Annotated in this window: 52 protein-coding genes, 1 tRNA gene and 1 pseudogene (1 of these 54 only partly in view); 31 read left to right on the top strand and 23 right to left on the bottom strand. The window is 58.6% G+C overall.

The window, feature by feature from the left end:
• The 6 genes and pseudogenes from GIR22_RS06325 to GIR22_RS26715 all read right to left on the bottom strand — a co-directional run.
• Positions 1-790 carry the 5' portion of a trypsin-like serine peptidase gene (locus GIR22_RS06325; RefSeq protein WP_246207939.1) on the bottom strand. The gene continues 722 nt to the left of window position 1, outside the view, so the window shows 790 of its 1,512 coding nt (coding positions 1-790); its start codon is at positions 788-790; the stop codon falls past the left edge of the window.
• A gap of 280 nt (positions 791-1,070) precedes the next feature.
• Positions 1,071-2,390: an MFS transporter gene (locus tag GIR22_RS06320; protein ID WP_154742497.1), complete on the bottom strand. Its 1,320-nt coding sequence runs from the start codon at positions 2,388-2,390 to the stop codon at positions 1,071-1,073.
• Positions 2,391-2,580: 190 nt separating this feature from the next.
• Positions 2,581-3,906 (bottom strand): sigma-54-dependent transcriptional regulator, encoded by a 1,326-nt coding sequence (locus GIR22_RS06315; protein WP_154742496.1) that lies wholly within the window; start codon positions 3,904-3,906, stop codon positions 2,581-2,583.
• Positions 3,900-5,666 carry an ATP-binding protein gene (locus GIR22_RS06310; protein WP_154742495.1) on the bottom strand — a complete coding sequence of 589 codons (1,767 nt, stop codon included), beginning with the start codon at positions 5,664-5,666 and terminating at the stop codon, positions 3,900-3,902. Before GIR22_RS06310 ends, GIR22_RS06315 begins: the two co-directional genes overlap by 7 nt.
• 103 nt (positions 5,667-5,769) lie before the next feature.
• The gene (locus tag GIR22_RS06305) at positions 5,770-7,293 is read right to left on the bottom strand and encodes a fumarate hydratase (RefSeq protein WP_154742494.1); all 1,524 of its coding nucleotides are present in this window, start codon (positions 7,291-7,293) and stop codon (positions 5,770-5,772) included.
• 203 nt (positions 7,294-7,496) lie between these two features.
• Positions 7,497-7,622 (bottom strand): annotated as a pseudogene (locus tag GIR22_RS26715) (outer membrane lipoprotein carrier protein LolA); the annotation flags it as partial.
• Here GIR22_RS26715 and GIR22_RS06300 point away from each other — a divergent pair.
• Positions 7,608-8,540 (top strand): iron-sulfur-binding ferredoxin reductase, encoded by a 933-nt coding sequence (locus GIR22_RS06300; protein WP_154742493.1) that lies wholly within the window; start codon positions 7,608-7,610, stop codon positions 8,538-8,540. The pseudogene GIR22_RS26715 and the gene GIR22_RS06300 sit on opposite strands and share 15 nt — an antisense overlap.
• 874 nt (positions 8,541-9,414) lie before the next feature.
• Here GIR22_RS06300 and pyk read toward each other — a convergent pair.
• A complete protein-coding gene (gene pyk / locus GIR22_RS06295; protein ID WP_154742492.1) occupies positions 9,415-10,866 on the bottom strand; it encodes a pyruvate kinase in 1,452 nt (483 codons plus the stop codon).
• Positions 10,867-11,040: 174 nt separating this feature from the next.
• Here pyk and GIR22_RS06290 point away from each other — a divergent pair, with 174 nt between their 5' ends.
• Positions 11,041-11,415 carry a tetratricopeptide repeat protein gene (locus tag GIR22_RS06290; protein WP_154742491.1) on the top strand — a complete coding sequence of 125 codons (375 nt, stop codon included), beginning with the start codon at positions 11,041-11,043 and terminating at the stop codon, positions 11,413-11,415.
• A gap of 52 nt (positions 11,416-11,467) precedes the next feature.
• Here the strand turns inward: GIR22_RS06290 and GIR22_RS06285 are convergent, their stop codons facing one another.
• From GIR22_RS06285 to GIR22_RS06260, 6 genes are read right to left on the bottom strand one after another with little or no spacing between them, the layout of a single operon-like run.
• On the bottom strand, positions 11,468-12,799 hold the full coding sequence (locus GIR22_RS06285) for a DUF58 domain-containing protein (RefSeq protein WP_154742490.1): 1,332 nt from the start codon (positions 12,797-12,799) through the stop codon (positions 11,468-11,470).
• A 7-nt stretch (positions 12,800-12,806) separates the two neighbouring features.
• Positions 12,807-13,784 carry an AAA family ATPase gene (locus tag GIR22_RS06280; protein WP_154742489.1) on the bottom strand — a complete coding sequence of 326 codons (978 nt, stop codon included), beginning with the start codon at positions 13,782-13,784 and terminating at the stop codon, positions 12,807-12,809.
• Positions 13,781-14,938 (bottom strand): DUF4350 domain-containing protein, encoded by a 1,158-nt coding sequence (locus tag GIR22_RS06275; RefSeq protein ID WP_154742488.1) that lies wholly within the window; start codon positions 14,936-14,938, stop codon positions 13,781-13,783. Before GIR22_RS06275 ends, GIR22_RS06280 begins: the two co-directional genes overlap by 4 nt.
• Complete coding sequence (locus tag GIR22_RS06270; protein WP_154742487.1) at positions 14,935-16,464, bottom strand: DUF4129 domain-containing protein; 1,530 nt, start codon at positions 16,462-16,464, stop codon at positions 14,935-14,937. Before GIR22_RS06270 ends, GIR22_RS06275 begins: the two co-directional genes overlap by 4 nt.
• Positions 16,451-17,431, bottom strand: coding sequence for a stage II sporulation protein M (locus GIR22_RS06265; protein WP_154742486.1), 981 nt, complete (start codon positions 17,429-17,431; stop codon positions 16,451-16,453). Before GIR22_RS06265 ends, GIR22_RS06270 begins: the two co-directional genes overlap by 14 nt.
• A complete protein-coding gene (locus tag GIR22_RS06260; RefSeq protein ID WP_154742485.1) occupies positions 17,428-18,120 on the bottom strand; it encodes an RDD family protein in 693 nt (230 codons plus the stop codon). The genes GIR22_RS06265 and GIR22_RS06260 overlap by 4 nt, the downstream gene beginning before the upstream one ends.
• Positions 18,121-18,320: 200 nt before the next feature.
• Here GIR22_RS06260 and sbcB point away from each other — a divergent pair, with 200 nt between their 5' ends.
• A complete protein-coding gene (sbcB, locus tag GIR22_RS06255; RefSeq protein ID WP_178122121.1) occupies positions 18,321-19,745 on the top strand; it encodes an exodeoxyribonuclease I in 1,425 nt (474 codons plus the stop codon).
• 90 nt (positions 19,746-19,835) lie between these two features.
• On the opposite strand, the gene mvaT is transcribed toward sbcB, so the two are convergent.
• Positions 19,836-20,210 (bottom strand): histone-like nucleoid-structuring protein MvaT, encoded by a 375-nt coding sequence (gene mvaT / locus GIR22_RS06250; protein ID WP_154742484.1) that lies wholly within the window; start codon positions 20,208-20,210, stop codon positions 19,836-19,838.
• 351 nt (positions 20,211-20,561) lie between these two features.
• Between mvaT and purU the strand changes: the two genes are divergently transcribed.
• Positions 20,562-21,410 (top strand): formyltetrahydrofolate deformylase, encoded by an 849-nt coding sequence (gene purU / locus GIR22_RS06245; RefSeq protein WP_154742483.1) that lies wholly within the window; start codon positions 20,562-20,564, stop codon positions 21,408-21,410.
• A 110-nt stretch (positions 21,411-21,520) separates the two neighbouring features.
• Here the strand turns inward: purU and gpgF are convergent, their stop codons facing one another.
• The 3 genes from gpgF to gpgS are packed head-to-tail and all read right to left on the bottom strand — an operon-like array spanning position 21,521 to position 24,484.
• Complete coding sequence (gpgF, locus tag GIR22_RS06240; protein WP_154742482.1) at positions 21,521-22,630, bottom strand: glucosaminyl phosphatidylglycerol flippase; 1,110 nt, start codon at positions 22,628-22,630, stop codon at positions 21,521-21,523.
• A complete protein-coding gene (gpgD, locus tag GIR22_RS06235; protein WP_154742481.1) occupies positions 22,627-23,370 on the bottom strand; it encodes an N-acetylglucosaminyl phosphatidylglycerol deacetylase in 744 nt (247 codons plus the stop codon). Before gpgD ends, gpgF begins: the two co-directional genes overlap by 4 nt.
• Complete coding sequence (gene gpgS, locus GIR22_RS06230) at positions 23,363-24,484, bottom strand: N-acetylglucosaminyl phosphatidylglycerol synthase (protein ID WP_154742480.1); 1,122 nt, start codon at positions 24,482-24,484, stop codon at positions 23,363-23,365. Before gpgS ends, gpgD begins: the two co-directional genes overlap by 8 nt.
• A 407-nt stretch (positions 24,485-24,891) precedes the next feature.
• On the opposite strand from gpgS, the gene GIR22_RS06225 reads away from it, so the two are divergent.
• On the top strand, positions 24,892-26,370 hold the full coding sequence (locus GIR22_RS06225) for a helicase HerA-like domain-containing protein (protein ID WP_154742593.1): 1,479 nt from the start codon (positions 24,892-24,894) through the stop codon (positions 26,368-26,370).
• Positions 26,371-26,392: 22 nt separating this feature from the next.
• Here GIR22_RS06225 and GIR22_RS06220 read toward each other — a convergent pair whose 3' ends face one another.
• Entirely contained in the window at positions 26,393-26,848 is a 456-nt protein-coding gene (locus tag GIR22_RS06220) for a DUF721 domain-containing protein (RefSeq protein WP_154742479.1), read from the bottom strand.
• Positions 26,849-27,154: 306 nt separating this feature from the next.
• Here GIR22_RS06220 and secA point away from each other — a divergent pair, with 306 nt between their 5' ends.
• The 3 genes from secA (at position 27,155) to GIR22_RS06205 (ending at position 32,240) form a co-directional block, all read left to right on the top strand.
• Positions 27,155-29,890, top strand: coding sequence for a preprotein translocase subunit SecA (secA, locus tag GIR22_RS06215; RefSeq protein WP_154742478.1), 2,736 nt, complete (start codon positions 27,155-27,157; stop codon positions 29,888-29,890).
• A gap of 120 nt (positions 29,891-30,010) precedes the next feature.
• The gene (gene argJ / locus GIR22_RS06210) at positions 30,011-31,228 is read left to right on the top strand and encodes a bifunctional glutamate N-acetyltransferase/amino-acid acetyltransferase ArgJ (protein WP_154742477.1); all 1,218 of its coding nucleotides are present in this window, start codon (positions 30,011-30,013) and stop codon (positions 31,226-31,228) included.
• Positions 31,229-31,295: 67 nt separating this feature from the next.
• The gene (locus GIR22_RS06205) at positions 31,296-32,240 is read left to right on the top strand and encodes a Nudix family hydrolase (protein WP_178122120.1); all 945 of its coding nucleotides are present in this window, start codon (positions 31,296-31,298) and stop codon (positions 32,238-32,240) included.
• An 839-nt stretch (positions 32,241-33,079) separates the two neighbouring features.
• Here GIR22_RS06205 and GIR22_RS06200 read toward each other — a convergent pair.
• Genes GIR22_RS06200 through GIR22_RS06190 form a run of 3 tightly spaced genes read right to left on the bottom strand, consistent with a single transcriptional unit; the run spans position 33,080 to position 36,658 of the window.
• Positions 33,080-33,658 carry a cob(I)yrinic acid a,c-diamide adenosyltransferase gene (locus tag GIR22_RS06200; RefSeq protein WP_154742476.1) on the bottom strand — a complete coding sequence of 193 codons (579 nt, stop codon included), beginning with the start codon at positions 33,656-33,658 and terminating at the stop codon, positions 33,080-33,082.
• Positions 33,659-33,660: 2 nt separating this feature from the next.
• Entirely contained in the window at positions 33,661-35,694 is a 2,034-nt protein-coding gene (locus GIR22_RS06195) for a sensor histidine kinase (protein ID WP_154742475.1), read from the bottom strand.
• Positions 35,695-35,740: 46 nt separating this feature from the next.
• On the bottom strand, positions 35,741-36,658 hold the full coding sequence (locus GIR22_RS06190) for a putative 2-dehydropantoate 2-reductase (RefSeq protein WP_154742474.1): 918 nt from the start codon (positions 36,656-36,658) through the stop codon (positions 35,741-35,743).
• 124 nt (positions 36,659-36,782) lie between these two features.
• On the opposite strand from GIR22_RS06190, the gene GIR22_RS06185 reads away from it, so the two are divergent.
• Together GIR22_RS06185 and GIR22_RS06180 are read left to right on the top strand one after the other, a co-directional pair.
• The gene (locus GIR22_RS06185) at positions 36,783-37,268 is read left to right on the top strand and encodes a YajQ family cyclic di-GMP-binding protein (protein ID WP_154742473.1); all 486 of its coding nucleotides are present in this window, start codon (positions 36,783-36,785) and stop codon (positions 37,266-37,268) included.
• A 134-nt stretch (positions 37,269-37,402) separates the two neighbouring features.
• Positions 37,403-38,245: a mechanosensitive ion channel family protein gene (locus tag GIR22_RS06180; protein WP_154742472.1), complete on the top strand. Its 843-nt coding sequence runs from the start codon at positions 37,403-37,405 to the stop codon at positions 38,243-38,245.
• Between the two features lie 176 nt (positions 38,246-38,421).
• Here GIR22_RS06180 and GIR22_RS06175 read toward each other — a convergent pair whose 3' ends face one another.
• A complete protein-coding gene (locus tag GIR22_RS06175) occupies positions 38,422-39,702 on the bottom strand; it encodes an OprD family porin (RefSeq protein ID WP_154742471.1) in 1,281 nt (426 codons plus the stop codon).
• Between the two features lie 704 nt (positions 39,703-40,406).
• Here GIR22_RS06175 and GIR22_RS06170 point away from each other — a divergent pair.
• Both GIR22_RS06170 and GIR22_RS06165 read left to right on the top strand, forming a co-directional pair.
• On the top strand, positions 40,407-40,832 hold the full coding sequence (locus GIR22_RS06170; RefSeq protein ID WP_178122119.1) for an HIT domain-containing protein: 426 nt from the start codon (positions 40,407-40,409) through the stop codon (positions 40,830-40,832).
• Positions 40,833-40,835: 3 nt separating this feature from the next.
• Positions 40,836-41,042, top strand: a complete 207-nt coding sequence (locus GIR22_RS06165) for a SlyX family protein (protein ID WP_003193876.1) — start codon at positions 40,836-40,838, stop codon at positions 41,040-41,042.
• Between the two features lie 80 nt (positions 41,043-41,122).
• On the opposite strand, the gene GIR22_RS26595 is transcribed toward GIR22_RS06165, so the two are convergent.
• A complete protein-coding gene (locus tag GIR22_RS26595; RefSeq protein WP_154742469.1) occupies positions 41,123-41,725 on the bottom strand; it encodes a cold-shock protein in 603 nt (200 codons plus the stop codon).
• Between the two features lie 425 nt (positions 41,726-42,150).
• Between GIR22_RS26595 and GIR22_RS06155 the strand changes: the two genes are divergently transcribed.
• The 19 genes from GIR22_RS06155 to GIR22_RS06065 all read left to right on the top strand — a co-directional run.
• Positions 42,151-42,624, top strand: a complete 474-nt coding sequence (locus tag GIR22_RS06155) for a Dps family protein (RefSeq protein WP_154742468.1) — start codon at positions 42,151-42,153, stop codon at positions 42,622-42,624.
• A 202-nt stretch (positions 42,625-42,826) separates the two neighbouring features.
• Positions 42,827-43,159: a ribbon-helix-helix domain-containing protein gene (locus GIR22_RS06150; RefSeq protein ID WP_154742467.1), complete on the top strand. Its 333-nt coding sequence runs from the start codon at positions 42,827-42,829 to the stop codon at positions 43,157-43,159.
• Between the two features lie 218 nt (positions 43,160-43,377).
• A complete protein-coding gene (locus GIR22_RS06145; RefSeq protein WP_154742466.1) occupies positions 43,378-43,599 on the top strand; it encodes an FmdB family zinc ribbon protein in 222 nt (73 codons plus the stop codon).
• A 108-nt stretch (positions 43,600-43,707) separates the two neighbouring features.
• Positions 43,708-45,483: an aspartate--tRNA ligase gene (gene aspS / locus GIR22_RS06140; RefSeq protein WP_154742465.1), complete on the top strand. Its 1,776-nt coding sequence runs from the start codon at positions 43,708-43,710 to the stop codon at positions 45,481-45,483.
• A 135-nt stretch (positions 45,484-45,618) separates the two neighbouring features.
• Positions 45,619-46,365: a YebC/PmpR family DNA-binding transcriptional regulator gene (locus GIR22_RS06135; RefSeq protein WP_154742464.1), complete on the top strand. Its 747-nt coding sequence runs from the start codon at positions 45,619-45,621 to the stop codon at positions 46,363-46,365.
• A 164-nt stretch (positions 46,366-46,529) separates the two neighbouring features.
• Positions 46,530-47,054, top strand: a complete 525-nt coding sequence (ruvC, locus tag GIR22_RS06130; RefSeq protein WP_154742463.1) for a crossover junction endodeoxyribonuclease RuvC — start codon at positions 46,530-46,532, stop codon at positions 47,052-47,054.
• A 117-nt stretch (positions 47,055-47,171) separates the two neighbouring features.
• Positions 47,172-47,783, top strand: coding sequence for a Holliday junction branch migration protein RuvA (gene ruvA / locus GIR22_RS06125; protein ID WP_178122118.1), 612 nt, complete (start codon positions 47,172-47,174; stop codon positions 47,781-47,783).
• Positions 47,784-48,842 carry a Holliday junction branch migration DNA helicase RuvB gene (gene ruvB, locus GIR22_RS06120; RefSeq protein WP_178122117.1) on the top strand — a complete coding sequence of 353 codons (1,059 nt, stop codon included), beginning with the start codon at positions 47,784-47,786 and terminating at the stop codon, positions 48,840-48,842. It abuts the gene before it with no gap.
• Positions 48,843-48,981: 139 nt separating this feature from the next.
• Positions 48,982-49,437: a tol-pal system-associated acyl-CoA thioesterase gene (ybgC, locus tag GIR22_RS06115; RefSeq protein WP_154742462.1), complete on the top strand. Its 456-nt coding sequence runs from the start codon at positions 48,982-48,984 to the stop codon at positions 49,435-49,437.
• Position 49,438: 1 nt separating this feature from the next.
• The gene (tolQ, locus tag GIR22_RS06110) at positions 49,439-50,134 is read left to right on the top strand and encodes a protein TolQ (protein ID WP_178122116.1); all 696 of its coding nucleotides are present in this window, start codon (positions 49,439-49,441) and stop codon (positions 50,132-50,134) included.
• Positions 50,135-50,157: 23 nt separating this feature from the next.
• Positions 50,158-50,610 (top strand): protein TolR, encoded by a 453-nt coding sequence (gene tolR / locus GIR22_RS06105; protein ID WP_178122136.1) that lies wholly within the window; start codon positions 50,158-50,160, stop codon positions 50,608-50,610.
• Positions 50,610-51,659 carry a cell envelope integrity protein TolA gene (tolA, locus tag GIR22_RS06100; RefSeq protein WP_154742460.1) on the top strand — a complete coding sequence of 350 codons (1,050 nt, stop codon included), beginning with the start codon at positions 50,610-50,612 and terminating at the stop codon, positions 51,657-51,659. Before tolR ends, tolA begins: the two co-directional genes overlap by 1 nt.
• A 17-nt stretch (positions 51,660-51,676) precedes the next feature.
• Entirely contained in the window at positions 51,677-52,957 is a 1,281-nt protein-coding gene (tolB, locus tag GIR22_RS06095) for a Tol-Pal system beta propeller repeat protein TolB (protein WP_154742589.1), read from the top strand.
• A gap of 52 nt (positions 52,958-53,009) precedes the next feature.
• Positions 53,010-53,510, top strand: a complete 501-nt coding sequence (pal, locus tag GIR22_RS06090; RefSeq protein WP_048727024.1) for a peptidoglycan-associated lipoprotein Pal — start codon at positions 53,010-53,012, stop codon at positions 53,508-53,510.
• A gap of 6 nt (positions 53,511-53,516) precedes the next feature.
• The gene (gene ybgF / locus GIR22_RS06085) at positions 53,517-54,326 is read left to right on the top strand and encodes a tol-pal system protein YbgF (RefSeq protein WP_154742459.1); all 810 of its coding nucleotides are present in this window, start codon (positions 53,517-53,519) and stop codon (positions 54,324-54,326) included.
• A 165-nt stretch (positions 54,327-54,491) separates the two neighbouring features.
• Positions 54,492-55,139: a 7-carboxy-7-deazaguanine synthase QueE gene (gene queE, locus GIR22_RS06080; RefSeq protein ID WP_154742458.1), complete on the top strand. Its 648-nt coding sequence runs from the start codon at positions 54,492-54,494 to the stop codon at positions 55,137-55,139.
• A 1-nt stretch (position 55,140) separates the two neighbouring features.
• Entirely contained in the window at positions 55,141-55,830 is a 690-nt protein-coding gene (gene queC / locus GIR22_RS06075) for a 7-cyano-7-deazaguanine synthase QueC (protein WP_154742457.1), read from the top strand.
• Positions 55,831-55,893: 63 nt separating this feature from the next.
• Positions 55,894-55,969: transfer RNA gene (locus GIR22_RS06070), tRNA-Lys, on the top strand.
• Positions 55,970-56,257: 288 nt separating this feature from the next.
• Positions 56,258-56,541: C40 family peptidase (locus GIR22_RS06065; RefSeq protein ID WP_425502931.1), on the top strand; the 284-nt coding region annotated here is incomplete at its 3' end.

Here is a 56,541-nt window from a genome sequence, read left to right as displayed (position 1 = left end):
TGAATTTGGCGGCTTCACAGGCAGAGGTATTTTGGCAGTTTTTGAGCAGGTCTTTTTTGATCACGGCCGAAACCTTGCTGACGATGCTGGTGACCTCGTTAGTCTGACGATCCAGCATCGGGCTGCCGGAACTACCGTACTGAAGGTCACTGCAACGGTTTTTCATGGCGCCGGGGAAGACACCAGGATGCTCGACAAAATCGCCTGCGGGTGACTCCTTGCAGGCGCTCATGCGCAAACCGTTCAATCGAAACCCGGCCGGGGAGCCCACGTTGATCACCTCGCGCTCACCGGCATACTGATGGGTAGCGGCAAGTTTGAGGGGCATGATGCCGTCGGAGATAAGCGTAGCCAGTGAGTCATCCAGCTCTAGAATCGCCAGGTCGGTGCCGACCATGCTGCTCCAACGGGCTATTTTGATATTAAAGGTTTGGTGTTTTTCGGGGGTATCGGTGAAGTAAAGGAAGGTAATGTTCGCATCCATGGCCTGGTTGATGCGTGCCGAACCGTAGCTGAAGAACACGCAATGCCCGCTGGTCAGTACATAGGCTGGACCGACGGCTTCGTTTTGTCGGTTACGGGTATCGAGCAAAACTGCGTTACAGGTTTGATCTATAGCGTTTTTCAAACGGCCGATACCGGACCAGAGGGCATAGCGTTGGTTATGGTTCTGCAATGCCATAGAGGGAGCCTGATCGGCCAACCCTTCTGCCAGATCTCTGGCATGGGTTTGGCCGGCGATGCATTGCAGCGCAAAAAATAGAATGGGGATAAAGTAGTGGAGCAACATGTCAGGTCCTTGGTAGGCGGCTCAGTAATGGGTCGCGCCAGTTTTACCTAACCTGTTGGCTCAAGGTGACCTGCATAGCTATAGAATCAAAGCCTGTTTTTCATATTGAGAAAAGCCTCTGTCACGCCGCCCGAAAAGGGTGGTAAATATTGATATTGCATACAAAAGCGCCGGTTTTTCAGATGTGTGTGCTTACACGAACATCTGAAAAAAACCGGCGCTTTTGTTGCTGTATGTCCGCAGTTCTGTAAAGAACCTTTTGGGTGTCTGCCGACCCCTTTTAGTCCGTAGTAATCCGCGAATGTTTGCGGGTGTCCTTCATGGTCACGTAGACCACCAGTGACACTGCAATACACGCGGTCACGTACCAGTAGTAACCGGTTTCCATGCCGATGCTCTTGAACCACAGCGCGATGTATTCAGCGGTACCACCAAAGATCGATACGGTCAGGGCATAAGGCAAACCAACGCCTAGGGCACGGATCTCGGTAGGGAACAACTCGGCCTTCACCACGGCGTTGATCGAGGTGTAGCCGCTGACGATGATCAGCGCGGCCATGATCAGGAAGAACGCACCCCACCAGGACTGGATGGTGTGCAGGGTGGTGAGGATCGGTACGGTGAACAGGGTGCCGAGGACGCCGAAGGCGATCAGGATTGGTCGACGACCGACCTTGTCCGACAGCCCGCCGACGATGGGTTGCAGGCACATGAACAGGAACAGTGTGGCCGCCGAAATGGTGGTGGAGTCGGAGATGCTCATGCCGACAGTGTTCACCAGGTATTTCTGCATGTAGGTGGTGTAGGTGTAGAACGCCAGGGTGCCGCCCATGGTCAGGCCGACCACGGTCATCAGTTCCTTGGGATGGCGCATTAAGGTGCGCATGGCGCTTTCCTTGGCTTTTTCTTTCTTGGTGAACGACTCGGTTTCTTCCATGCCGCGACGCAGGTACAGCGCGACCACTGCACACAAGGCGCCAATGGCGAACGGAATGCGCCAGCCCCAGGCGTAGAGTTGTTCGGTGGTCAGGGTTTGTTGCAGGATGATCAGTACAGCCAAGGCAATGAGCTGGCCCGAGATCAGGGTTACGTATTGGAAGCTGGAGAAAAAGCCGCGACGCTCTTTGGTGGCCATCTCGCTCAGATAAGTGGCCGAGGTGCCGTATTCACCACCTACCGACAAGCCCTGTAACAGACGGGCAAACACCAGGAGGATCGGTGCGCCGATGCCGATAGTCTCGTAACTGGGGGTCAAGGCAATCAACAGGGAGCCGAAGCACATCAGCAATACCGAAGCCATCAGCGCAGCTTTACGACCTTTTCGGTCGGCATACAGGCCCATCAACCAGCCACCGATAGGCCGCATCAGGAAGCCTACGGCAAAGATCGCAGCGGTGTTCATCAGTTGTGCCGTGGAGGAGCCGGCAGGGAAGAAACTCTTGGCGAAGTACAGTGAGAAAGCGGCGTAGACATACCAGTCGTACCACTCGACCATGTTGCCGACCGAACCACTGAAAATCGACTTGATACGGCTGGTGGTGGTGCGCTCTTTCGCTGGCGCAGCCGCCGACCCCAGAGGCAGGGTATTGGAGTTATCCATTGAAGGATCCTTCATCTAATTGTTTTTGTGGGGCGCGCGCAAGCGCAGCTTGGTAAGGGCTATAGCAGGAGCTGTGCCAAGTAGATGAAGGCCCGCTCTAGAGGGGTTGCAGGATTTTATTGAGCGGAAAGTCGCTGATGTTTGGTGTGTGATGAGCGGAAAACCGCTCACTCATACTACGAAGGCCTGGTTAGAGGAAGGTGTCCCGCGCCAAGCCATGGCGTTGCAGCTTTTCATTGAACGTGCGCCGGGGTAGTTGTAGCTCGGCCAGCACGGCCTTGATATCGCCTTTGTGCCGGGTCAACGCGGCTTTCAGGCAATGCGCTTCAAACGCCTCTTGCTGCGCTGCCAACGATTGCCCGGCTTCGATGCCTTCCGGTTCCGGTTCACCCAGCCCGAGTACCTGGCGCTCGGCGACGTTGGCCAGCTCGCGTACATTGCCAGGCCAGTCATGGCTGAGCAGTCGCCCCAGTTGCGGTCCGCTCAGCGACGCAAAGCTGCGGCCCAGGCGTTCGGCGGCACTCTGGGCAAAGTGTTCGAACAGCAGCGGAATATCTTCCCGGCGCTCGCGCAAGGGTGGCAGGCGCAGTTGCGCGACGTTCAGCCTGTAAGCCAGGTCTTCGCGAAAGCGCCCGGCCCGGGCTTCTTCCAACAGGTCCGGCTTGGTGGCAGCGATGATCCGCAAGTCCACATGAATGCTCTGGTTGGAACCCAGCCGCTCCAGCTTCTGCTCTTGCAACACTCGCAACAGTTTCACCTGCTGGGCCAGGGGCATGCTTTCTATTTCATCGAGAAACAAGGTGCCGCCGTGGGCGTATTCCAGTTTACCGATGCGTTTGCCCTGGGCGCCGGTGAAGGCGCCGCTTTCGTGGCCGAACAGTTCGGCCTCAAACAACTGCTCGGGGATTGCCGCGCAATTGAGCGCCACGAAGGGCTTCTTCGCCCGAGGCCCGAAATCATGCAGGCAGCGGGCGACCAGCTCCTTGCCGCTGCCGGTTTCGCCACGGATCAACACGTTGACCGGCAAGGTCGCCAGGTCCAGTACCTGGCGTCGCAGGTTTTGCAAACCGCGGGACACCCCCAGCAAGCTCGATTCCAGTTTGGCCCGATGATCGGCCTGTTGATGAAGACGGCGGTTCTCCAGGATCAGCCCGCGCTTGTCCAGCGCCCGGCGCAGGCTGTTGAGCAATGTATCGGGGCTGAAGGGTTTTTCAAGGAAGTCGTAGGCGCCATCGCGCATGGCTTCGACAGCCATCGGTACATCGCCATGGCCCGTCAGCAGAATCACCGGCAAGTCGGCATCGAGCCGCTGAACTTCGGCCAGAAATTCCAGGCCGCTGAGGCCCGGCATGCGTACGTCGCTGAGAATCACCCCGGGAAAATCCCTGGGCAGTTGCAGCAGGCATTCTTCGGCACGGCTGAACAACTGCACCTCGAAGCCCGACAGGCTCAGCCATTGCTCGACGGCCGTGCGGATGCTGGCTTCGTCATCGACCACAATCACCGCATTCAACATAGCTCAGGTGTCTCCAGGGCGATGGGTAAGGTCAGGGTGAAGATCGCGCCGTCACCTTGGTTGGCGGCGCCGAGGCGACCGCCCAGTTCGTGGACGATAGCGTAAGACACCGCCAGCCCCAAGCCGAGCCCGTCGCCCACAGGTTTAGTGGTGAAGAACGGGTCGAACACGTTATTGAGGTGTTCCTCGGCAATGCCGCCACCGCTGTCGATGACGGTCAGCCTCCACAATTGTTGATCGGCATGCAGGCGGATTTCCAGGCGTTTGTGCGGTTTGTCGGCCATGGCATCCAGGGCATTGCGCAGCAAGTTGATCAACACTTGTTCCAGGCGAATCGCATCGCCTCGTACCCACGCTGGACGAGTCAAGTCCAGCAGCGTGCCGATGGCTTCGTCCCGCAGGCGGGCGTCGAGCAAAAGCAGGGACTGGTCCACCACTGTTGCAAGATCCAGGCGTTCACGCAGGCCGCTGGGGCTTTTGCGGGCGAATGTCTTGAGATGGCCAGTGAGGGCCGCCATGCGGGTGAGCATATCGTCCAGTGGCGTCAGGGCTTTGTAGGCGTCATCCACCCGACCGTGATCCAGCAGCAGCCTCAGAGTAGCAAGCTGCATCCGCTGGGCAGTCAGTGGCTGGTTGATTTCGTGGGCGAGGGCCGCGGACATCTGCCCCAGTGCAGCCAGCTTGGCCGACTGCACCAGGCCATCCTGGGCGGTGCGCAGGGCGCGGGTGCGTTCGTCCACCAATAGCTCGAGCTCTTCCCGGCTGCGCTGGCGCAGCCGGGCCAGGCGCCAGCGCTGGGTCAGGAACAGCAGCAGGAACACCAGGGCCAACCATGAACCGGCAGCGGCGAGGCCGGCATTACGTTGGTCTTCAAAGGCAACCTGGGGTTTGCGCAACAGGTGCAAGGTCCAACCCTCGGCCTTCAACGGCAGGGTTTCCCAGATGTACTGGGCGTTGCTCTCGGGGCCGACGACACGCATCAAGTGGCTATTGTCGCCAAAGTGCTGCAAGACTTGGGTGTCCAGGGGCAATAGGGTTTTTTTGTCGTATTGCCGGGTGGCCTTGAGCTCGGCGTGGTCGTTGTCTGACAGCGGGCGCAAGGCGCGATAGCGCCAGTCTGGCTGATTGGCGATAAACACGATGCCCCGGGCGTCGCTGACCAGCAGCAGGTCATTACCCTGGGCCCACTCGTGCTCCAGCTCCGGAAACTCCAACTTGACCACCATGGCGCCAATGAACTGCTGGCGTTCGTCCAGCACCGCGCTGGACAAGAAGTAACCCGGTACCCCGGTGGTCACCCCCACCGCGTAAAAGTGCCCGGTGCCCTGGCTCAGGGTCTGTTGGAAATAGGGACGAAACGCATAGTTGTGCCCCACATAACTGCTGGGCAGGTTCCAGTTGCTGGCGGCCACGGCCAGGCCGTTGCGGTCCATCAACTCCAGAGTAGAAGACTGGGCGGCGTCGTTGATACGTTCCAGCTTACGGTTGAGCAGGTCCTGGGTGCTGGTGTCCAGCGGACCCTTCAAGGCGCTGATCATTTCCGAGTCCAGCGCCAACACGGCAGGCAGGGCACGGTAACGCTCGATCAGGGTGTGCAGGGAGTTGGCATACAAAGCCAACTGTTGATTGGCGCGGGCGGCATCGTCCGCCAGAGCCTGGCGTTCGGCATGGCGTATGGCTGTACTTGCGGCGAGTACGGTGCCAGCGACGATCAGCAGGGTATAGAAAGTCAAACGCAATGGGCGGGGGATCGCGATCATATGCAGATGAACAGGGCAATTAGGGGCGTGCACCATAGCATGCGCAATAAAAAAGGCGACCGGGCCTGTAGTCCCGGTCGCCTTTTTCCTTACAGTGAAAGTCTTACTGCACTTCTACTGCCAGGCTTTCACTGATCTTTTTCTGCCAGATGGCGGGACCGGTGATGTGCACCGATTCACCCTTGCTGTCCACCGCAACGGTCACCGGCATGTCCTTCACGTCGAACTCATAGATTGCTTCCATGCCCAGTTCGGCAAAAGCCACGACGCGGGATTTCTTGATGGCTTGTGCCACCAGGTAAGCCGCGCCACCGACTGCCATCAGGTACACGGCCTTGTGGTCCTTGATCGCTTCGATGGCGGTAGGGCCGCGCTCGGATTTGCCGATCATGCCCAGCAGGCCGGTTTGCTCGAGGATCTGGCGCGTGAACTTGTCCATCCGCGTCGCCGTGGTGGGGCCTGCAGGCCCGACGACTTCTTCGCGCACCGGATCAACCGGGCCGACGTAGTAGATGAAACGACCCTTGAGGTCCACTGGCAAGGTTTCGCCCTTGTTCAGCATCTCGACCATGCGCTTGTGCGCGGCGTCGCGACCGGTGAGCATCTTGCCGTTGAGCAGTACGGTTTCGCCCGGTTTCCAGCTTTGCACGTCTTCCGGGGTCAGGGTGTCGAGGTTGACGCGACGGGCCGACGGGCCGGCTTCCCAGACGATTTGCGGGTAAGCGTCCAACGGTGGCGCTTCCAGCGACGCCGGGCCGGAGCCGTCGAGCACGAAGTGCGCGTGACGGGTGGCGGCGCAGTTAGGGATCATGCACACCGGCAGCGAAGCGGCGTGGGTCGGATAATCCATGATCTTCACGTCGAGCACGGTGGTCAGTCCACCCAGGCCCTGGGCACCGATGCCCAGTTGGTTGACCTTCTCGAACAGCTCCAGGCGCATCTCTTCGATACGGTTGGACGGGCCGCGTTTTTTCAGCTCGTGGATGTCGATGGATTCCATCAACACTTCCTTGGCCATCACCGCGGCTTTCTCGGCGGTGCCGCCGATGCCGATGCCCAGCATGCCCGGCGGGCACCAGCCGGCGCCCATGGTCGGAACGGTCTTGAGTACCCAGTCGACGATCGAGTCCGACGGATTGAGCATGGCCATTTTCGACTTGTTCTCGGAGCCGCCACCTTTGGCCGCCACGTCCACTTCCACGGTGTTACCCGGGACGATGGAGTAGTGGATCACCGCCGGGGTATTGTCCTTGGTGTTTTTCCGTGCGCCCGCCGGGTCGGCGAGGATCGAGGCCCGCAGGACGTTTTCCGGCAGATTGTAGGCGCGACGTACGCCTTCGTTGATCATGTCGTCCAGGCCCATGGTGGCGCCAGTCCAGCGCACGTCCATGCCCACGCGAACGAAAACGGTGACGATCCCGGTGTCTTGGCAGATCGGGCGGTGGCCGGTGGCACACATGCGCGAATTGATCAGGATCTGCGCCATGGAGTCACGGGCCGCTGGCGATTCTTCGCGCAGGTAGGCCTCGTGCATCGCCTGGATGAAGTCAACGGGGTGGTAATAGGAAATGAACTGCAGGGCGTCGGCAACGCTCTGAATCAGGTCGTCTTGCTTGATCACGGTCATGAGTCGCGCTCCTCTATAAGACGGGAACATACAATAAAGGTGTCTTCAGTGGGGGTATCGGTCGGCTGAAGGCACCTTTCCAAGGCACGTCGGCAGGTAGTGCTGGGGTAGTGCTGACGCGACGCTAAAAAGGCGCGGCAGTATAACCCGGCGCGATGACCGATACACCCGACGATGGTCAAACGTTGATTAGCGTGATTCTCTGTAGGCGCGAGCTTGCTCGCGAAAAATTTCAGGACGCCGCTGAGTGTCAGGTTTCCAGCGTCATCGTTAACGACCATCGCGAGCAAGCTCGCTCCTACAGAGAACGTTTCATGCCTGAACTGCACGTCGGCGAACGCCACTGGTCGGTACCCACCGGCAGCAACCTGTTGGATGCCCTGAACCAGGCCGGTGTCGCCGTGCCCTACAGTTGCAGGGCTGGTAGTTGTCATGCCTGCCTGGTGCGTTGCCTGGGTGAGGTGCGGGACAATCAACCTGACGCCTTGAGTCCGGCGCAACGAGATGACGGCTGGCGCCTGGCCTGTCAATGCCAGGTCACGGGCGATCTGCAGGTTGAAGCCTTCGACCCGGTGAATGATGGCCTGGCCGCGCAGGTGCTGCGTGCCGATTGGCTGAATCCAGCAGTGTTGCGCCTGCGCCTGCAAGCTGAACGCGGCCTGCGTTATCGCGCCGGGCAGCACCTGGTGTTGTGGGCGGGGAGGGTGGCGCGGCCTTATTCCCTGGCCAGTCTGCCCCAGATTGACCCGTTCCTGGAGTTTCACCTTGATTGCCGCCTGCCCGGCGAATTCAGTGATGCCGCCCGAAAACTGAAGACGGGCGATAGCCTGCGCCTGGGTGAACTGCGTGGCGGGGCATTGCAATACGACCCGGACTGGCAGGCCCGTCCGCTCTGGCTGCTGGGCTCGGGCACCGGCCTGGCGCCGTTGTGGGGTGTGTTGCGCGAGGCTTTGTGCCAGGATCATCAAGGCGCCATCCGGGTCATTCACCTGGCCCATGACGCCAATGGTCATTACCTGGCCGAGCCTTTGGCGGCCTTGGCGGCCAGCCATCCAAACCTGACGGTGGAGTTATGGACGGCGGCTGAGCTGGTCGACGCTTTGGCACAACTACGACTTGTTTCCCGGCAAACCCTGGCTTTACTCTGCGGACACCCTGACAGCGTCGAGGCCTTTTCAAAGCGCCTGTTCCTGGCTGGCTTGCCGCGCAATCAACTGTTGGCCGACGTCTTCTTGCCCCGTGGTTGAGCGCTGAATTTTCCAACTGCGAGACTTGCCACGACTAAGCGCTTTGAACGTCCTGAAGACTTGGCTTTCTGCCGCTGCCGAGGCACGAGGCTGCGATAAGGGCCGCAGGACCTTCAGCGATTTCAAGGCCCAGGCGACTGCTGCGCAGCCGATCGCAGGCTGCGCCAGCGGCTACAGGTGATCGGTGATCGGCTTTTGTAGCCGCTGCCGAGGCACGAGGCTGCGATAAGGGCCGCAGGACCTTCAACAATCTCAAGGCCCAGGCGACTGCTGCGCAGCCGATCGCAGGCTACGCCAGCGGCTACAGGTGATCGGTGATCGGCTTTTGTAGCCGCTGTCGAGGCACGAGGCTGCGATAAGGGCCGCAGGACCTTCAACAATTTCAAGGCCCAGGCGACTGCTGCGCAGCCGATCGCAGGCTACGCCAGCGGCTACAGGTGATCGGTGATCGGCTTTTGTAGCCGCTGTCGAGGCACAAGGCTGCGATAAGGGCCGCAGGACCTTCAGCAATTTCAAGGCCCAGGCGACTGCTGCGCAGCCGATCGCAGGCTACGCCAGCGGCTACAGGTGATCGGTGATCGGCTTTTGTAGCCGCTGTCGAGGCACGAGGCTGCGATAAGGGCCGCAGGACCTTCAGCAATTTCAAGACCTAGGCGACTGCTGCGCAGCCGATCGCAGGCTGCGCCAGCGGCTACAGGTAATCAGCGATCGGCTTTTGTAGCCGCTGTCGAGGCACGAGGCTGCGATAAGGGCCGCAGGACCTTCAGCGATTTCAAGGCCCAGGCGACTGCTGCGCAGCCAGCACATCACCAGCTTCAGAAAGCAAAAAGCCCCGCCATTCACATGGCGGGGCTTCTATTGTTCAGCGTGTCACTCAGACCATTGGGTCGCCAACGTGCAGGATCTTCATGCCGTTGGTGCCACCAATGGTGTGGTAGCTGTCGCCCTTGGTCAGGATGACCCAGTCGCCTTTCTCCACAACGCCACGCTTGAGCAACTCGTCGATGGCAGCCTGGCTGACTTGTTCAGGCGGCAACGATGCGGGGTCGAACGGTACGGTGTAGACACCACGGAACATGGCCGCGCGGGCCTGGGTTTCGCGGTGTGGGGAGAACGCATAGATCGGTATCGAGGAGCGGATACGCGACATGATCAACGGCGTGTAGCCACTTTCGGTCAAGGCGATGATTGCCTTCACGCCCGGGAAGTGGTTGGCGGTGTACATGGCTGCCAATGCGATGCTTTGGTCGCAGCTTTCGAAGACCTTGCCGATGCGGTGGCTGGAGGTCTTGCTGGTCGGGTGCTTTTCAGCACCGACGCAGATACGCGCCATGGCCTGGACGGCTTCCAGCGGGTACGGGCCAGCGGCACTTTCAGCCGAGAGCATCACGGCGTCGGTGTAGTCGAGCACGGCGTTGGCTACGTCCGACACTTCGGCACGGGTCGGCATCGGGTTCTGGATCATCGACTCCATCATCTGGGTCGCGACGATCACCGCTTTGTTGTGGCGGCGTGCATGCAGGATGATCTTCTTCTGGATACCAATCAGCTCGGCGTCACCGATTTCCACACCCAGGTCACCACGGGCAACCATCACGGCGTCGGAAGCCTTGATCAGGCCGTCGAGGGTGTCGTCGTCAGCGACGGCTTCGGCGCGTTCGATCTTCGCCACCAGCCAGGCGGTACCGCCGGCTTCGTCTCGAAGTTTACGGGCGTATTCCATGTCGGCGGCGTCGCGCGGGAAGGACACGGCGAGGTAGTCCACTTCCATTTCGGCGGCGAGCTTGATGTCGGCCTTGTCTTTTTCAGTCAGGGCCGGCGCCGTCAGGCCACCGCCGCGACGGTTAATGCCTTTGTGATCCGACAGTGGGCCGCCGATGATCACGGTGCAGTTCAGTTCAGTGACGGTGGCCGTGTCGACGCGCATGACCACACGGCCGTCGTCCAGCAGCAGTTCGTCGCCGACGCCGCAATCTTTCACCAGGTCCGGGTAGTCGATACCCACGACTTGTTGGTTACCGTCGGTCAGCGGATGGCTGGTGGAAAAGGTGAACTTGTCACCGATCTTCAGCTCGATTCGCTTGTTGGCGAATTTGGCGATACGAATTTTCGGGCCTTGCAGGTCGCCCAGCAGTGCAACGAAGCGGCCATGCTTGGCGGCGAGGTCACGCACCAGTTTGGCGCGAGCCTTGTGCTCGTCCGGGGTGCCATGGGAGAAGTTCAGACGGGCAACGTCCAGGCCAGCCAGAATCAGCTGTTCGAGGACTTCCGGCGAGTTACTGGCCGGGCCAAGGGTGGCGACGATTTTGGTACGACGGACGGACATGCACGGACTCCTGAGTTCAAGCGCTGAGGAAGGCTACTATGCTCTTTGGTTGTAGTCATTGTTCGTTTGCACTACTTATCGACGATTCGCTTGTTTTCATCTGTTTGGCAGGTGAACAACCTTGAAGATTTTTGCCTTGGGGTCGATACACTGCACAAGACAGGAGAACCCCCCATGCGAATCGTGATCATTGCTGCCCTGGCCGTCAGTGTTGTCGGCTGTACCCGCTGGTCGATGGACCATCATTTGAACAATGCCTATCGCGCATACGGCGTCGGCGATTGTCAGCGGGTAACCCTTGAACTGTCCCAGGTCGACCGTGAAAGTCGTTCCCGGCGCTATGTGCAACCGGAGGTTTCGATGCTGCGCGGGCAGTGCCTGGAGCGGCAGAAACTGTTCGTCGATGCGGCGCAAACCTATCAATTCATTATCAGCCAGTACCCGGCCAGCGAATATGCCTTCCGCGCTCGTGCAAGGCTCGATACCCTGCAACAACTGGGGCACTACTCGGGTGCCAGTGCCGTTCAGTCACGACCTGCGTCCCTTTGATGATAGTTGTCATTTTATAGCTGGCCCCTTGCAGGCCTCGGCGTAGCGACTGCTATAACTCTCCCGCCTTCTTCCAGCCTTGGTAGCGTGTCACCAGGGCGGCTCCCAGCTCAGAAGGTCGTGTGTCCAGCACCGAGAGGCCGTGGGCGCTCAAGCGGTCATGAAGTTCGTCCCGGGCATTGAGGTAATCGACGGCGCCGCAATAGGCCAAGGCCTCGGACTGCGTTTGCACTGGGGCCTGGCGGAGTTGGTCGAGGGCTTCCTCGCGCAGGCTCGTCACCAGCACCCGGTGCTGGCGGCTGATTCGCTTGACCGCTGTCAGCAGTTCCTCATCATCCTCATCCCGTAGATTGGTCACCACAATGACCAATGCCCTGCGCTTCTGTCGGGCCAGCAGTTGACTGGCAGCCGCTTGGTAATCGGCGGTACGCCGGGTGGTGTCCAGGTCATACACGGTATTCAGCAACAGGTTGAGTTGGGCACTGCCCTTGACGGGCGCCAGGTAGCGCGGTTGGTCGCAAGAGAATGTGCAGAGCCCGACGGCATCGCCCTGGCGCAGGGCCACGTAGCTGAGCAGCAAGCAGGCATTCAGGGCGTGATCGAAGTGGGACAGTTCGTCATCGTGGCTGCGCATGCGTCGGCCGCAATCGAGCATGAAGACGATTTGTTGATCACGCTCATCCTGATACTCGCGGGCAATAGGGGTGCGCTGTCGGGCGGTGGCTTTCCAATCGATCTGGCGCAGGCTGTCGCCTTCGCGAAACTCACGCAACTGGTGGAACTCCAGGCCCAGCCCACGACGTTGACGCTGGCGTACGCCGAGTTGGCTGAGCCAGTTGTCTACCCCTAACAATTGTGCACCATACAAACGGGCAAAATCGGGGTAGACGCGGGTCCCATCGTCGGCTTTTATAAAGCGGCGTGCCAACCATAGTCCCAGTGGGCTGGGGAGGTGGACTTCACACCACTCGAAACTGAAGTGCCCACGTCGCAACGGACGCAGGCGATAGCCCAGCTCGCTGCGCTCTCCGGGCCGCAGCTCGATGGACTGAGGCAAGTGTTCTGCGCTCAGGCCGTCAGGCACATGGTCGAACACCTTGATGGTCAGAGGTTGTGGGTAATCGTGTTCAAGCTCAAGCCGCACATCCCCCCAGCGCCCCAGCGCCAGGCTACCGGGCATCTGCCGTCGCACCCGTGGCGAAGGCTTTTGGCGTAGACGAAAGGCATCCAGCAGCGCCAGTAGCAACAGTGCCAGGAGCAGGCCCCAGGCGATCGAATCCAGGGTGTCCGGCAGGTTGAATTGCAATGCCGAAAAGGTGCCCAGCAAGACGCTTGAACCCAGCAGGAGACCGAGCCAGATCAACAACAGGCGGGTGGGCTTCATGGGCAGGTCATTGCCGTGGTGCCGGGACTTGGTCCAGCAGTTGTTTAAGCACTTGGTCCACCTCCAGCCCGTCAATATCCAACTCTGGGGCGATGCGTACCCGGTGGCGCAACACTGCCAGGGCGCAGCCCTTGATGTCGTCCGGGGTCACGAACTCACCGCCACGCAGCAAGGCCCGGGCCCGCGCGCCACGCACCAGGGCGATGGATGCCCTGGGGCCCGCGCCGATGGTCAGGCCTGGCCAACTGCGGGTGGTGCGGGCCAGGCGTACGGCGTAATCGAGTACCTGCTCATCCAGGGGCAACTCACTGGCAATCTGTTGCAACAGCAGCACATCTGCGGCCTGGAGTACGGTACGCAGCGGCTGCACGTCGAGCATGTCGGCCCTGGACGAACGGGTCACTTCGCGCACCATATCCAGTTCCTGCTGCGCTTCGGGATAATCCATGCGTACCTTGAGCATGAAACGATCCAGCTCGGCCTCGGGCAACGGGTAGGTGCCTTCCTGTTCGATGGGGTTCTGGGTGGCCAGGACCATGAAGGGTTGCCCGATGGGCAGTGCCTGGCCTTCAAGGGTGACCTGGCGCTCCTGCATGGCTTCCAGCAGTGCTGCCTGGGTTTTCGCGGGCGCGCGATTGATCTCGTCAGCCAACAGCAGGTTGGTGAACAGGGGCCCCTTGCGCAGTTTGAACTGTTCGCTGTGCAGGTCGTATACGGCGTGGCCGGTAACGTCGCTGGGCATCAGGTCCGGGGTGAACTGTATGCGCGCGAACTCACCGCCAAAACAGCGTGCCAGGGCGCGCACCAGCAAAGTTTTACCCAGGCCGGGAACCCCTTCGAGCAGCACATGGCCGCCAGCGATCAGTGCAGTGAGTACCTCGTCGATAACCTGGTCTTGACCGATCACCGCCTTGCGCAGTTCGACGCGCAAGGCTTGGGCCAACTCGCTGGCGCGCTCAAGGGAGGGCGCTGGTAATTCGCTCATAGGGCATTCCTGAGGGTTTGCAGGCACGCCACCTGGCGGCTGAAGTCGGCGCTGGAAAGCCGCTTTGCCGGGGGTGGGCCTAAGGCCTGGCTGATGACAAGGTTAGGTTGGCGGGTCAGGTGTTCAAGAACCTGCCATTGTTCTGGGGTGTCGAGGTGTTCAAAGCCGGGATGACGGCGTCGGGCGGTACGCAGGATGTCGTGTTGCAGGGCTTGCAACAGGCTGTTTTGCCCGCTGCGACGCAGCAGGAAATCGGCACTGGCCTTCAAGTGCTCCTGCAATTGCCGGCGGGCCTTGGACGCGGGGGGCCGGATTGGCCCTTGGCGCATGCCTGCATGCCACAACGCCAGGGTTGTCAGCGCTGCGAGGGCTACCAGTGCCTGGGGGAAGTAACGCAGCAGCAGGCTGAACACGTTGTCTACATCGCTGTTGAACAGCAGTGTGACGGCGGTGCCCTGGTTCAGGTGCCACAGTAGCCAGGCATTGTCGTACAGGCCGATGTTGCGGGTTTTCCACAACTCGCTGTCGGTGATCACCGTGACACTGCCCTGCCCGAAGTTGACCTGCATCAAGTGGCTGGCCTTGGCGCTGTTGGCCGAGAACTGGGCCAGGTGCTGGGGGTCGATGAGGTTGAAGTCGGTGTCGAAGCTGAAATAGGTCGCCGGGGTTTCGTTGTCGACATACAGCTTGGTCAGGTCCGGTGGCTGTTTTTTGCCAACGGGTGCCGGCTTGTCGAAACCTTCACTAAAGGTTTGGCGCAGTTGCACGCGATCCAGCAACAGGTCGTCGCTTTTGCCGGTGTCGTCATCCCACAGTGCTTCAGCCACCAGCAGCAGATGGCCGCCAGCCTTGGCCCATTCCAGTAGTTGGTCGGCCTGGCGTGGGGTCATGTTGCTGCGATCACCCAGCAACAACAGGCTGCTGCCCAAGGGTTGCAGGCTCGTCAGTTGTTCAAGGCCATTGGCATGCTCGACCACCAGGCCCTGTTGGCGCAGAAAGTGTTCTGCCGCCAGATAGGGGTTGGCTTGGGCCTCGGGAGAAGGACCGCGTTCCACCACTTCCTGATAGGGGATTGCTTTGTGCCAGGCATAGAGGCCGCCCGCTGTCAGCAGGCAACCGAACAACAGGGCGACCCATAACAGCGGCCGGTTCATGGCGCCGCTCCCGAGTCGAACAAGGCTCGCCAATGGCTGCATAGCTGTTGTTGCACCTGTGGCGGCGGCAGGCGGTGACCATAGGCGAGGTTTTGCCAGTGCTGGGTGAGGTCATCGCTGAACGCCAACAACTGGGGGTGTTGCAATAGGTGAATGTGCTCCAGGACCTGGCCTTCGGTGTCGGCGTTTTTCAGTGGCAGGTTGAAGTCGTGCAACAGGCGGCTGAGCAAGGCACGGTACAGCAGGCCAAGGGCTTCGCGTGGCCTTGTTGGCCAGAGTTGCTCGGCGGTGCTGGCAATGTCGTCGGGCAAGGTGTCGGCACCCAATTGCAAGCCGAACAGTTGCGTGGGAATGGGTTTGGCGGTGCGGGTTTTGCGAGACGCACGCCGGCTGACAAAGGCCCGCAACCACTCTCGATAGCGCCAGATCACCAAGGCCAGACAGCCAGCCAGCAAACCCCAGAGTGCTACCTCAATGCCCTGGGCCAGATGCTTGAACGAGTTACGGTTGAGATTGTTCAACAATGCTTCCAGCCAGGCCGGTAGCTTGGCTTCGCCCTCCGGTTTGTTTTTTTCGGCGGGCTTGTCAGGACCGAAGCGGTAGCGGGTAACGGTCTGCGGATTCTTGAACGGTGGCTGATCCAGCAACTGCGTGATCGACTGATGGGCTGCGTGTGTGCTGAGAGGCTTCGCATGGACCGGCTCATCGGCCATGGCCGGTTGAGACGCCGGGATCAGTATCAGCCCGATGGCCATTAGCAGAACCGGCAGCACCGGGCTCAAGCGTTGGCGCAGGCGACGGAACACCAGCTCCAGGTCCCAGGCTTCCAATACAGTGCGGCGGTTCAGGTAGAGGCTGAAGCCACAAGAGACATAGATCGGCTCCCAAAACACCAGGATCAAGGCGTAGAAGGCATTGGTCAGGTGCTCCAACCACAGCCAGTCGTGCCCGGCAGTGAGCACAAACTGTTGCCAGTCCCACTCCTGTTCGACCTGCTGCGGCAGGAGCAGATAGAACAGCCCCAACAACCCGATCCATAGGGCCATTTCCAGGTGCATGCCGATCAGGGTCAGCCAGCGCGCCGAGCCGGCATTATGTTGTTGCAGGACCCCCAGGCGTTGTTGGCGCGCCTGACCCTCCAGGCCTTCGAGCTGGACCACGGGCATCACGAAGCTGCGGCTCAGACTCAAGCGTCGCCAGGTCAGACTCGCCAGCAGTTGGCCCTTGAGCAGGCTCGGCCATTGGCGCAAGGCCTGCTTGAGAGTGGGTGTCTCGCCGAACAGGGCCTTGGACAGGATAAACAGCGGCAGGCGGTCAAAGGCAGGCTTCAGCCACCAGAAGAGAAACAGCGCGGTGGACGGATAATTCCATAGCAGCGTGCTGAGCAGGGCGAACACCGGTAGGGTCACCAATGCCCAACTGCTCATCAACAGCCAACGATGCTCACGGGCCAGCAGGATGCCAAGATCCATGGCTTCCCAGGCAGTACGGGGGCGAATCACCACACTGGCGTCATTCAGGCGCATGACGACTCCGGCCGGCAAGTAACAGGTAAGCGGCCATCAGCAACCAGAGCGCGCTACCCATCAGGTACTTGATCCAGGGAGCAACAGTAGTGATGGAAGACCAATAGGCTTCGATAAATGCCGCAATCAGCAGGAACACCATGACCCCACAGATCATTTGCACGCTTTTGCGCGCTGCCAGCCGCAGGGATTCGCTTCTTGGCAGAGGCCCGGGGGCGATCAGCGCCCAACCCAGTTGCAGCCCGGCGGCACCGGCCAGGGCTATAGCGCTCAGTTCGAAGGCGCCGTGTCCAATGACAAACGACCAGAAGGTCTGGCCGTAGCCGATTTGCGTCAGGTGCCCGGCCACGGCGCCGATCATCAACCCATTGAAGAGCAGGAAGAACGCACTGCCCAAGCCAAACAGCAAGCCGGCGGCGAATGTCTGGAAGGCAATGCCGATGTTATGCATGACGTAGTAGCCGAACATCATCCAGTCTTCGCTTGATGCTCGCTCGGCGGCCCGCCCCAGGCGGCTGGCATCAGGGTCGTACATACCCTGCATCTCGGCCACTTGCCGGGGGGGGACGATGCTGTAGATCAGGTCTGGAAACAGGTACACCAGCAGGGCAATGCCCAATAGGCTGCCAAAGAACAACAGGCTGGCCGCCAGTACGAAGCGCCATTGCTCACGGACTAACCGGGGAAAGTCGGCGAGCAGGAAGCCCAGCACGTTGGCCCCCAACTGACTGCGATGTCGATACAGTTGCTGATGGCCACGCAGGGCCAGCTGTTGCAACGAGTCCACCAGGTAACTGCTGTAGCCACGCTCCTGGGCCAGGGCGAGGTGCTGGCACAATCGCCGGTAAAGATGAGGGAAGTCGGCGAAGTCTCCGGTCTTGGCCTTGCTTTGTTCCAACTGCGCCAACTGGGCGGCAAAGGCTTGCCATTGGGCTTGGTGGCGGCTTTCGAAAAGACTCTGCTTCATACCGGCCCCAACAAGCCGCGGGCCACGCCATTGAGCTCGCTTACGGCGCGGGCCGGAGAGACCCGCAAGGGTGTAGCCAGGATCGCGGCCAGCTCGTTGACACGTTCGGTGGACAGTTCGCCCTGGCGCTCGACGAAACCGAGGATGGCTCGCTGCTCGTTCAGGTCCAGGGCGAACGGCAGGTGCAGTGCGGGAGCCTGGGGAAGTTGCGGGCGTGACAACGGTTGCTCGCGGTAAATCACCAGGGTCCCGGCCGCCAGGTCACCGAGGCGCTTGAAGTGGGGATGCTGCAGGCAACTGATGGCGCCGAGGAAGTAGCCGAAGGGCAGCATGTCGACAAAACGCAGCAGGTTGCGTATCAGCGACGCGGACCAGCCAATGGGCGTGCCATCGTCCTGCACCACTCGCAAGCCCATGATCTGCTTGCCAGGCGAGCAGCCCTGATTGAGGACTTCGAACAGCACCATGTACCACCAACTGACCAGGAACAGCAGGATCGAGCCCAGGCCAACCCCCAGGTTGCCAAGAAACGCCAGGGCTATGAACAGGATGCCGAGGATCAGGCCGCGCAGGCCCAGGTCGAAGGCGAAGGCCAGGGAGCGAGGCAGCAGGCCGGCCGGGCGCAGGGGCAGGTCGATGCCCTCCGGCGTCTCGATCTGGTAGCGGGTGTCCAATGGCGCTGATGGCATCGCGGTCCTTGGCAGTGCAGGGCTGTTGCACCGGGGTGACAGCGGGCGAATAGAGAGACGGATGCTAGCAGTGTCGACGGTGGAAGCAACCACTCAGAGCACTGCAATTTTTCACTGAATGTTTGTACAGTGCAAACGGTGCTGGCCCCATGCGCCTTACAGCGCCTAGACTTTGTCGGTCTTCAGCATAGGAATAGCCCGTGACCACCCTCTTCTGGTACGACTATGAAACCACCGGCATCAACCCCCGCAATGACCGCCCACTGCAGGTAGCCGGGATTCGTACCGACCTTGAGCTCAATGAGGTCGGGCCTCCAATCAATCTTTACTGCCAGCCCGGCGACGATATCCTGCCCCATCCGGCGGCTTGTGCCATTACCGGCATTACGCCGAGCGTGCTGGCGCAAAAAGGCCTGGCCGAAGCCGACTTCATGACCCGGGTTCACGCTGAGCTCGCTGCTCCTGGCACCTGTGGCGCCGGTTACAATAGCTTGCGCTTTGATGATGAAATGACGCGCTACAGTTTGTATCGTAATTTTTTCGACCCTTATGCACGGGAGTGGCAAGGCGGCAATAGTCGCTGGGACCTGATCGATGTCGTCCGCACGGCCTACGCCCTGCGTCCGCAAGGGATTGACTGGCCGGAGCAGGACGGGCGCGTCACCCTCAAGCTTGAACGCCTGACCGCCGCCAATGGCATCGACCATGGGCAGGCTCACGATGCCTTGTCCGATGTTCGCGCTACCATCGCCCTGGCCCGACTGGTCCGTGAGAAACAACCCAAACTGTATGACTGGCTGTTTCAGTTGCGCAGCAAGCAACGGGTAATGGACCAGGTACGGCTGTTGCAGCCGATGGTGCATATTTCCGGTCGCTTTTCTGCCGAGCGCCATTACCTGGGAGTGGTATTGCCACTGGCCTGGCATCCGCGCAATCGCAATGCCTTGATTGTCTGTGACCTGGGGCTTGATCCCCAGGGGCTGTTGGACTTGGATGCCGACGCTCTGCGCCAGCGCTTGTATACCCGGCGCGACGACCTGGCCGAAGGTGAGTTGCCGGTGCCGCTCAAATTGCTGCACATCAATCGTTGCCCGGTGGTTGCTCCGTTGAATGTACTGCGAGCCGAAGACCGCCAGCGTTTGCAACTGGACATGGCGTTGTATCAGGCGCGTGCCCTGCGGCTAACTGACGCACAGGAAGTTTGGCGCGACAAGTTGCCGGCGATATACGCCGAGGAAGAATTTGCATCGGGCACTGACCCTGAGCAGCAGCTATACGATGGTTTTATTGGTGATCGTGATCGGCGTTTATGTGAGCAAGTCCGACTGTCCGAGCCTGAACAGTTAGCTCGGCAGTGGCCGTTTGATGATCAGCGTTTGCCAGAATTATTATTTCGCTACCGTGCTCGAAACTTTCCGCACACCTTGAGTAGTGAAGAGCAAGAGCGTTGGCGACTTTTCTGTCAGCAACGGTTGTCGGATCCTGTATGGGGTGCACCCAATACCCTGGAGAGTTTTAAGAGTGCCCGGCTGGAATTGGCCGTTAGTGCTACATCATTTCAGCGTTTGGTGCTGGATGAATGGCAGGAGTATGCAGACTCTTTAGGCGCGCGCTTGAGTCTGTAATCAATTTATGGAGAAAACCCGTGCAATAAAAAACGCCAGCATGCTGGCGTTTTTTATTGCGTCGCGAATCAGGTAGCGACCATGCGAGACTTAGCCCAGCAGGGTAGCCCAGCCTTCAACCACATCGCCGCCCCACTTGGCTTTCCACTCTTTCAGGGTCTTATGGTTGCCACCTTTGGTTTCAATCACTTCGCCGTTGTGCGGGTTTTTGTACTGTTTAACCTTGCGAGCACGTTTGGTGCCGGTAGTTTTCACGGCACCACGTGGGGTTTTAACTTTCGACTCTGGATCCAGCAGCGCGATGATGTCACGCAGGGATTTGGAGTATTCACCCATCAGGGTACGCAGTTTGCCTTCGAATTCCAGCTCGGTTTGCAGTTTGTCGTCTTGGGACAGGTTCTTCAAACGGGCTTGCAGCTCTTTGATAGCTTCTTCGGTGGCACGGTATTCGTTGATCAGGGACATGAGGACTACCTTATGCTGGGCACTGGGTGACAGGGAATAGTGGCGTGATAATAGTCAGGCGGTTTGCGCAAGTAAACATTTAAGGCGGCTTTTATGTAATTTACTTTGGTTGTCTGTGGGTGAAAGCATGGATTTGAGTTAATTAGTAAGGCGTGAGGCAAAATATATTCTTGTTAATCCTTGGCTAACTGTCCGGGTTTGAGCGTGCATACACATATGATGAGGTAAAACCTTACGCTATTAAGGGGTAGCCCCGACAACCACAGACGGAATAAGCGTTAACGGATACTGCAGTTTTTCTGCGTAATCGCTAGAATGGCGACCTTTGCGAAGTTCTGGAGTTTCCCCCTAATGCGCACTTTTCGGCTGGTGATTGCTTGCCCGGACCGCGTCGGCATCGTTGCTAAAGTCAGTAACTTTCTGGCATCCCACAACGGCTGGATCACCGAAGCGAGTCATCACTCGGACAATCTCAGCGGTTGGTTCTTCATGCGTCACGAGATACGTGCCGACACGCTGCCCTTTGGTCTTGAGGCTTTTCGCGAGGCATTTGCGCCCATCGCCGAAGAGTTTTCGATGACTTGGCATATCACCGACACGGAACAGAAAAAACGCGTGGTCCTGATGGCCAGCCGCGAATCCCACTGCCTGGCGGACTTGTTGCACCGCTGGCACAGCGATGAGCTGGACTGCGAGATTTCCTGTGTGGTGTCCAACCATGACGACTTGCGCAGCATGGTCGAGTGGCATGGTATTCCTTACTACCACGTCCCGGTCGACCCGCAGAACAAGGCGCCGGCATTTGCCGAAGTATCGCGCCTGGTCAAGCAGCACGACGCCGACGTAGTGGTACTGGCGCGCTATATGCAAATCCTGCCGCCGCAACTGTGCCGTGAATACGCCGGTAAAGTAATCAACATCCACCACAGCTTCCTGCCGTCATTCGTCGGCGCCAAGCCGTATCACCAAGCGTCCCTGCGCGGTGTGAAGCTGATTGGCGCAACCTGCCACTATGTTACTGAAGAACTGGACGCCGGCCCGATCATTGAACAGGACGTGGTGCGAGTCAGCCACAGCGACAGTATCGAAGACATGGTGCGCTTCGGTCGTGATGTCGAGAAGATGGTCTTGGCGCGCGGTCTGCGTTATCACCTGGAGGATCGGGTGTTGGTGCATGGCAACAAGACGGTCGTATTCTGATTGAAGGTGAGGGCCTGGGCGTAAATCGCTGCAGGCTCTTTTCCCTGGCATGTAGATGAGGATTGATTGGATGACTGATCCGTTCGATAAAGCCACCTCCAGGGCTCCTGCTACGTTGGGGGAGGGGTGTTTGAGTCGTTATGACCCGGATGCTCTTGATGCCGAAGACGGTACTGACTTCCCGAATGCGGCCCAATTATGGGAGCAGTTGCACAAGGAGACCGATCCTCCCGCTTCCCCTGAATCAGCCGTTTGAGTAAAGGCTTGCCGACCATCAGCAGGAACACTGGCCCACCCGCCAGCAGGTAAAAGTAATAGGTCACTGCCCGCCAGATCAGAATTGCCGCTGCTGCGGTCGATTTACCCACCATTGGTGCCAGCAGGGCGGCCGATGTCAATTCTGCTGCGCCTGCACCGCCCGGCAGCAGGCTGAACTGTCCGGCTGTCAATGACAGCATCTGGATCAAGAAACTCCAGGCCCATTGCACATTGGTTCCCAGGCCGCGCAAGGCCAGGTACAGCACGCTGTAGCGTAAGGCCCAGTGCATGCAGGTCAGCAAGAACACCAACACCAGAGTCTGCCATGGCAATTTGAAGGTGTCAGTGAAGGCTGCGAGAAAGCGCAACCATTTGCGCGCCCAACGGCGGCGGGTGCTGGCCCGCACCTTGATGTGCTTGAACACAAGACCCGTCAGGCGAATCAATCGTCGGTGATAGCGAACCAGCAACAGGCAACTGAACAGCCCACCCACCATCGACACCGCACTAAGTCCCAGCAACCATTCCAACCTCGGATTGAGGGTATGAAACAACGCGTACACCGCGATCCCGAGCAATGCGCAAAGAAAAAACAGCAGGTCGCTCAACTGATCCATGGCAAACACCGCGCTACCATGAGCCGGGCGTATGCCGTTGCGCGCCAGCAATGCCATCAGGGTCGCTGGTCCGCCGCTACCACCAGGGGTGGCGCACATGGCGAATTCGGTGGACATCACCACCCCGAGGCTTTTTAACCGCCCCAACTGCCCGATGTGTTCCCCCAGCAGCAGGCGGATGCGCAGGGTATTGATCACCCAGCACAGCACAATCATGAAGAACATCACCAGCAGCCATTGCAGGGGAAACTGCTGCAAACGAGCGCCAATTTCACCGCCGCCCAGCCACACTGGGATCGTCAGTGCGGCCAGTAACGCCGCCAGCAACCAGATCAAGCGGCTCATGGCTGAGTCGCAAGCCAAGCGGTTTTGGTCAATGGGACTCTGCCAGCATTCAATAAGCGCTGCAGGGTATCGAACCAATATTGGCGGGAAAATGCGTGACGCACGTCCACCGGGTGCAAACCCAGGCGAATCACCGCTGCGGATTGCCAGCGTTGTTCGCGAGCATCGCTGAGGACTTTCGATACCCCTCGACGCCAGGCACTGCGTGCGCTCCACACCAGTCCCGGGGCGTCTAGCGGATTAAACTCGGGGAGGCGATACAGGTGCTGTGGATCGCTGGTGTAGGTCAATGGCAACTGACGCAACGCCTCACGGGTGCCGGCGCTCATCAGCCAGGCAGGGGCGACGAAGCCTTGAAGTGGCCAGTCATGACGACGGAACAGCTCGATACCCTCGGCAAGCCGTGACAATGCCTGTGCTTGGCACAGTCGGTAAAACTCTCCTTCGTGGGTATACACCCGCCGCATGAACCAATCCTTGGGTGTGCGTGGTGGCGGCTGGTCATCGCAATGGTAGTAGCCGTGCAAGGTCAATTCATCGCCCTTGGCCACACGCCTGTCGAGCAGGCGCAGAAACTCGCCATGGGCTGCGAGGGCATTGTGTCGGTGAAGGTCCGGTACCACCAGCCAAGTGATGGGCACAGTGCCCAAGGCGTCCACGGCTTCGACAAAGGGTTGATAGTCCGCCCAGGTTTGCGGTGCCACGTCATGCAGCACCAGTATTACCGACCGTTCAACCATGGGCGAGCATCGGTTGGTGGGTACCGAGTACTGCGTGGTAATGCCCCAGCAGGCTGTCGACGACAGTATCCCAGGCGTAGTGCTGTTCGACATGGCGCCGGGCCTGCACTCCGCGTTGCCGGCTATCGGTGTTGAACAGTTCAAGCACCGTGTTGGCCATGGCGCGGGGATCGTTGGGCGCACAGAGCAGGCCGCAGCGTTCATCGACGATTTCATTGAAGGCTCCGGCGGCCACGGCAACCACCGGAATGCCGCAGGCCATGGCTTCAAGAATCACCAGGCCAAAGGTTTCCTGGTCGCCGCCGTGCAGCAGGGCGTCGGCGCTGGCCATCAGCCGGGCGACATGTTGGGCGGGGCGGAAGCCGTCGACCACGGTAACGTTGTCCGGCACGGCGGCGGGCATACCGGAACCGACCAACAACAGGTGATACCCCTCACCGAGGCGTTTCATGCAGTTGAGCAGCACCGGCAGGTTTTTTTCCTTGGAGCCGCGCCCGGCAAAGATCAGCAAGCGAGTGTCTTCGCTGACGCCCAGCTCTGCCCGCAGCTCCGGGTCCCGAGCAGCGGGGGTAAATGTTTGTAAGTCGACTCCCAGAGGCTGGACGAACACATTTTTCACCCCCAGGCCGATCAGTTTTTCTGCCATCACCTGGCTGGGTGCCAGGACCCGGTCAAAATTCCCATAGAGTTTTCTGACATAGGCTTCGACATTTGGGGTAAACCAGTTGCCCATGCGATTGCTCACCAGCAGCGGCAAATCGGAGTGGTAAAAGCCGATCACGGGTACATCCAGTTGGCGCCGTGCATCCAGGGCAGCCCAAGCGGTCAGGTAAGGGTCGCCGACTTCGATAAGATCAGGCTGTAACTCGTGCAGGGCATTGCGCCAAGGTGCCAGGCGCAACGGGAAGCGATAGCCTTTGCCAAAGGGCAGGGCGGGAGCCGGTACGTTGAACACGCCATCCTGTTCACTCAAATGGGCGCCGGGGACCAGCAGGCTATGGCGAATGCCGGCCTTGAGCGCAAGGCGTCTGTGCTTGGCATCCAGATACGTGCGTACGCCACCGCTGGCAGGGGCGTAGAACATGGTTATGTCAGCGATATGCACGATAAACATCCCTCCGCTCCATTGCTCTCTTTAGTGGACCTTCGGTAAGAATAGATGTTCGCTTGGGTTGTAGCCGCCGCCGAGGTACAAAACTGTGCGTGGCTTGTGGCCGCGTCGAAGCACAAGGCTGCTTGTGGCTTGTAGCCGCTGTCGAGGTACGAGGCTGCGATGGGCCGCGAAGCGGCCCCATAGGGGGCAACGCAACGGGGACACTAATTGAGCGCGCCCCCCAGGGTCCGCCAAGGTCTTAATATCCGAGGCGCGTCCTGGTAGGTGCGCCGGAAATGACAGCATCAAAAGAAGTGTGATATCTCCATCTACTACTGTAAGACGTATCTGACCTGTTTTAGACTTTTTGGGTCTCTCGATTGTCTGTATCGACCGTGCAGCGTTAAAGATTAACCATGGGTGACAAAATGCCAGACTCTTCGCAACTCATTATTGGTGCAGACCTTGAAGGCCAGCCTATTGCCCAGGCTATGCGCCTGGCTAACCGCCACGGCCTGGTTGCCGGCGCCACGGGGACCGGCAAGACCGTCACCTTGCAACGCTTGGCGGAAGCCTTCAGCGATGCGGGCGTCGCGGTGTTTGCTGCCGATATCAAGGGTGACCTGTGCGGCCTGGGAGCAGCGGCCAATCCCCAGGGCAAGGTCGCTGAACGTATTGCCGGCATGCCATTCCTCAATTACACGCCCAAGGCTTATCCGGTGACATTGTGGGATATCCACGGGCAATCGGGTCATCCACTTCGTACAACGATGAGTGAAATGGGGCCGCTATTGTTGGGCAGCCTGTTGGAGTTGACGGACAGTCAGCAGTCGGCCTTGTACGCGGCCTTTAAAGTGGCCGATCGCGAAGGCCTACTGCTGCTGGACCTCAAGGACCTCAAGGCGTTGCTCAATCACCTCAAGTTCCACCCGGAACTGCTGGGCGAGGACGCGGCCTTGATGACCACCGGTTCCAGCCAGGCCTTGTTGCGGCGCCTGGCGGTGCTTGAGCAGCAAGGTGCAGAAGCCTTGTTCGGCGAGCCGGCCTTGCAACTGGAAGATATTTTGCAGCCTGCCAGCGATGGGCGCGGGCGTATTCACCTGCTGGATGCCAGTCGGTTGGTACATGAGTCGCCCAAGGTCTATGCGACGTTCCTATTGTGGTTGCTGGCGGAGTTGTTTGAGCAACTGCCGGAGCGCGGCGATGCCGAAAAGCCACTGCTGGCGCTATTCTTCGATGAGGCTCACTTGCTGTTTGCCGATACGCCGAAGGCCCTGCAGGATCGGCTGGAGCAAGTAGTGCGGCTGATTCGTTCCAAAGGTGTCGGGGTGTATTTCGTCACTCAATCGCCGGGCGACCTGCCGGACAGCGTCCTGGCACAGTTGGGCTTGCGTATCCAGCATGGTCTGCGGGCGTTCACGACCAAAGAGCAGAAGTCCTTGCGGGCGGTGGCCGACGGTTTTCGACCCAACCCTGCGTTCGACGCCCTGGCGGTGCTGACTGAGCTGGGTACCGGTGAGGCGTTGGTGGGCACGTTGCAGGAAAAAGGCACGCCAGAGGTGGTCCAGCGGGTGCTGGTGGCACCGCCGCAATCACGGATCGGGCCGTTGACCGAGGCTGAACGAGCGGCATTGATCGCCAGTTCGCCGTTATTGGGCCGTTATGACAAACCGATCGATCGGGAATCGGCCTACGAAGTGCTGATGGTGCGCAAGGACCTGGCGCCACAAGAGGGGGCCACACCTGAAACCGAAGAATCGAGCTTCACGGACAAGGCCGGTGCATTTTTGGGGACTACCGCAGGCAAGGCGCTGAAATCTGCCATGCAACAGGCGGCCAATCAGATGGGCCGGCAACTGGTGCGTGGGCTATTGGGTTCGTTGTTGGGGGGGAGCAAGCGTAAATGATGCAGGAAAGATGAGGGCGGGCCTACAGTTTGGGCTTGGCATGTGCGGCCAATCGCTCCAGCGCCGCTCGCAATTTCGGATCGGTAATACCGTCCGCCGTGGCCTGAATGGTCTCGGCGGCACCCACCGATAAATCCATCGTATGCCCTACGGCACCTTGCTGGACGGTCGGCGGTTGTACCTTGAATTGGATCCGCGTCAGGCTGGCGAACTCGTCAAAGGCCTGTAGCTGGCGTTGCAAGCGTTTCTGCTGATAGCGCAGGCGGGTTGCCCAATGGCCATCAGTGACGATCAGTAACAGGTTACCTTCGCGCCACGAGGCCACATGGCAGTGTTCACGGGCCGCGGGTTGTAGCTGGCTTTCCAGCAGGCGTTGCAGATGGCCCAGGCGTTGCGCGTGGCCGAAGATGGCTTTCAACGGCTTGGCTTCGCGAAGCAGCACGGCAGGAGCGCGAGCCGTAAGTGGGCGAAACGCCATGATCAAACACCTTAAGTAACAGAGTCACCATGGTAGCAGAAAGCGTCTACCCCGCCCCCGGGCATTGCTTTGCCAGGGGTTTATCCATTAAATCAATGGTTAACTTCTGCGCCCCATGGGTTGAAGTTCCGCAAAAAGCCCTTATTTTAAATAAGCCCTCTTAAGGCGCCGTGCCAGCATCGGGGAATAACGCCACTTTCCTCACCCACGTTTCCGGGTAGAATGCGCGTTCGCATGCGGCCATGAGGGCTGCTCGGGCGACTCACGGGGCGCCCTCCATCCCTATGTGTGGAAGAACCTGTCGATATGTTTGCGCCTTTGTTAAAGAAACTTTTTGGAAGCAAGAATGAGCGTGAAGTTAAACGCATGCTCAAGACGGTGCAGCTGGTCAATGCCTTCGAAGAGCAGATGGTTGCCCTTTCGGATGAGCAATTGCGCGCCAAGACCGAAGAGTTCAAGGCCCGCATAGCCAAAGGTGAATCCCTCGACAAGCTGCTTCCCGAAGCCTTTGCGGTCGCCCGCGAAGCCGGCAAGCGTGTCATGGGCATGCGCCACTTCGACGTACAGTTGATCGGCGGCATGACCTTGCATGAAGGCATGATTGCCGAAATGCGTACCGGTGAAGGCAAGACCCTGGTGGCCACCCTGGGTGTTTACCTCAATGCACTGTCCGGCAAGGGCGTGCACGTTGTGACGGTGAACGACTACCTGGCCCGCCGCGACGCCAACTGGATGCGCCCGCTCTATGAATTCCTCGGCCTTACCGTCGGCGTCGTGACGCCGTTCCAGCCGCCGGAAGAGAAGCGTGCCGCCTATGCTGCCGACATCACCTACGGCACCAACAACGAATTCGGGTTCGACTACCTGCGCGACAATATGGCGTTCAGCATGGAAGAGAAATTCCAGCGTGAACTCAACTTTGCCGTGATCGACGAAGTCGACTCCATCCTCATCGACGAAGCCCGTACCCCGCTGATCATTTCCGGTCAGGCCGAGGACAGTTCGCGCCTGTACACCGAGATCAACAAGTTGATCCCGCGCCTGGAACAGCACATCGAGGAAGTAGAAGGTGTGGTGACCAAAGAAGGCCACTACTCCATCGACGAGAAGACCCGCCAGGTCGAACTCAACGAAGCCGGTCACCAGTTCGTCGAAGACTTGCTGACCCAGATCGGCCTGTTGGCTGAAGGCGAGAGCCTGTACTCGGCGCACAACCTGGGCCTGTTGACCCACGTTTATTCCGGCCTGCGTGCCCACAAGCTGTTCAATCGCAATGTCGAATATATCGTCCAGGATGGCCAGGTCGTGCTGGTGGACGAACACACCGGTCGTACCATGCATGGTCGCCGTCTGTCGGAAGGCCTGCACCAGGCAATCGAAGCCAAGGAAGTGCTCAACATCCAGGCCGAGAGCCAGACGTTGGCCTCGACCACCTTCCAGAACTACTTCCGGCTGTACAACAAGCTGTCCGGCATGACCGGTACCGCTGACACCGAAGCGTTCGAATTTCACCAGATCTATGGTCTGTCGGTAATGGTTATTCCGCCGAACAAGCCCCTGGCGCGTAAAGACTACAACGACCTGGTGTTCCTGACTGCCGAAGAGAAATACGCGGCCATCGTCGCCGACATCAAGGAGTGCATGACCCACGGCCGTCCGGTGCTGGTGGGTACCGCCACCATCGAAACGTCCGAGCACATGTCCAGCCTGCTCGACAAGGAAGGCATCGAGCACAAGGTCCTCAACGCCAAGTTCCACGAAAAGGAAGCCGAGATCATCGCCCAGGCTGGCCGCCCCGGCGCGCTGACCATTGCCACCAACATGGCCGGTCGTGGTACCGACATCCTGTTGGGTGGTAACTGGGAAGTGGAAGTGGCTTCCCTGGACAATCCGACTCCTGAGCAGATCGCCCAGATCAAGGCCGACTGGCAGAAACGTCACCAGCAAGTGCTGGAGTCCGGTGGCTTGCAGGTAATTGCCTCCGAGCGTCACGAATCCCGTCGTATCGACAACCAACTGCGGGGTCGTGCCGGCCGTCAGGGTGACGCCGGTTCCAGCCGCTTCTACCTGTCCCTGGAAGACAGCTTGATGCGTATTTTTGCCTCGGACCGCGTGAAGAACTTCATGAAGGCCCTGGGCATGCAGTCCGGTGAAGCGATTGAACACCGCATGGTGACCAATGCCATCGAGAAGGCCCAGCGCAAGGTTGAAGGTCGCAACTTCGATATTCGTAAGCAACTGCTGGAGTTCGATGACGTCAACAACGAACAGCGTAAAGTGATTTATCACATGCGTAACACGTTGCTGGCCGCCGACAACATTGGCGAAACCATCGCTGATTTCCGTCAGGACGTCCTCAGCGCTACCGTCAGCGCCCATATTCCACCGCAGTCGCTGCCTGAGCAGTGGGACGTGAGCGGTCTGGAAGCGGCGCTGAAGAGTGACTTTGGTGTCGACTTGCCGGTTCAGCAATGGCTCGATGAAGACGACCACCTGTACGAAGAAACCCTGCGTGAAAAACTGATGGTCGAACTGCTGGCCGCGTACAACGAGAAAGAAGAACAGGCGAGTGCCGAAGCACTGCGCACCTTCGAGAAGCAAATCGTACTGCGCGTGCTGGATGACTTGTGGAAAGACCACCTGTCGACCATGGACCACCTGCGCCACGGTATCCACTTGCGTGGCTATGCCCAGAAGAATCCGAAGCAGGAGTACAAGCGCGAGTCGTTCACGTTGTTCTCCGAGCTGCTGGATTCGATCAAGCGCGATTCGATTCGTGTCCTGTCCCACGTACAGGTACGTCGCGAAGACCCGGTCGAAGAAGAGGCTCGCCTGCGCCAGGAGGCTGAATCCTTGGCCTCGCGCATGCAGTTCCAGCACGATGAAGCGCCTGGCCTTGAGCAGTCGCAAGTGTTGGGCGAGGAGGTTGATACCGCCCTGGCTCAATCGCCGGTGCGCAACGAGCAGAAACTGGGTCGCAACGAACTGTGCTTCTGCGGTTCGGGCAAAAAGTTCAAACATTGCCACGGTAAAATCGACTAAGATTTTCCGCTGACAAGAAACACCCCCGCGCCGCGACCGGCACCAGCCGTCGCGGCGTTTTGCCATTTCATCAGCGTCGATGACGACGGCGCAGACATCACATACTTAAGGAGCGCATTCATGGCTGTTGGTCTTGGTCCTTTGCCCACGTTGCACCCGGTTGCCGGTTTTGAGCTCGGTATTGCTTCGGCCGGCATCAAACGCCCGGGTCGCAAGGACGTCGTGGTGATGCGCTGTGCCGAAGGCTCGACCATTGCTGGTGTGTTCACCCTGAACGCGTTTTGCGCAGCGCCAGTGATCCTGGCCAAGCAACGTGTGGCAGGCCCGGTACGCTACCTGCTGACCAATACCGGCAATGCCAACGCCGGTACCGGCGAACCGGGCTTGGCCGCCGCCGCCCGCACGTGCGCCAAGCTTGCGGAGTTGACCGGTGTCGATGCCAACCAGGTATTGCCGTACTCCACCGGTGTGATCGGTGAACCGCTGCCGGTGGAAAAAATCGAAGGCGCGTTGCAAGCCGCACTGGATGACCTGTCCGTGGACAACTGGGCAGCCGCCGCCACCGGGATCATGACCACCGACACCTTGCCCAAGGGTGCGAGCCGTCAGTTTGTGCATGATGGCGTGACAGTCACTGTGACCGGCATCAGCAAGGGCGCGGGGATGATTCGGCCGAACATGGCCACCATGCTTGGCTATATCGCCACCGATGCCAACGTTTCCCGCGATGTGCTGCAGAACCTGATGCTGGACGGTGCCAACAAGTCGTTCAACCGCATCACCATTGACGGTGATACCTCGACCAACGATTGCTGCATGCTGATCTCCACCGGCAAGGCCGACCTGCCGCAAATCACGACCTCCAGCGGCCCGTTGTTCGCGGCTTTGAAGCAAGCGGTATTTGAGGTGTGCATGGAGGTAGCCCAGGCCATTGTGCGTGACGGTGAAGGCGCTACCAAGTTCGTCACGGTTGAAGTCAACGGTGGCAGCAATCACCAGGAGTGCCTGGATGTGGGCTACACAGTGGCCCATTCACCATTGATCAAGACCGCGCTGTTTGCTTCCGATCCGAACTGGGGCCGCATTCTGGCTGCTGTTGGCCGGGCCGGCGTACCGAACCTGGACGTGAGCAAGATCGACGTGTTCCTGGGTGACGTGTGCATTGCCAGCCGCGGCGCGCGTGCCCAGACTTACACCGAGGCCCAGGGTTCGGCGGTGATGCAGCAGGAAGAAATCACCATTCGCATCGAATTGGGTCGCGGTGAGTGCAGTGAAACCATCTGGACCACCGACCTGTCCCACGAGTACGTGAAGATCAACGCTGAATACCGCACCTGACACAGGGCGTGGTGAGGGGCAGTGCGGCGATCCGGCTTGCCCCTGAATTGTGAGAGGACATAGTGCGGTGAAACGAATTCATGTAGCAGCAGCGGTTATCCGTGGCGTCGACGGCAGGGTTCTGCTGGCGCGCCGTGCCAATACCCAGCACCAGGGCGGTCTCTGGGAGTTTCCCGGTGGCAAAGTGGAAGCCGATGAATCGGTGGCCTGCGCGCTGGGTCGAGAGCTGCAGGAAGAACTGGGCATCCAGGTCTCCACGGCCCGGCCGTTGATCAAGGTGCAGCATGACTATCCGGATAAACAGGTGTTGCTGGATGTCTGGGAAGTCTCGGCCTTTACCGGCGAGCCTCACGGTGCCGAAGGGCAACCCCTTGAGTGGGTGGCTCCGCGGGACCTGGTGAACTATGAGTTTCCGGCAGCCAATGCGCCAATCGTCTCGGCTGCGCGCCTGCCCGGCGAATACCTGATTACCCCGGGTGAGTTGGAAACGCCGACGTTGTTGCGCGGTATCCAGAAAGCTATCGCTGGTGGCATCAAGCTGGTTCAACTGCGGGCGCCAAATGGCTACGACCCCAAGTACCGCGACCTGGCGGTGGATGCTGTGGGCCTGTGTGCGGGCAAGGCGCAATTGATGCTCAAGGGGCCTTTTGAATGGTTGGGGGATTTCCCTTCGGCTGGTTGGCACATGACCTCGGCGCAACTGCGCAAGTACGCCAGCAAGGGCCGACCATTGCCCAAGGATCGCTGGCTGGCGGCGTCTTGTCACAATGCTGAAGAGCTGGCCCTGGCGGAGTTGATGGACGTGGACTTTGTCACTCTGTCGCCGGTGCAGCCGACCCAGACTCATCCTGATGCGCAGCCGTTGGGCTGGGAGCAGGCGGAGCGGTTGATCAGCGAGTTCAGTAAACCGGTGTTTTTGTTGGGTGGGGTTGGTCCTGCGGAGCGGGAAAAGGCTTGGGACGCTGGGGCGCAAGGTGTTGCCGGGATTCGGGCGTTCTGGCCTGAAGCCTGAGGTATAGGTACTTGCCCGTGATGGGCATAGGTTCACTATATATTTTTTATAAGGGCAGGATTTCTGGGGTGGGGTTGGGTACATATCCGTTGCTGCGGTCATGGCGGCTTAGGGTTTCGCTTTTACAGCGAGTCACTTTTGGAAAAGAGCCCCAAAAGTAACCAAAAGGGCTCTTGCCCCACCACTCGGCACCTCGCTCAGGCTCGGTGTGCCCGTAGTCCGACATTGCTCCGGGGGGCCGCCGCACTGGGCCATCCCTGGCCCAGTGCGGCTAAACCGGCGTCCTGCCGGTTTACCCCCCGAATCAATGCCGGACTCCGGCCATCGTGGTTTAACGGGGCGCCTAAGATCAAAATCAAGATCAACAGCCAGATCAAGAGAGTGCTGACTTCGTCAGCGAATAAGGAAGTAAGGGCAAGAGCAACAGCAACAGCGCGTACGCTTCAACGATCAGGTCGGCTGTCAGGCCGCCTCGCTCTGTTTTTGATCTTCGGCGCCCCGTTAAACCACGCTGGCCGAACGTAGGTATTACGCAGTGGGCAAACCGGCAGGACGCCGGTTTAGCCGTGTTGGGCCATGGATGGCCCGTCGCGGCGGCCCACGGAGTAATGCCGGGGAGAGGGCATGCCGAGCCCAGGCGAGGCACCAAGTGGTGGGGCAAGAGCCCTTTGCTTACTTTGGGGCTTTTCCAAAGTGAGTCGCTGTAAAAGCGAAACCATAAGCCGCCATGACCGCAGCAACGGATATGTACCCAACCTAACCCCACAACCCACCCGCAGTTATGTGTAGATACCTATGCCACGATGGGGCCAGGTCAGGCACTCAATAAAAGCGGATCATCAGTGTGGCTTGGCCGCTGCCTGCCACAAAATCTCCGCCACCCCCTGACGTTGGGCAATCACCCGTGCTGCCACAAACAGCAAGTCCGATAGACGGTTGATATACGCCAATCCCACACCCTCCAACGGCTCGACCGCATTCAAGTGTTGGCACCGCCGCTCCGCGCACCGTGCCTGGCTTCGGCACACATGAGCCTGGGCAATCAGCGCTGAGCCGCCCGGCAAAATGAAGTTTTCCAGCGGTCCGACTTCCTCATTCCAGCGGTCAATCGCCGCTTCCAGGCGGTCGACTTCGGCCGCATTGAGCGCCTTGTACACCGGCATCGCCAATTCGCCACCCAGGTCGAAAAGGCGATGTTGGCAGGGTGTCAGTACCTCAATCACATCCTTTAATCCCGGGTGTTGACCGCTCTGTTCTTCCAGTCCGGCCAACAACAGCCCCAATTGACTGTTCAGGGTATCGACTTCACCGATAGCCTCCACGCGCGGATGATCCTTGGGCACGCGGCGACCGTCGCCCAAGGAGGTGGAGCCTTTGTCACCAGTACGGGTGTATATCTTCGACAGGCGAAAGCCCATGGTCAGCGCTCCAGAGTGAGTTCGTGGGGTGGCGGTTGGTTACCGGCCAAAGGCAGGCGCAAGGTAAAGCAGGTGCCCTGGCCGAGGGTCGAGTGCACTTCCATCTGGCCCTTGTGATTGTTGGTGATGATGAAGTAGGAGACCGACAGCCCAAGCCCGGTACCCTGGCCGATTTCCTTGGTGGTGAAGAACGGTTCGAAGGTACGTTTGCGCACGCTTTCGCTCATGCCAATGCCATTGTCTTCCACCTGGATCTCCGCCCACGGCGGGTTGAGCCGGGTGCGCAGGATAATGCGTCCCGGCTCATTGTCATCTTCACGCTGGTGAATGGCCTGGGCAGCGTTTTTCAGCAGGTTGAGCAACACCTGTTCCAGTTCGTTGGCGGTACCGGGCACCGGGCCCAACTGCGGGTCGAACTGGCGAGTGATCGCCTGGCCCTTGAAGTCGAAGCCGATGGTCAGGTCGAAGTCATTGCTGGCAATCTCCACCGCCTGGTCGATCAACGCTGGCAAGTCGCAGGGCGCCATCTGCCGGTTACTGCGGCGGCTGAAGCTGAGCATATGGGTGACGATCTTCGCCGCCCGCGCCCCGGCTTGCTGGATGCCATCGAGCAACTGCGGCACTTCGCGGTTTTGCAGATAGCGGTTGACTGTTTCCAGTTCGATGCCCACCTGTTCGGCATGCTCAAGGTTTTTCGGCAGTTCCGGGGACAGTCGACGGCGAATGTTCTGCACGTTATGCAGGATCGCCCCCAGTGGATTGTTGATTTCATGGGCCATGCCGGCCGCCAGGCCGCCCACTGAAAGCATCTTTTCCGATTGCACCATCATTTCTTCCAGGGACAGGCGCTGGGTGATGTCATCGATACGGATCACCACCCCGCGGCCGGCACCGCCCATCAACGGATAGAAGGTCAGGGCGTAATGCTTGGGTTCATCGTCCTTGACCCAGGTAACCCGCTCGATCCGCTGAACGGTGTGTTGTTCCACCGTGGTCTTGAGCTGCGGCAGGAACGGTTTGAGGGGCTGGAAGGCGAGGAAGATCGGCTGGTTCAGTGCTTCGCCCAGGCGTGTACCGGAAAGGGCGCTGGCTTCCTGGTTCCATTGGGTGACATACAGCTGTTCATCCAGGGCAATCAGCGCCGAAGGCATCGAGTCGATGATGCTGTTGAGATAGTTCTGGAACCCCGTGAGTTTCTTCTCGATTTTGCTGCGCACCTGGACTTCCAACTCCAGCTTGCGGTTGGTATGACGGGTTTCTTCGGCAAGGCCCTGGGCCTGGGAGTAAGCTGCCTGGGAGTCGTCCCGCGCCCGTTTGAGTTGTTGCTCACGGGCTTCGATGCGCGAGAGCATGGTGTTGAAGGCTTCTGCCAGGCTGCCGATCTCGTCATGGTTGCCGCGACTGGCCCGCAGGGCGTAGTTCTCCTCCCGGGTCACCTGGCGCGACAGCTCTTCCAATTGATGGATCGGCCGAGTGATCAGGCGCTTGATCTGCTGGGCGATGACCAGCCACAGCAATACACTGAAAATCAGGATGCCCAGGCTGGCGGTGAGGGTTCCGGTATAGAACGCTCCCGGCAGTTCGCTGCTGGCCACCAGCAAGAGATGCCCCGACGGTTTGCCGGGACGGGGCAAGGTGATGAGCTGGTTGCTGCGAAACTCGGTGATGCGCCAGGCTTCGATATCTCGATAATGCTCTGGCAGGTGCAGGCGATCGCCCGGTTGCATCTGGGCCAGGCGGTTGCCTTCGCCGTCATACAGCGCCCCTGCTCTTAGCGGAGAGTAACTGGTCAACTCGTTGAGCAGGTTCTCGGCCTTGACCGGGGATTCCAGCGCCTCGCTGGCCAGGGACGGGTTGGAGACCAGTCGGCCAATGGCCTGCAGGGCTTGGGGAGCCATGCTTTCCTGGGAAATCCAATAGGCGGCGCTGATAAAGGTCAGGTTGGCCACCAGCAACACGGTGGTCAGCAGCACCAGCAGGGCCGCCAGCAGTTTCTGCCCGACCGGTAGATTTTCGAGACGCTGGCGCAGTGGCATCGGGATTTTCGCAGGCAAGGAACAAGCAGGCAGGGTAGCGCGTGCCTCAGTCGCTGGGCAATCCGCGTGCGTTCAGGTAGTTCACCAGGCGCGCCTGCAGTTGTTGCAGGTGAGGCAAGGTCAGTTGGTGGCGAGTGGCGGCCCGGCAAGCATAGCCCAGCAGATAGCTGATCTCGGTGCGCCGTGCGTTAGCCACATCCTGGTGCATCGATGAGTAATTGGCGGCAGTGGCCTGGATGACGCGCTCCACTTCGGTTTGCAGGTCTTGCGCGGCTGCCGGTTGGCCGCAGTATTCCAGCAGTTCAGCCAGCTCAAGGCACAGGGTGGCGACTTCACAATGATGGGTTTGCAGCTCACCGTTTCGGCACTGATGCAGCACTGTCAGTGGGTTGATGGCGCAGTTGAGGGCCAGTTTGCGCCACAGCCGGGTGAGGATGTCAGTGCTCCATTCATGGGGGATACCGGCGGCTTGCAGGTCATCCAGCCAAAACGGCGGTGCAGGCTGGCCCGCATCTCCCAGCCAGGTATAACCATGGCCGGCGAAGACCACGCGCCAGTCACTCTCGCGAAAGGCGCCTTCGGTGCTGGAAGCGAAGATGCAGCGGGCCTGGGGCAACTGCGCGGCCACGGCGTCCTGGCTGCCCAGACCGTTTTGCAGCAGGATCAGTTCGGCGTCGTGTGTCAGGCGCGGGGCGAGTTGTTTGACAGCGGCCAGGGCGTCATAGGCTTTACACGCCACCAACAAGCGCTGAATCGGTTCGGGGTTGTCAGGCGTTTCGCCGATGATCGGGTAGGTATGGGCATGGCCTTGCTCGACCAGTGTCAGCCCAGGCCCGGCCTGATAGCTCGCCAAGCGTTCGCGATCACGCAGGATCAACCTGACAGGTAGGCCCGCACGAGCCAGGCGGGTGGCCCACAAAGTCCCGAGACTGCCAGCGCCGAGGACATACCAGGTGGTCGACATCAGGTTTTTGCTCCGAAAAAGCCCGCAGTGATGGAAGGAAAAGAACCGTTATAATGGCTGCGCATTTTACCCCAGGCGTGCTCCATCTCCATTGAGTCGCGCCCCTTTTTACTGGAGAAACTACATGCCGTCGTTCGACGTGGTATCCGAACTGGACAAACACGAAGTCACCAACGCCGTCGAAAATGCCGTCAAGGAATTGGACCGTCGGTATGACTTGAAAGGCAAGGGCAGCTTCGAATTCAAGGAAAAGGACCTGGCCGTCAACCTGACCGCTGAGGCCGAATACCAGTTGGAAGCGATGATCGAGATCCTCAAGCTGGCGCTGGTCAAGCGCAAGATTGACGTACAGTGCCTTGAAGTCAAGGATGCCTACGCCTCCGGCAAATTGATGAAGCAGGAAGCCGTTCTCAAGGAAGGTATCGATAAGGAGTTGGCCAAGAAGATCGTCGCCCACGTCAAGGATGCCAAGCTCAAGGTTCAGGCCGCTATCCAGGGCGAGCAGGTGCGCATCACCGGCAAGAAGCGTGATGACCTGCAGGAAGCCATTGCCGCCTTGCGCGCCAAGACGTTCGACATGCCGCTGCAGTTCAACAATTTCCGCGATTGATCCAGGCGTTGGGGAACCCGTAGGTATTTTCGGCGTCCCACGCCCCAGAACCTGCAGAAACGATTGAGCCCTACGGGGCTCGATTGTTATGTGGGCATTATTGAGCCGCTCATCCGCTAAACAGGAGAATCTAGATGGACTTGAATGCTGAAGTGGATCACTTGATCACGGCTTCCCAGGCCTGGGTCCCGATGATCATGGAATACGGAAGCCGGGTATTGCTGGCCATGATCACCCTGGCCATTGGCTGGTGGTTGATCAACAAACTGACCCACAAGGTGGGCCGTCTGCTGGCCATGCGTAATGCTGACCTGGCGTTGCGGAACTTTGTCACCACCCTGGCCAATGTTGTCCTGAAGATCATGCTGGTCGTCAGTGTGGCTTCGATGATCGGCGTCGAGACCACCTCGTTCGTGGCGGCCATTGGTGCGGCAACCCTGGCCATCGGCCTGGCGTTGCAAGGCAGCCTGGCCAACTTTGCCGGTGGTGTGCTGATCCTGCTGTTCCGTCCGTTTCGCATCGGTGACTGGATCGAAGCCCAGGGTACGGCGGGTACCGTCGACAGTATCCAGATCTTTCACACGGTGATTCGTACTGGCGACAACAAGACCGTCATCGTGCCCAACGGCATTCTGTCCAATGGCATTATCACCAATACCAATCGCCAACCGACCCGTAAGGTGGTGTTTGACGTGGGTGTGGATTATGAAGCCGATCTGCAGAAGGCCCGTGAGGTGTTGCTGGAGTTGGCCAAGGATCCCCGGGTATTGATTGACCCGGAACCAGTGGCAGTGGTTTCGACCCTGGGTGATAGCTCGATTACTGTTTCCCTGCGGGTCTGGACCAAGACTGCGGATTATTGGGATGTACTGTTCCTGTTTAATGAGCTGTCTCGCGATCGCTTGAAAGCGGCCGGGATTGATATTCCGTTTCCGCAACGGATTATACGCGTCATGCAGGAAGCTTCTGACAAGTAATGGCGAATAGTCGATTTGAACGGGTCAAATTCGGCTCTTGAGTCAATCTAGTTGGTTAGCTTGCTAGTTACTTGTGAAATAACCCTGCAATAAAAAAGCCGCTCACTTGCGAACAAGTTGAGCGGCTTTTTATTTAGAGCCGGGGCTCTAGGTCATCAGTGTAATCAAACTGCCAATTACAAGATGTTCAGCGGGTATTGCGCGATCAAGCGCAGCTCGTCAATCGATGGCGAACCGTAGTACACGCCATCACCGGAACGGTAGGTGGCTTGACGCAGACGCAGGCTCAGGTCTTTCGCTGGGCCGTTCTGAATCACGTACTTGGCTTCGATGTCACGTTCCCACTCTTTGCCATTCGAGGTGGTGGCGGTGTTGGCGCCGCTACCGGTGATGTAGCGAGTCATGAAGCTCAGGCCAGGTACACCGAAGGAGGCCATGTTGATGTCGTAGCGAGCCTGGAAGGACTTCTCGCCTTCGGCGTTGAAGTCGGAACGGGCGACGGAGTTGGCCAGGAACACAGTGCCGCCACCGTCTACGCCGTAGCCGTAATCACCGTCACCGGTAACCTTTTGAGCGGCCAGGGTGAAGGTGTGAGCCCCGATGGTGTAGGCGCCTTGCAAGCTGAAGGCACGGTTGTCGAGTTCGGTGGTGCCGTCGTTGTAGGCGCGTTGCAGGCCTTGGCCTTCGCTCTTGGTGTCGTAGATGTTGAAGTCGAAGGCAAGGGCCTGGTCGTCGCTCAGTGCGTGGGTCCAGTTGAGGTTGCTGTAATATTTACGGAAGTAATCTTCAGTCTTCGCGTAGTACAGGCTACCGGTGAATTCCGGGGTAAATGCGTAGACGCCACCGATAAAATCGGTCTTCGTCAGGCCCAGGCTGTCATGGTAAGTCTGGCTTTGTGAACGGCTTGCGGTGAAGTGACCGCCTTCCAGCTTCAGGCCCTTGATCTCGTTACTGGTGATCGAGATGCCCTGTGGCAGCTCAGGCAGCAAACGGCTGTCATCGGAAGCGAATACAGGCGCAGTGGTGTACTGGTCACCGACTTTCAGCACGGTATTGGAAAGACGGAACTTGATAGCGCCGCCGCCTTTGGAGTAGTCATCCTGCGAACGGCCGTCAGAGCCGGTCGGGAACAGGCCGGTACCGGCGCGACCCTTGCCGCTGTCGAGCTTGACGCCCAGCAGGCCGATCACATCCACACCGACACCGATGGTGCCTTGGGTGAAGCCCGACTCATACAGGGCGTTGAAGCCCAGGCCGGATTCTTCGGCACGGCTTTGCGAGCCAGGGCCCGACGGGTTGTTACGGAAGTCGCGGCTGAAATACAGGGCGCGAGTATTGATGCTGAAAGTGCTGTCTTCAACAAAGCCCTTGGAATCGTCCTGGGCGGACGCCATTGCGAACTGCGAGGTGCCTGCTGAAACAGCCAGGGCGATCATGCTCCACTTCATCACGCGCATCGTGATTTGCTCCTTTGGTTTAGGAAGAGTACTGCCGTCCCACCTGTATTTTTATCTGGGCGGCTCTTTCTTTTTGTGTCGGCGCAAACTTATCTCACGCTGACATTATTGGCGATACACGCCTGTCTATCCTTTCAACTTCTTTACGGGCCTGTCGTAAATTGCTGGGTCCATGTCGCAAATCCACAGTCCGTTTGTAACCGGACTGACAACTCCAATACTGCTTTTCAAACCCTGGGCATGCACAAAAAGTACTCTGCCCGGTGTTTGAACGCTTCCTTGATAAGCACTGAATCACTGTTGTTTTCGGTCGTGAAACACCTGTGTCCGATCAGGTGGCGTTGCCGACGATGTGGGTGTGAATGCAACAAGCGTGCTCAAACCGGTAACTGAATGTCATTTTTTCGTGAAAAGCCGCCAGGTAATGCAAAAACCGCATAGGCACGGGCTTTTCAAGCCGTTGGGTTTGCTCTTGACGGCCGTGTTCTGCTGCTGTTCGGTGGCCAATGAATCTCGAACCCGGGTAAAACGTTACCCGTTCACCCCATTCAGTGAGTAGTCGGCGGGTGGGCCTTGCAGGAAGTGGGGCATAAACGAATCATTTTGGTGCACGAATTCAGAGCGCCTGCATTCATCGTGAAGCACGGTCTATTCGCAGGTATGCTGGGGGTTTGAAACCTGTCCAGCCGAACGGAGTGACTGCGGTGTTCGCTTTAGATCCACGTCTTCAACAAGACACACTGCCCATCGGGGATTTCCCGCTGAGCCGGCTGCTGCTGTCCAATGACTCGAATTACCCCTGGTTTATCCTGGTGCCGCGCCTGGAAGATATCAGCGAAGTGTTTCAACTGGATGTCGCTGACCAGCAGCGTTTATGGCAGGAAAGCACTGCCTTGGCACAGTTGCTTAATGAAGGGTTTGCTGCCGATAAAATGAATATCGGTGCCTTGGGCAATGTTGTCAGCCAATTGCATGTGCACGTGATCGTGCGCAAACGGGATGATGCGGCTTGGCCTGCTCCAGTCTGGGGCAAGCATCCGGCGCAGCCTTATACTGAAGAACAGGTAGCGGCGATTCGTAAACGTTTGCGTGGGCTATTGCCTGCCGACTTCATCTTTGCCCAGGACTGAGCCATGGACCTGCAAGAACGTGTGACAGACCTGGAAAGCCGCCTGGCTTTCCAGGACGACACCATTGAAACCTTGAATGACATTCTGGTCGCCCAGCAACGGGCGGTCGAACGCCTGCAACTACAAATGACTGCGTTGCTCAAGCGCCAGGAAGAAATGGGTGGCCAGTTCGAATCGTCCGAAGAAGAGGCGCCTCCGCCTCATTATTGATTGCCCTTGGTCTAAGGGTGGGCAATAAAAAACCGCGATGCAGTGTTGGCTGCATCGCGGTTTCTTTTTTGGGGCCGAAATCAGCGACGCGGTAAGGCGGCGATCACGTCTTCAGCTTGCAGGCCTTTGTCACGGTTCATCACGGAGAACTCCACGCGTTGGCCTTCCACCAGGACGCGATGACCTTCGCCGCGGATAGCCCGGAAGTGGACGAAGATATCGTCGCCCGAATCCCGTGAAATAAAGCCGAAGCCTTTGGAGGTGTTGAACCACTTGACGGTCCCGGTATCCCGGTTGGTCATGTCATAGTTTTGCGATGCAGCGGCCGGCGAGGAGCGGTAGAAGCTGATGACCAAGTGAAGAACGATGGCGATCAGGGCGATAACCAGGCTGAGCAGGACGGCCGGGTGGCCACCCACTTCAGGCATGGGTGCCAGCAGGGTGAGGGTTTGCACGACAACAGCCAGTACCAGCAAGGCGCTGACCAGGTTTTGCAGTTGATGACGCGGGCCCTTGTTCCAGTAAGGGATGACTGGAGCCAGTGTCAGGTTAAGAAGACCAAAGAAGGCCAGGTAGAGAGCGTCAGGTTGCTGCAGGTAGGGCAGGGCTTCTGGTTGCAGGCTGGGAATAAAGGACAGCAGCAAAGCTGCAGCGCCCGTTAGCAGGTGGACGATTTTCAACATTTTGATTAGCTCGCGTTAAGACGGATCACAAGGAAGAGCTGACTGGCACGGTTCGCTTCTGAACAATGGGAGGCGTTGGGCACGTGCACGGAGATCAGCCTATGCTGCTTGCCACGGAAAATAACGGCAGCGACACGCTGCCTATTTAACAGCAAAGCCTGTGCCTACTCAAATCAAGCGTTTCAGGCTGTTGCGAGGTTCACGGTATTTCTGTGGCAAACACTTGTCCTAGACAGGTCAAGGGGCTTTTGGGCATCGCACATTTTTTTGGTGGCACTCAAAAGCCTTGCGTGCCTTCGTGTTCGTCCAGCAAAGGACGATTTGCCGCATACCATGAGCGGGATGCGGGCTGCACAAGGCCGCTACTCTTGCTAGAGTGGTTCTGCGCCTGATCAATGAATGTCTATCAACTGAAGGGGATAAACATGGCAATCGATATTGGTATCAGTGAAGAAGATCGTAAATCAATCGTCGATGGGCTTTCTCGACTGCTTTCCGATACCTATGTACTTTATCTAAAGACCCACAACTTCCATTGGAATGTCACGGGCCCCATGTTTCGCACACTGCACTTGATGTTTGAGGAGCAATATAACGAGTTGGCGCTGGCGGTTGATTCAATTGCCGAACGTATTCGCGCACTGGGCTTTCCGGCACCCGGTGCTTATTCGGTGTATGCGCGTCTTTCCTCCATCAAGGAAGAAGAAGGCGTGCCCAGTGCGCAAGATATGATCAAGCAACTGGTCCAGGGCCAGGAGGCGGTGACTAGAACTGCTCGGGGGATCTTCCCTTTACTGGATAAAGTCAGTGATGAGCCGACTGCCGACTTGTTGACCCAGCGTATGCAAGTTCATGAGAAAACTGCGTGGATGCTGCGTTCCCTGCTCGACCCTCAATAGTCGACGCCAGCGAGTGGCGTTGCCCTGACGCCGCTCGCCCGCTTGGCTGCCCCCTCTCGGCCTTCCTGATGCCTGCGTTGGCTTGTCCTACGACGATCAACTCCACGTCTTCTGGCTGCACTTGTCTACTTGATGTTCTATAGGCCCAGCGGCTAATGAGATAACTCATTGAGTGGTTGTCTGGCAATGGAGTGTCAAGTGTATGTCACGCGGAATGGGTAATGGGGTAATGGAAACTTCCGGTTTTCATAAGATAAAAATTGATCCCTTTGTCAAAGGGTTCGATATGCAACTGGCGAAGCCATTGTCTCGATCCGTCAGGCTTAATGGTTTTTCGACGTGCTTGCGACTGGAAGAGGTCTATTGGAATATCCTCACGGAAATAGCCAGGATCAATAATTGCTCCGTCAGCGCACTACTGTCTTACGTGGACCGGGAAGTGCATTTGCGTTATGGCGGTGTGAAGAACTTCAGTGGGCTTGTTCGGGTGGTGTGTGTTGTCCATGCCCTGAAGGGGCGCGATACCCGGGGCTGACTTGGCTGCCCGATGCCTGGCCCTGGCCGGGGTCAGGTATCGGGGGGCAAATCCGGCATCATCCGGGTCTATATAAGGCGCTGCGAGCCGCTACGGCTGCACAGCCTCGATTTACCCTATATAATCCCGCTCTTTGCTGTCGCCGGAGCTTTTCTCCAAGGTACTCTCTATCAAGGGGCCGGCGTGGCGCAGTAGTGATCTGATCGCCGAGACATCCCATGCCCATGTACGATTATCAATGTGCTTCCTGCGGTCATCAGTTGGAAGCCATTCAAAAGATCAGCGCCGCGCCGCTGGTTGATTGCCCCGCCTGCCAGGCGCCCGAGCTGAAAAAAATGCTGTCCATGCCGGGTTTTCGCTTGAGTGGAACAGGCTGGTACGAGACGGACTTCAAGACCGGCTCGAAGAAGAATCTGGCCGGCGGCGACAAAGCAGGCTGAGTTGAACTCTATGCGTGAGCTCTTGCATTATCCGACACCTGAGCAAGGTGCGGTGACCCAGGCAAGACCTCCACCGAATTTCGAATTACGAGAAGTGAAACCACTACCATGATGCGCAGCCATTATTGCGGCCAACTGAACGAGACCCTGGAAGGTCAGGAAATCACCCTTTGCGGATGGGTTCACCGTCGCCGCGACCACGGCGGGGTAATCTTCCTCGATATCCGTGATCGTGATGGTCTGGCCCAGGTGGTGTTCGATCCGGACCGCGCCGAGAGCTTCGCCGCCGCCGATCGCGTGCGCAGCGAATACGTCGTGAAGATCACCGGCAAGGTTCGCCTGCGTCCGGCCGGTGCCACCAACGCCAACATGGCGTCGGGCATGATCGAGGTGTTGGGCTACGAGCTCGAAGTGCTGAACGAGTCGGAAACCCCGCCGTTCCCGCTGAACGAATTCTCCGACGTTGGCGAAGAAACCCGCCTGCGCTACCGCTTCCTTGACCTGCGTCGTCCGGAAATGGCCGAGAAGCTGCGCCTGCGCTCGCGCATGACCACCAGCATCCGTCGTTTCCTTGACGAGAACGGCTTCCTTGACGTCGAGACGCCGATCCTGACCCGGGCCACCCCGGAAGGCGCACGCGACTACCTGGTGCCTAGCCGTACCCACGCCGGTAGCTTCTTTGCCTTGCCGCAATCGCCGCAGTTGTTCAAGCAACTGCTGATGGTGGCCGGCTTCGACCGTTACTACCAGATCGCCAAGTGCTTCCGTGACGAAGACCTGCGCGCCGACCGCCAGCCGGAATTCACCCAGATCGACATCGAGACCAGTTTCCTCGATGAAAAAGAGATCATGGGCCTCACCGAAGAAATGATCCGCAACCTGTTCAAGGAAGTGCTGGACCTGGAGTTCGGCGAATTCCCGCACATGACGTTTGAAGAAGCCATGCGTCGCTACGGTTCCGACAAGCCGGACCTGCGTAACCCGCTGGAGCTGGTGGACGTTGCCGATCAGCTTAAAGACGTCGATTTCAAGGTGTTCAGCGGCCCGGCCAACGACCCGAAATGCCGCATCGCCGCCTTGCGCGTTCCAGGCGCGGCGAGCATGCCGCGCAAGCAGATCGACGACTACACCAAGTTCGTCGGTATCTACGGTGCCAAGGGCCTGGCGTACATCAAGGTCAACGAACGCGCCAAGGGTGTTGAAGGTCTGCAGTCGCCGATCGTCAAGAACATCCCTGAAGCCAATCTCAACGTAATTCTTGATCGTGTTGGCGCGGTCGACGGCGACATCGTGTTCTTCGGTGCCGACAAGTCGAAGATCGTCAGCGAAGCCCTGGGCGCGCTGCGGATCAAGGTCGGTAACGACCTGGACCTGCTGACCTGCAAGTGGGCACCAATGTGGGTCGTCGACTTCCCGATGTTTGAAGAAAACGATGACGGCAGTTTCTCCGCCTTGCACCACCCGTTCACCGCGCCGAAGTGCACCCCGCAAGAGCTGGAAGCCAACCCGGCTGGCGCTCTGTCCCGGGCCTACGACATGGTGCTGAACGGTACCGAGCTGGGTGGCGGTTCGATCCGTATCCACCGCAAGGAAATGCAACAGTCGGTCTTCCGCCTGTTGGGTATCAACGAAGCGGAACAGGAAGAGAAGTTCGGCTTCCTGCTCGACGCCCTGAAATACGGCGCACCACCCCACGGTGGCCTGGCCTTCGGCCTTGACCGCCTGGTGATGCTGATGACCGGCGCCCAGTCGATCCGTGAAGTGATTGCCTTCCCGAAAACCCAGAGTGCTGCCGACGTGATGACGCAGGCTCCGGGCGTGGTGGATGCCAAGGCGCTGCGCGAATTGCATATTCGCCTGCGTGAAGCGCCAAAGGCTGAGTAAGGCTGCTGCGTGAAAGCGCGATAAGGTTTTACGCAGTCAAAAAGGCGCATCTTCGGATGCGCCTTTGCGTTTAAAGAGAGATGTCCTGCCTGGGGCGGGATGGTTAAGGTTTCTAAAGAATTTCGGAGTTGTGTTATGGCTGGCCATTCCAAGTGGGCGAACATCAAGCACCGCAAAGAGCGTCAGGATGCCAAGAAAGGCAAGATATTCACCAAGTGGATTCGCGAGCTGACGGTTGCTGCCCGCCAGGGTGGTGGTGATCCAGGTTCCAACCCACGCTTGCGTTTGGCGCTGGACAAGGCCCTCGGCGCGAACATGAGCCGTGACATCATCGACCGCGCGGTTGCTCGTGGTGCTGGCGCCGCTGACACCGACGATATGGTCGAGTTGAGCTATGAAGGCTACGGCCCGGGCGGCGTGGCGGTGATGGTCGAGTGCATGACCGACAACCGTAACCGTACCGCTGCGGCGGTGCGCCATGCGTTCAGCAAGTGCGGTGGCAACCTGGGCACTGATGGCTCGGTGGCTTACCTGTTCGAACGCAAGGGCCAGATATCCTTCGCGCCGGGCGTTGACGAAGATACCCTGATGGAAGCTGCAATGGAGGCGGATGCTGACGATGTGGTGACCAATGAAGATGGCTCCATCGACGTGTTTACCTCGTTTGCCGGGTTCTATTCCGTGCGTAACGCCCTGGAAGCCGCTGACTTCAAAGGCACCGACGCGGAAATCGTCATGTTGCCGACCACCAGTGCCGAGTTGGACCTGGACGGTGCACAGAAGGTACTCAAGTTGCTGGATATGCTCGAAGACCTGGATGATGTGCAGAACGTCTATTCCAATGCTGATATCCCGGAAGACGTGGCAGCACAACTTGGCTGAACCCCCGCGTCCACTGTAGGAGCGAGCTTGCTCGCGAAAAACTTGAGAACGACGCGAGGTGTCAGAATTCCTGCGTTATCGTTGGCGACTTTCGCGAGCAAGCTCGCTCCTACAGTGGATTGGTGTCGCTGCTGACGCCTCATTTCTATAAAACCGCAGGCGTTATGACTTTAATCCTAGGTATTGATCCCGGTTCGCGCATCACCGGCTTTGGCGTCGTCCAGCATACCCCGCGCGGCTGTATCTACGTGGCCTCGGGCTGTATCCGCACCGGCTCCGGCGAGTTGGCCGAGCGCTTGCAGATCGTCTATCGCGGCGTGCGAGAAGTGATCCAGACCTACGGCCCAGTGACCATGGGCATTGAAAAAGTCTTTATGGCGAAAAACGCCGACTCGGCCCTCAAGCTTGGTCAGGCCCGTGGCGCTGCTATCGTTGCCGGCGCCGAGGAGGCCCTGGAGATCGCCGAATACACCGCCACCCAGGTCAAACAGGCCGTCGTGGGCACCGGTGCAGCCAATAAGGAGCAGGTGCAGATGATGGTCATGCATATGCTCAAGCTCACCGCCAAGCCACAAATCGACGCCTCCGACGCCCTGGCCATCGCTATTTGTCATGCCCATACACGCTCCAGCCTGCTGCCTCACGGGTTGGGCGCGGCACGCAGTCGTGGCGGCCGGCTGCGTCTCTGATAGCATCAGCGCAATCATTCTGCGCGCAGCGTGTGAAAGGCCTGTGTTGTCGGCCATCATGCCCGTGCTATTTCCGGTCAGGCCGCGATCTGACTCAAGTATTTAAGGACCTGAACCGTGATTGGACGTTTGCGCGGCACCTTGGCTGAGAAACAGCCGCCGCACCTGATTCTGGATGTGAACGGGCTGGGGTATGAGCTGGAAGTGCCCATGACCACCCTCTACCGCCTGCCATCGGTCGGCGAGCCCCTGACCTTGCACACCCATCTGGTGGTGCGCGAGGACGCACAATTGCTTTATGGTTTCATCGGCAAGCGTGATCGTGATTTCTTTCGTGAACTGATTCGTCTCAACGGCGTAGGGCCGAAGTTGGCACTGGCCTTGATGTCGAGCCTGGAAGTCGACGAACTGGTGCGCTGTGTGTCGGCCCAGGATACATCGGCCTTGACCAAGGTGCCGGGTGTCGGCAAGAAGACCGCCGAGCGTTTGCTGGTGGAACTCAAGGATCGTTTCAAGGCATGGGAAGTCGTGCCGAACATGTTTGCCCTGGTGCCCAACCAGCCGGATGCGCCGGCGTCCCAGGTGGCCAGTGCCGAAAGCGATGCTGTCAGTGCATTGATTTCCCTGGGCTACAAGCCTCAGGAAGCGAGCAAGGCGGTGTCGGCGATCAAGGACAAGAACCTGAGCAGTGAAGATATGATCCGCCGCGCCCTGAAGGGAATGATTTAAGTGATTGAAGCTGATCGTCTGATTGCGGCCACTGGCCCCCGTGACCGTGAAGAAGTCCAGGACCGGGCCATCCGGCCCCTGAGCCTTGCCGAGTACATCGGCCAGCCCACCGTGCGTGAGCAGATGGAGTTATTCATCCAGGCGGCGCGCGGGCGTAGCGAGTCCCTGGACCATACGCTGATCTTCGGCCCGCCCGGCCTGGGTAAAACCACCCTGGCCAACATCATTGCCCAGGAAATGGGCGTGTCTATCAAGAGCACGTCAGGCCCGGTGCTGGAGCGTCCAGGTGACCTGGCGGCGCTACTGACCAACCTTGAGCCTCACGATGTGCTGTTTATCGACGAAATCCACCGGCTTTCGCCCATCGTTGAAGAAGTGTTGTACCCGGCCATGGAAGATTTCCAGCTGGACATCATGATTGGCGAAGGGCCGGCGGCGCGCTCGATCAAGCTTGACCTGCCACCGTTCACCCTGGTTGGCGCCACCACTCGTGCTGGCATGCTGACCAACCCGCTGCGAGACCGTTTCGGCATTGTTCAGCGTCTAGAGTTCTATAACACGGCGGACCTGGCCACGATCGTCAGCCGCTCGGCCGGGATTCTCGGATTGCCGCTGGAGCCAGAGGGCGCCTTTGAAATTGCCCGTCGCGCCCGTGGTACGCCACGTATTGCCAATCGGTTGCTGCGTCGGGTGCGAGACTTTGCGCAAGTGCGCGCCAAGGGGCATATCACCAAGGCGGTGGCCGATCTGGCGCTGAACCTGCTGGATGTCGATGAACATGGCTTCGATCATCAGGACCGACGTCTACTCTTGACCATGATCGAGAAGTTCGACGGCGGCCCCGTGGGTGTGGACAGCCTGGCGGCAGCCATCAGCGAAGAGCGGCATACCATCGAAGATGTGCTGGAGCCGTACCTGATCCAGCAGGGCTACATCATGCGTACACCGAGAGGTCGTGTGGTCACTCGCCATGCGTATCTGCACTTTGGGTTAAACATTCCGTCACGATTGGGCGAGATGCCCGTAGTAGACGAATTCCTCGATGCAGTGGACGATTAAAAGGGCTTCACCAGACGATTTATTCGACGTTTGTGCTGTCCTAGTGGCTGGCGTCGTCATTCTTTCATTAGAAATGTTTCAGAGAATGAAAAAACAGTTGCCCAGCCGGATTGGCAACCTGAGGAGTAAGCACTAGAGTATGCGCGCGCAAAACGGGGATCAGTCGTTCGTACATCGCTGTCGCGTTTATTACGAGGACACCGATGCCGGCGGCATCGTGTATTACGTCAATTATCTCAAGTTCATGGAGCGGGCTCGAACCGAGCGGCTACGGGAGTTGGGCTTTGCCCAATCCGCGCTTGCAGGGGAGGATCTGTTGTTTGTCGTACATTCCAGCGAGGCCCGTTACTACGCGCCGGCGCGATTGGACGATGAACTGCTGGTCAGCGCGCAAATAACCGAATTGAACCGTGCCAGCCTGCGCTTTAAACAGCAGGTCAGGCGGGCTACGGATGCAACGCTGCTCTGTGAGGGGCAGTTCCTGGTGGCCTGTGTGCGCACCAACAATTTGAAACCCAGGGCCATTCCCGAAACTCTACGCGCGGCCTTTGCCGGCGTGAGCGGCACGGGTAAACATTCAGAGCAGGAGATTTAGCGTGGAACCTACCGTCGTCGACCATTCCTCCATGTGGAGCCTGGTCAGCAATGCCAGTGTGGTGGTTCAACTGGTTATGCTGATCCTGGTAGCCGCATCGGTTACCTCTTGGGTCATGATTTTTCAGCGCAGCAACCTGCTGCGTGCCGGTCGACGTGCCCTGGAGAGCTTCGAGGAACGCTTCTGGTCGGGTATCGACTTGTCCAAGCTCTATCGCCAGGCCGGCAGCAATCCCGACCCGGATTCGGGCGTCGAGCAGATTTTCCGTGCCGGCTTCAAGGAGTTCTCCCGTCTGCGCCAGCAGCCAGGGGTTGATCCGGAAGCGGTCATGGAAGGCGTCTCACGTGCCATGCGCGTCGCCATCTCCCGGGAAGAAGAGAAGCTGGAGCAAAGCCTGCCGTTTCTCGCTACCGTCGGCTCCGTCAGCCCTTACATCGGCCTGTTCGGTACCGTCTGGGGGATCATGAACTCCTTCCGCGGCCTGGCCCAGGCCCAACAAGCGACCCTGGCCACTGTGGCCCCGGGTATTGCCGAGGCCTTGATCGCCACGGCCATCGGCTTGTTCGCGGCGATTCCCGCCGTCATCGCTTACAACCGTTTTGCCGCTCGTGGCGAAACCTTGATCAGCCGTTACTACACCTTCGCCGATGAATTCCAGGCGATCCTGCACCGCAAAGTGCACACCAGCGAAGAATAAGCAGGTAATTCCCAATGGCTTTAATCGCTCGAGCTCGCAAAAAGCGCAAGCCGGTCGCCGAGATGAACGTAGTGCCCTACATCGATGTGATGCTGGTGCTGCTGGTTATCTTCATGGTGACCGCGCCGATGCTCAATCAGGGCGTGAAGGTTGATCTGCCCAAGGTTTCCAGCGAAGCCTTGCCGCAGGACAACAACACCCAGGTCCTGACCATTTCGATCAAGGCTGACAAGACCTATTACTGGAACCTTGGCAGCGAAGTCGACACCCAGAAGCAGCAGGACAAGGCCATGACCTTGCCGCAGATGACCGACGCGGTGAGCAAGATCATTCGTGTTGGCAACGAAGGCGGCAAGCACACCCAGGTGTTCATCCGTGGCGACAAGACTGTCGATTATGGATCCGTCATGGGTGCCATGGGCGGGCTGCAGACGGCCGGAGTCGGTAATGTTGGCTTGATCACCGAGGCGCCCTGATGCACCAACAGCGAGAGCCGTCCGCCTCGGAAAGCTACTTCTGGCCTGGCGTCTGGGCAATTGCCCTGCACGTCCTGGTGTTTGGCATGCTGTTCGTCAGCTTTGCCATGACCCCGGAACTGCCGCCCTCCAAGCCGATCGTGCAGGCGACCCTGTATCAGCTGAAATCGAAAAGCCAGGCCACCACCCAGACCAATCAGAAGATTGCGGGTGAGGCCCAGAAGTCGGCTGCGCGCCAGACTGAAGTCGAACAGATGGAACAGAAGAAGGTCGAGCAGGAAGCGGTGAAGGCGGCTGCGGAACAAAAGAAAGAAGACGCGGCTCAAAAGGCCGAAGAATCGAAAAAGGCTGACGAAGCGAAGAAAGCCGACGAGGCGAAAAAGGCTGATGAAGCCAAGAAAGCCGAGAAAGCCGACGAAGCCAAAAAGGTCGAAGAGAAACAATTGGCTGATATAGCCAAGAAGAAGTCTGAAGAAGAGGCCAAGAAAAAGGCCGCTGAAGAGGCGAAGAAAAAGATAGTCGAAGACGCGAAGAAGAAAGCCGCGCAGGACGCCAAGAAAAAATCCGAGGCTGATGAGGCGAAGAAGAAAGTCGCCGACGACGCGAAGAAGAAAGCTGCCGCCGCCGCCTCCAAGAAAAAGGCCCAGGAAGCAGCGCGCAAGTCCGCCGAAGAGAAAAAGGCCCAGGCCTTGGCTGACTTGCTTTCCGATACGCCGCAGCGTCAGCAAGCCTTGGCCGATGAGCGCGGTGATGAGGTCGCGGGCAGTTTCGATGATCTGATTCGCGCACGGGCGGCAGAGGGCTGGACACGTCCTCCTTCGGCACGCAGAGGCATGACAGTAGTGCTGCAGATCGGCATGTTGCCGGACGGCACCGTGACTTCGGTCAGCGTGGCCAGGTCCAGTGGCGATGGTTCGTTCGACAGTTCCGCGGTTGCAGCGGTCAAGAACATTGGCCGGTTGACCGAAATGCAGGGAATGAAACCTGGCGATTTTGCTCCCTATCGTTCATTCAAGATGACATTCACACCTGAGGATCTAGCCTTGTGAGAAACCTTCTTCGAGGAATGCTTGTCGTTATTTGCTGTATGGCAGGGATAGCGACGGCGGATGAAAAGAACATCCTGGTCACCAGCGGTAGCGATCGGGCCACCCCGATTGCGGTAGTACCGTTCGGCTGGCAGGGCGGTAGCGTGCTGCCGGACGACATGGCACAAATCGTCAGCGATGACTTGCGCAACTCCGGCTATTACGCACCGATCGAAAAACAGAACATGATCAGCCAGCCGACCCAGGCCAGCGAAGTCATCTTCCGTGACTGGAAAGCCCTGGGCGCCCAGTACCTGATGGTGGGCAGCATTGTTCCGGCCGGCGGTCGCCTGCAGATTCAATACGCGCTGTTCAACGTCGCGACCGAGCAGCAAGTGCTGACCGGCAGCGTGTCGGGCACGGTTGATCAACTGCGTGACATGGCTCACTACATCTCCGACCAGTCGTTTGAAAAACTGACCGGGATCAAGGGTGCCTTCTCCACGCGTCTGCTCTATGTGACTGCCGAACGCTTCTCGGTGGACAATACTCGCTACACCTTGCAGCGTTCCGACTATGACGGCGCCCGGGCAGTGACCCTGTTGCAATCCCGTGAGCCGATCCTGTCGCCACGCTTTGCTCCGGATGGCAAGCGTATCGCCTATGTATCCTTTGAGCAGAGGCGTCCACGGATCTTTGTTCAGCACATCGATACCGGTCGCCGTGAACAGATCACCAACTTCGAAGGCCTGAACGGTGCACCTGCCTGGTCGCCGGATGGTTCGCGCCTGGCGTTCGTGCTGTCAAAGGATGGCAACCCTGATATCTATGTCATGAATATGGGCTCGCGTCAGATCAGCCGCGTTACCAAGGGCCCGGGCATCAACACCGAACCGTTCTGGGGCAAGGATGGCTCGACCATCTACTTCACCTCCGACCGGGGCGGCAAGCCACAAATCTACAAAACCAACATTAGCGGTGGTAGTGCCGAACGCGTGACCTTTATTGGCAACTACAACGCCAATCCGAAACTTTCGGCTGATGAAAAGACGCTGGTGATGATTCACCGTCAGGCTGGCTTCACTAATTTCCGGGTTGCGGCCCAGGATTTGGAGCGCGGTAGTGTAAAAATCCTTACAGATACTAACCTTGATGAGTCAGCCACTGTTGCGCCCAACGGCACCATGGTAATCTACGCCACCCGCCAGCAGGGCCGGGGAGTCTTGATGCTCGTGTCCATTAACGGACGCGTAAGGCTCCCGCTTCCTACCGCACAAGGCGAAGTCAGAGAACCGTCCTGGTCCCCTTACCTGAACTGACGCGGCGCTACACGATTTGCTTAACACACTGGGGTTCATTAGGAGTTTCACGATGGAAATGCTGAAGTTTGGTAAGTTTGCTGCTCTGGCTCTGGCTCTGTCCGTAGCCGTTGGTTGCTCCTCTAAAGGCGGCGACAATGCCGGCGAAGGCGCAGCTGTTGATCCAAATGCTGGTTACGGCGCTAACACTGGTGCAGTTGACGGCTCCCTGAGCGAAGAAGCTGCTCTGCGTGCTATCACCACTTTCTACTTCGAATACGACAGTTCTGACCTGAAGCCAGAAGCCATGCGCGCGCTGGACGTTCACGCGAAGGACCTGAAAGGTAACGGCGCTCGCGTTGTTCTGGAAGGTAACACTGACGAACGTGGTACCCGTGAGTACAACATGGCACTGGGCGAGCGTCGTGCGAAAGCCGTCCAGCGTTACCTGGTACTGCAAGGTGTTGCTCCAGGCCAACTGGAACTCGTTTCCTACGGTAAAGAGCGTCCAGTTGCTACTGGCCATGACGAGCAGTCCTGGGCTCAAAACCGTCGCGTCGAACTGCGTAAGTAATTCGTCATGCGAACGTGCCGTCGTGTCGTAACCGTATTGGCTCTCAGCCTGGCACCGCTTGCGGTGTGGGCTGCGGTTCCTGTGGAAGATAGCAACTCTGGCTATAACAATAGCGGGAGCAGTTATCCGCCAGCAGGTTATGGCACTAACGGCGCCTATGCTGGGGGACCGGCTACGGCCGCTCCCTCGGCACAGGGCGAGCTGTTCAACCAATTGCAACGTATGCAAGATCAATTGGCGCAGCAGCAAGGCAGCATTGAAGTTCTGCAAAATGAAGTAAATCGCCTGAAGCAAGAGGGCCTGGAGCGATACCAGGATCTTGATCGGCGCATAGGAACCGGTGTTGCTCCTGCCGCCACTCCTGATAATTCTTCTGCCGGTGGCGCTGCAAGCGCCGCCGGAGCCGCGGTTGCCCCGCCAGCCAGCAGTGAACCGAGTGATCCTGCGAAGGAAAAGCTGTATTACGACGCAGCCTTCGACCTGATCAAGGCCAAGGACTTCGACAAGGCCAGCAAGGCTTTCACCGCATTTCTGGGCCGCTACCCGAACAGTCAGTACGCGGGCAATGCCCAATACTGGTTGGGTGAGGTGAACCTGGCCAAGGGCGACCTGCAAGGTGCAGGCCAGGCTTTTGCCAAGGTCAGCCAGCTTTATCCGAAGCACGCGAAGGTGCCTGATTCGCTGTACAAGCTCGCTGATGTAGAGCGCCGCCTGGGTCATACCGACAAGGTCAAAGGCATTCTGCAGCAGGTGGTGTCCCAATATCCGGGTACTTCCGCCGCTCAGTTGGCCCAGCGAGATTTGCAGCGCTTGTAAGTGTTGCTTTCCCGTTTAGAAGAAACCCGCGCTTGTCGCGGGTTTTTTCGTTAGAATCCACGCCCTTTTATGAAACACGCTTCTTGGGGTTCACGCGTTGACGGGATTCCTTGAAGTGCCTGACGGAGGCGGACAGCCTGTTTAGCTGTTACGCCCGTGGCGACTATGCAAGACACATTACGTATCACCGAAGTTTTTTACTCGTTACAGGGTGAAACGCGAACGGCCGGCCTGCCCACAGTATTTGTGCGCCTAACCGGTTGCCCGTTGCGTTGCCAATATTGTGACAGCGCCTACGCCTTTAGCGGCGGAACCGTGCGCACCCTGGACGATATCCTCCAGCAGGTAGCCGGCTACCGGCCGCGCTACGTCTGTGTGACGGGCGGCGAACCCTTGGCGCAGCCCAATGCCATTGCATTGCTCAAACAGCTGTGTGACGCCGGTTACGAGGTGTCGCTGGAAACCAGCGGTGCCCTGGACATCTCTGCGGTCGATCCTCGGGTCAGCCGGGTGGTCGACCTCAAGACCCCTGGCTCCAAGGAAGTGCAGCGCAATCGCTATGAGAACATCGACCTGCTGACGGCCAACGACCAGGTCAAGTTCGTCATCTGTTCCCGCGAAGACTACGAGTGGGCCAGCTCCAAGCTGATCCAGTACGGTCTCGACCGGCGTGCCGGTGAAGTGCTGTTTTCGCCAAGCCACCATGACCTGAACGCTCGCGACCTGGCCGACTGGGTGGTCGCGGACAACCTGCCGGTGCGCTTGCAATTGCAGTTGCACAAATATCTTTGGAACGACGAGCCGGGGCGCTGATATGACTGAACAAACCCTTGATCAAAAACGTGCAGTGATCCTGCTGTCCGGCGGGCTGGATTCCGCCACGGTAGTCGCCATGGCCCGCGCCGAAGGCTACAGCTGCTACACCATGAGCTTCGACTACGGCCAGCGTCACCGCGCCGAACTGGACGCCGCGGCGCGTGTTGCCCGCGACCTGGGCGTGGTCGAGCATAAGGTCATCGGCTTGAACCTCAACGGTATTGGCGGCTCGGCCCTGACTGACAGCTCCATCGATGTGCCTGAGGCGCCCAGTGAAGGCATTCCGGTAACCTACGTACCCGCGCGCAACACCGTCTTCCTGTCGCTGGCCCTGGGCTGGGCAGAAGTACTGAATGCGCGGGACATCTTCATTGGCGTCAACGCGGTCGATTACTCCGGCTACCCGGATTGCCGCCCCGAGTTCGTCGAGTCGTTCGAGCGCATGGCCAACCTGGCGACAAAAGCCGGCGTAGAAGGCAACGGCTTTCGCATCCTGGCGCCGCTGCAAAACCTGAGCAAGGCGGAGATCGTGAAGGCTGGCGTAGGGCTTGGCGTTGATTACTCGCTGACTGTTTCCTGCTACCAGGCGGACAATGACGGTCGTGCTTGTGGGAAATGCGACAGCTGTCGACTGCGTGCAGAAGGCTTCCAGGCGGCCGGAATGGCCGACCCAACGCGTTATTTCTGATTTATTTCAAATAAGGTGTTGAATAATCCTTAGAAATCAGTATTATACGCGCCACCACACAGCGGGTCGTTAGCTCAGTTGGTAGAGCAGTTGGCTTTTAACCAATTGGTCGTAGGTTCGAATCCCACACGACCCACCATTTTTGGCGGTTTAGAAAATCCGGAAGGCCCACGCAAGTGAGGATTTCCGGGTTTTTTTTTGCCTGTAAAAAACGCCTCTCAGGCTGTCCCGCCTGCAGTCCCAGCCCCGAAGCTGGGCCTGGCAGATACCTATCTCCTTGAAGCCCTTTCGCTGCCTTGCATAAACTTTCCGTTTGTCGGACTGAGAGTGCTCTGAAAATTACTGAGACAGGTCTTATTTTTTAGCTTCTTTCTTATAAATACCATTGTGTTTCATCTGGTTCATGAAACATTTAATGGTGTCTGTGGTGTCAAAATTTACATTGGTTATTGTTTTTACTTACTTCTTTTCGGAGTATCTATTCGCTTCTACGGCGCGTGCCGAGTATTTGAATGCCGGGTATATGCGTCATGACTCAAGTCTTGCCGCCCATACCGATAAACGCATCGATAATGTTGTGAAGCGTGCGCATGAGTTGATCGGCACTCCCTACCGCTGGGGAGGTGCTTCCGTCAGCAAAGGCTTTGACTGTAGCGGGTTGCTGTTTTATTTATTTCGTAGTGAGGCGGGGATCAATATCCCGCGAACCAC

It is taken from the genome of Pseudomonas karstica, assembly GCF_009707515.1.
GTDB lineage: Bacteria > Pseudomonadota > Gammaproteobacteria > Pseudomonadales > Pseudomonadaceae > Aquipseudomonas > Aquipseudomonas karstica.
Note: the sequence above shows the minus strand (reverse complement) of the source record. Positions and strands in the feature narration are given on the sequence as shown.

Excerpts from the sequence above, each read along its gene's own strand:
- GIR22_RS06270 (WP_154742487.1), bottom strand. The coding sequence starts at position 16,464 with ATGCGCCTGAATGACGCCAGTGTGGTGATTCGCCCCCGTACTGCCTGG.
- aspS (WP_154742465.1), top strand. The coding sequence starts at position 43,708 with ATGATGCGCAGCCATTATTGCGGCCAACTGAACGAGACCCTGGAAGGT.
- GIR22_RS06135 (WP_154742464.1), top strand. The coding sequence starts at position 45,619 with ATGGCTGGCCATTCCAAGTGGGCGAACATCAAGCACCGCAAAGAGCGT.
- argJ (WP_154742477.1), top strand. The coding sequence starts at position 30,011 with ATGGCTGTTGGTCTTGGTCCTTTGCCCACGTTGCACCCGGTTGCCGGT.
- GIR22_RS06220 (WP_154742479.1), bottom strand. The coding sequence starts at position 26,848 with ATGGCGTTTCGCCCACTTACGGCTCGCGCTCCTGCCGTGCTGCTTCGC.
- secA (WP_154742478.1), top strand. The coding sequence starts at position 27,155 with ATGTTTGCGCCTTTGTTAAAGAAACTTTTTGGAAGCAAGAATGAGCGT.
- ruvC (WP_154742463.1), top strand. The coding sequence starts at position 46,530 with ATGACTTTAATCCTAGGTATTGATCCCGGTTCGCGCATCACCGGCTTT.
- pyk (WP_154742492.1), bottom strand. The coding sequence starts at position 10,866 with ATGTCCGTCCGTCGTACCAAAATCGTCGCCACCCTTGGCCCGGCCAGT.
- gpgD (WP_154742481.1), bottom strand. The coding sequence starts at position 23,370 with ATGGTTGAACGGTCGGTAATACTGGTGCTGCATGACGTGGCACCGCAA.
- GIR22_RS06145 (WP_154742466.1), top strand. The coding sequence starts at position 43,378 with ATGCCCATGTACGATTATCAATGTGCTTCCTGCGGTCATCAGTTGGAA.
- GIR22_RS06185 (WP_154742473.1), top strand. The coding sequence starts at position 36,783 with ATGCCGTCGTTCGACGTGGTATCCGAACTGGACAAACACGAAGTCACC.
- GIR22_RS06150 (WP_154742467.1), top strand. The coding sequence starts at position 42,827 with ATGTCACGCGGAATGGGTAATGGGGTAATGGAAACTTCCGGTTTTCAT.
- pal (WP_048727024.1), top strand. The coding sequence starts at position 53,010 with ATGGAAATGCTGAAGTTTGGTAAGTTTGCTGCTCTGGCTCTGGCTCTG.
- GIR22_RS06175 (WP_154742471.1), bottom strand. The coding sequence starts at position 39,702 with ATGCGCGTGATGAAGTGGAGCATGATCGCCCTGGCTGTTTCAGCAGGC.
- GIR22_RS06315 (WP_154742496.1), bottom strand. The coding sequence starts at position 3,906 with ATGTTGAATGCGGTGATTGTGGTCGATGACGAAGCCAGCATCCGCACG.
- tolA (WP_154742460.1), top strand. The coding sequence starts at position 50,610 with ATGCACCAACAGCGAGAGCCGTCCGCCTCGGAAAGCTACTTCTGGCCT.
- GIR22_RS26595 (WP_154742469.1), bottom strand. The coding sequence starts at position 41,725 with ATGTTGAAAATCGTCCACCTGCTAACGGGCGCTGCAGCTTTGCTGCTG.
- GIR22_RS06190 (WP_154742474.1), bottom strand. The coding sequence starts at position 36,658 with ATGTCGACCACCTGGTATGTCCTCGGCGCTGGCAGTCTCGGGACTTTG.
- GIR22_RS06200 (WP_154742476.1), bottom strand. The coding sequence starts at position 33,658 with ATGGGCTTTCGCCTGTCGAAGATATACACCCGTACTGGTGACAAAGGC.
- GIR22_RS06225 (WP_154742593.1), top strand. The coding sequence starts at position 24,892 with ATGCCAGACTCTTCGCAACTCATTATTGGTGCAGACCTTGAAGGCCAG.
- ybgC (WP_154742462.1), top strand. The coding sequence starts at position 48,982 with ATGCGCGCGCAAAACGGGGATCAGTCGTTCGTACATCGCTGTCGCGTT.
- GIR22_RS06260 (WP_154742485.1), bottom strand. The coding sequence starts at position 18,120 with ATGCCATCAGCGCCATTGGACACCCGCTACCAGATCGAGACGCCGGAG.
- ybgF (WP_154742459.1), top strand. The coding sequence starts at position 53,517 with ATGCGAACGTGCCGTCGTGTCGTAACCGTATTGGCTCTCAGCCTGGCA.
- queE (WP_154742458.1), top strand. The coding sequence starts at position 54,492 with ATGCAAGACACATTACGTATCACCGAAGTTTTTTACTCGTTACAGGGT.
- GIR22_RS06310 (WP_154742495.1), bottom strand. The coding sequence starts at position 5,666 with ATGATCGCGATCCCCCGCCCATTGCGTTTGACTTTCTATACCCTGCTG.
- GIR22_RS06265 (WP_154742486.1), bottom strand. The coding sequence starts at position 17,431 with ATGAAGCAGAGTCTTTTCGAAAGCCGCCACCAAGCCCAATGGCAAGCC.
- GIR22_RS06180 (WP_154742472.1), top strand. The coding sequence starts at position 37,403 with ATGGACTTGAATGCTGAAGTGGATCACTTGATCACGGCTTCCCAGGCC.
- purU (WP_154742483.1), top strand. The coding sequence starts at position 20,562 with ATGCGCACTTTTCGGCTGGTGATTGCTTGCCCGGACCGCGTCGGCATC.
- GIR22_RS06300 (WP_154742493.1), top strand. The coding sequence starts at position 7,608 with ATGCCTGAACTGCACGTCGGCGAACGCCACTGGTCGGTACCCACCGGC.
- GIR22_RS06285 (WP_154742490.1), bottom strand. The coding sequence starts at position 12,799 with ATGAAGCCCACCCGCCTGTTGTTGATCTGGCTCGGTCTCCTGCTGGGT.
- queC (WP_154742457.1), top strand. The coding sequence starts at position 55,141 with ATGACTGAACAAACCCTTGATCAAAAACGTGCAGTGATCCTGCTGTCC.
- GIR22_RS06275 (WP_154742488.1), bottom strand. The coding sequence starts at position 14,938 with ATGAACCGGCCGCTGTTATGGGTCGCCCTGTTGTTCGGTTGCCTGCTG.
- GIR22_RS06305 (WP_154742494.1), bottom strand. The coding sequence starts at position 7,293 with ATGACCGTGATCAAGCAAGACGACCTGATTCAGAGCGTTGCCGACGCC.
- GIR22_RS06280 (WP_154742489.1), bottom strand. The coding sequence starts at position 13,784 with ATGAGCGAATTACCAGCGCCCTCCCTTGAGCGCGCCAGCGAGTTGGCC.
- gpgS (WP_154742480.1), bottom strand. The coding sequence starts at position 24,484 with ATGTTTATCGTGCATATCGCTGACATAACCATGTTCTACGCCCCTGCC.
- GIR22_RS06165 (WP_003193876.1), top strand. The coding sequence starts at position 40,836 with ATGGACCTGCAAGAACGTGTGACAGACCTGGAAAGCCGCCTGGCTTTC.
- tolB (WP_154742589.1), top strand. The coding sequence starts at position 51,677 with ATGCTTGTCGTTATTTGCTGTATGGCAGGGATAGCGACGGCGGATGAA.
- GIR22_RS06155 (WP_154742468.1), top strand. The coding sequence starts at position 42,151 with ATGGCAATCGATATTGGTATCAGTGAAGAAGATCGTAAATCAATCGTC.
- GIR22_RS06290 (WP_154742491.1), top strand. The coding sequence starts at position 11,041 with ATGCGAATCGTGATCATTGCTGCCCTGGCCGTCAGTGTTGTCGGCTGT.
- gpgF (WP_154742482.1), bottom strand. The coding sequence starts at position 22,630 with ATGAGCCGCTTGATCTGGTTGCTGGCGGCGTTACTGGCCGCACTGACG.
- GIR22_RS06195 (WP_154742475.1), bottom strand. The coding sequence starts at position 35,694 with ATGCCACTGCGCCAGCGTCTCGAAAATCTACCGGTCGGGCAGAAACTG.
- mvaT (WP_154742484.1), bottom strand. The coding sequence starts at position 20,210 with ATGTCCCTGATCAACGAATACCGTGCCACCGAAGAAGCTATCAAAGAG.
- GIR22_RS06320 (WP_154742497.1), bottom strand. The coding sequence starts at position 2,390 with ATGGATAACTCCAATACCCTGCCTCTGGGGTCGGCGGCTGCGCCAGCG.